We start from the raw sequence: 56,390 nt of genomic DNA, 5'->3' as shown, positions 1-56,390 counted from the left end.
ACCCGAACTACGTCGGCGGCGACATCGCCGCCGGAGCGATGACCTTGCGGCAGTCCGTGCTGCGTCCGGCACCCCGCTGGAACCCCTACCGGACGCCGCTGCCGGGGACATATCTGTGCTCGGCCTCCACCCCGCCGGGGCCGGGGGTCCATGGAATGTCCGGCTACCTGGCGGCGAGATCAGCATTGGCGCGGGAGTTCGGCATCCGGCTCCCGACAACGGCCCCGGGGCATGGCAAGAGCTTTGCCTTGGATGGAACATGACAGCACGTCAAGGATGTTAGGTTGAATCGGTGGCCGAACTGATAGTGGACGATGTCTCCGCGGGATACCGGGGAAAGCCGGTGGTGCGGGACATCGCACTCCGGTACGGGCCGGGGGTCCATATCCTGCTCGGGCCGAACGGCGCGGGCAAGACCACGACCTTCCGCGTACTGGCGGGAATTCTGACCCCGATGCGGGGCCGGGTGCTGATCGACGGAGTCGATCCCCGGGTGTCCCCGGAGGCCAAGGCTTCGATCGGGCTGGCGACGCACCGGTCCGCCCTGGCGCCTCGGCTGAGCGTGGTGGACAACCTGCGCTACTGGGCCCGGGTGCTCGGCCTGCCGGCGGCGCGGATCGAACCCGCGATCGGTGAGGTGCTGGACCTGCTGGCACTCGGCCCGCTGGCCGACGAGCGCATCGGCGCCCTGAGCCGGGGCCAGAACCAACGGGTGGGGCTGGCCAAGGCGTTCCTCGCCGAGCCGCCGATCCTGCTGCTGGACGAGCCGATGGCCGGTCTCGATCCGACCAGCACCGGCCGGCTCTCCGACCACCTGCGGACGCTGGCCGACAGTGGCCGCACCATCGTCGTCTCCACCCATGCCCTGGCCGAGGCGCACCGCCTCGCCGACGACGTCACCGTGCTGCACGGCGGCCGGATCGTGGGCCGCGGCGAGCCGGCCGCCCTGCGGGCCGAACTGCTGGGCACCGCCTACCGCCTGCAGCTTCGCGGCTCCGGTGGGCTGACGGCCGGCCTCGACGGCCTCGGACACCGCTGGGAGCGCTCGCCCTCGGGGCCGGTCACCGTCGAGGTGGCCGACGAGGCCGCGGCGCAGGCGCTGGTGGCGGGCCTGGTGGCTGCGGGCGTGGGGCTCCACGAGGTGGTCCCCGTCCGCAACCCGCTCGAAGACGTGTACCAGGAACTCCAGGCTCAGGGGGCGGCTCATGACGGACGGTAGGCTCCGGGCGGACCTGGCGAGGGCGCGCACCCTCACCGCCGCCCTGCTGTGGCGGATGCGGCAGGAGCGCCTGCGCAACGCCCTGACGGTCCTGCTCCCCTTCGTCCTCACCGCCTCCTCGGTGGTCGCCCTGCCGCTGCTCGGCGACGACAGCGCCATGAACGGCGCCGCGGGCAGCGCGGAACTCGGCCTGCAGTACGGCGCGACGGGTGACACCGTGGCCGCGGGCATGCTGCTGGTGCTGCTGCCCGGTGTGGTGGCCCTGCACTGCACCGTCGGCGCGGCCCTCGCGGTACGGAACGTGGTCGGCACCGAGGCCGGCGTCGGCGCCCTGGAGTCCATGCTCGCCGCGCCCTACACCCCGACCTCCATCGCGGGCGGGCTGCTCGGCCTGGCCATGGTGGTCACCACCGCCCAGTGGGCGGTGATGAGCGCGCTGGCCGCGCTCGCGATGGCCATCGCCACCTGGGCGCACCACGACAGCCTGGCGCTGGGCGCCGGCTACCCGGCCCTGGCCCTCGGCCTGCCGCTGCTCTCCGCCTGGGCCGCCGCGGCCCTCGCCCTGCTGTGCAACCTGCTCATGCCCAAGCTCTCCCAGCCCGGGCAGAGCGGCCTGGCCGGGAACGCCGGCGGCCTGATCAACATCATCGCCATGCTCCCCGGCCTCGGTGCCATGCTCGCCCTCGCCACCGGCCTCGGTGACCTCGGGCCGTCCCGGCTGCTGCTCGTCACCGGCGGCGCCACCGTGGCCGTCATCGCGGGCTGTCTCCTGGGCATCGCCCGCGGATTCCGGCCGGAATCCGTGCTGGGCTCCTGACCGCCCGCACCCGCCCGCACCATCCTCCGAGAGGAATACCGCACATGACCAGGTTGATCCTGACCGTACGCCCGTCGCTGGTGGCCAAGCCGTTCCATCTGGCCTTCACCAGGCCGGTCGTGGAGATCGACGGGACCGAGACGGAAACCACTTGGGGCACCACCGAGTTCACGCTCGGGACCGGCCACCACGAGATCGCCGTCGCCTTTCGCTACCGCGGCACGCACAAGGCGAAACTCGCCCGCGCCCGGCACGAACTCACCACCGCCGAGGGGGGCGCCGAGGTCCGGCTGACGGCCCAGCTGGGGGCCCGCAACGGAAGCAGCTTCACCATCACCGAGTCGTAGCCGTGGCGGGGTGACGAACCGGCGGGACGAGCGACGCCGAACGCCGTGCCGCGGACGGCGGCCCGGGCGCCGTTGCCCACCCCCGTGGGGCAGCGGCGCCCGGGGGCGTGGCGGCGGGGAAGCCCGGGGCAGGCCGGGGGTGCGCGAGTGCCCGGCCCAGGGTGTTGATCCTCCCGCTGCGGTGGGAAGGTGTCAACTATCGTTGATCGATCGCGTGGTGCGACCCCGGACATTGGCCCGGTTTGACCGTTTGATCCGCAACGATCGTGCAGATCGGTACAGATGTCGGATTCTGGCGGCACGTCAGACCGTTCTATGATCCGCCATATGTCCACGGATACTCCACCATCGGAAACGCCAGGATCGCCGGACTTCGCGGCCCGCTTCCGGAGGCTGATCAGCGTGATCTACCCCAAGGATCTCGGCCGCCCCTGGCGCGACTCGGAGATAGCCGAGGGCACCGGCCTCAGTGGCACCTACATCGGCAACCTCCGCAAGGGCACCCAGAAGCCGAGCCTGGAGAACGCCGTGAAGATCGCGAAGTTCTTCGGTGTCCCGCTGGACTACTTCAGCGACTCCGTCACCGCCCAGGCCGTCGAGCGGGACCTGCAGAAGATCGAGGCGCTGCGCGACGCCCGGGTGGAGCGGATCGCGATGCGGGCCGCCGGGCTGCCGCCCGCGATGCAGGACGCCGCCCTCACTATTGTGGAACAGCTGCGCAGGGCGGTCGGCCTCCCCGACGACGGCAACCCCGTGGCGTGAGTGACTACCAGCAGCTGCCGCTGGGGAAGTGGCGGCGGCCGGAGGGGGACCACGTGCAAGGTGTAGGACGTACCCGTCGCCGGATGCGGTCCGTGGCAAGACAGTTGGGGCTGCCCCCGCTGAGCACGGTGGAGGAGCTGTGCGCGGCGGTGGCCGACCGCTCCGGACGGCCGGTACGGCTGGCGCCCCGGCGGATGCGGGTGGGGGAGCCGTCCGGCTTCGTCGAGCGCCGGGCCGACGCGGATGTGATCCACTTCGAGCAGGAGACCTCCGGCCTGCACCAGGCGCACATCATCTGCCACGAGCTGGCCCACCTGCTCTGCGGCCACCTGGCCGAGGTGCCACCGCCGGGCCGGGGCGACGGGTCGGACCTGGTCGAGGTGGAACTCCCCACCATCGACCCGGAGATGCTCCGACTGGTCCTCGGCCGCTCGCACTACGACGACGCGGCCGAACAGGAGGCGGAGGTGCTCGGCGCCGAGCTGATGCGGATCCTGGTCCTCGCCCCGGGCGCCGGGACCACCTCCCAGCTGGCACCCGCCCTGGAGCACCGCAAGGGCCAGCATGTCTGAACTCCCCTTCGACCTCGGCTACCTCGCCATCGGCACCGCCGCCTGGGTGGTCGCCGGCCTCAAGATCCGGGCCTGGCGCCGGGAGCCCTCCCGCGGCCTGCTGGTGGTCGCCCTGGCGATCGCCTCGCCCGCCACCGCCTTCGTCCTGGCCGCCCCGGCCCTCTACCGCGCGGTCGACCGGGTCACCCTGATCGGCAACCTGGCGACGCTGCTGGTCTACCTCGCCATCACGGGCTTCTCCGCCGCCGCCATGGTGCTCGCACTGATCTGGACCCCGCCCGCCCGCCGGGCCGGCACCGTGGTGTGGGACACGGCACCGGCCGACACCTGGCGCCGCGCGCGCCGCCGGCTGCTGCTGTTCGGTCTGCTCGGGCCGGCCATGGCGGCGCTGTTCCTGCTGGGCGGCCCGTACCGCCCGGAGACACCGCTGACCTTCGACACCGCCTTCGCCGGGACGCCCGCGACCGCGCTGTTCCTGGCGCTCTACCAGGGCCTGTTCGCCTTCGCGCTGCTCGACATCGGCCGGGTCTGCCGCGGGCACGCCGCCCGGCTGCCGATCGGCCCGCTGCGCCGGGGCATCCGGCGGATCGCCTTCGGCGCTCTCACCGCCTGCGGCTACGTGCTGTGCAAGATCCTCGCGATCGGCGCGGCCGGCGCCGGGCTCACCGGCCTGGACTGGCTGAGCACCGGCCTCGGCCCGGTCTTCGCCGCCGCCGGAGCCGTCCTGATCACCACGGGCTTCGCCGGGCCGGCGGTCGCCGCCTGGCTGCGCCGCCGCCGCGACTACCACGCGCTGCGCCCGCTCTGGGACCTGGTCTACCGGGCGGACCGCCGGCTGGCCCTGGAATCGCCCCCGTCGGCCCGGACCGAACGCCTGGCCGTGCGCGACCTGGAGTGGCGCACGGCCAGGCGCGGGCTGGAGATCCGCGACGGCCAGCTGACGCTGCGGCCCTGGGTGGACCCGGCGGTCGTCGTGGCCGCCGGTGGGATCGCCGAGCGGGCCGGTCTGGACGAGGCCGAGCGCTCGGCGCTGGTGGTCGCCGCGGCCCTGCGCTCGGCCGTGCTGGCCCTGAACGCCGGCGAGCTGCCCCGCCCGCGCGAGGAGCAGGCCACCCTGCCCGGCCTGGACGCGGAGCCCGCCGGGGAGCGGGCGCACCTGGTGCGGGTCGCCCACCGCCTGGACGGCCCGCTGACCGCCCAAGCGCTGACCGCCGGGGCGCCAGGGGCACCAGGGGCGCCTGGGGCACCCGGGGCGTCCCGGTGAGCGGGGCGGCCGGCGGGCGCGACCCGTACGCGCGGCTGGTCCTGGAGAGCCTGCCGCAGGCGGCCCGGGTCGGGCTCACGCTGGGCTTCATCCGGACCTTCGCCGTGCCGGAGATCGCCGCCGTGCTGCGGGCGACCGGCCGGATGGCCGATCTGCCGAAGGCCCGGGCCAAGGCCACCGGGGCGGCGATGTTCGCCCTGATCGACCACGGCCCGCACAGCGCGCAGGGCGCCCGGATCGTCGCCGAACTCCGCCGGGTCCACGAACGCCCGGGTATCACCGGCGAGTTGATGCACTACGTGCTGGCCTGCTTCACCGTCAGCCCGCTGCGCTTCGTCGGCGCGTACGGGCCCCGGGCGGTCACCGCCGAGGAGCGGGAGGCGGCGTACGGCTTCCACCGGGCACTCGCGCAGGCGCTCGGCCTGCCCGCGACGCCCGCCGCCGGGCTGCCGGGACTGGAGCGCTGGATGGGGGAGTTCGAGCGCACCCGGTTCGCCCCCAGCGCGGCCGGCCGGGAGCTCTGGCAGGCGACCAGCGGGCTGCTGGCCTCCCGGCTGCCCGGCCCCGCCGCCCGGTTGGCGCCCACGGTGGCGGCGGTGCTGCTGGACGATCCGGTGCGTGCGGCCCTCGGGGTGCGCCGCCCGCCCGCACCGGTACGGGCGGTGGTGGTCCGGGGCCTGCGGCTCCTGGCCCGGCGCCACGCGGTCTGAACGGTCAGCGCGGCATCGTCACCGCAGCAGCCGCCGCTCGGTGGCCGTGGCCACCGCGCCGGCGCGGGTGTCGACCCCCAACTTGGCGTAGATCCGGCCGAGATGGGTCTTGACGGTGGCCTCGCTGATGAACAGGGCGCGGGCGATCTCCCGGTTGCCGTGGCCCTGGGCGAGCTGGGCCAGGATGTCCAGCTCGCGGTCGGTGAGCTGGGGGGCCGGTGCCCGCATCTGGGACATCACCCGGGTGGCGACCGGCGCCGACAGGGCGGTCCGGCCCTGGGCGGCGGCATGGATGGCGGCGAACAGCTCCTCCGGACGCTCGGCCTTGAGCAGATAGCCGGTGGCGCCGGCGGCGATCGCCCGGGTGATGTCGGCGTCGGTGTCGTAGGTGGTGAGCACCAGCACCCGGGTGTCCGGGCCGGCCGCGGTGATCCGCCGGGTGGCCTCGATGCCGTCGATGCCCGCGCCGAGCTGGAGGTCCATCAGCACCACGTCCGGCCGCAGCCGGGCGGCCAGCGCGATCGCCTCCTCGCCGCTGCCGGCCTCGCCGGCCACCTCGATCCCGGGGGCGCTGGCGAGCAGGGCCAGCAGCCCGGCCCGGACCACCGCGTGGTCGTCGCACACCAGCAGCCGTACGGTCGTCGGGTTCACCGCGCCTCCACCGGTGCGCCGGCCGGCGCCGCGAGCGGGATCGAGGCGGAGACCACGGTGCCCTCCCCGGGGGCGCTCTCCACGGTCAGCGCGCCGCCGAGCTGCCGCAGCCTGGCCCGCATCGCCGGCAGCCCGTGACCGCGCCCGGTGCCCCCGTCCGGCTGTGAGCCGGCTGTGCCGCCGTCGACGGCGAAGCCGCGTCCGTCGTCGGCGATGTCCAGCACGGCCTGCTCGCCCAGGTACGACAGGGTCAGCGCAGCCGTCCGGGCACCGGCGTGCTCGCGCACGTTGGCCAGCGCGCCCTGTGCGATCCGCAGCAGGGCGGCCTGCGCGGCGGCGGGCAGCGGCACCGGCGCGCCGTCGATGTGGCAGCGCACCGGGCGTCCGCTCTCGGCGCTCTCCCGCTCGGCGAGCGCGCGCAGGGCGGAGTCCAGGGTGCCGCCGTCGGCGAGCTCGGCGGGGGCGAGGTCATGGACGAAGCGGCGCGCCTCGGCGAGGTTGCGGCCGGTGATCGCGGTCGCGGTACGGACGTGGCCGCGCGCCGTCGCCAGGTCCTGCTCCCAGGTGCGGTCGGCGGCCTGCAGCAGCATCTGCTGGCTGGACAGCCCCTGCGCCAGGGTGTCGTGGATCTCCATCGCGAGCCGCTCCCGTTCGGCCAGGGCGCCTTCGCGCCGCTCGGTGGCGGCGAGTTCGCGGCGGGTACTGATCAGGTCGTCGATCAGGGCGCGCTGCCGGGCGGCCTGGCGCTCCATGTACAGGAAGACGGCCGTGGCCAGGGCCGCCACGGTCGGCGGCAGCAGCGGCAGGGTGGGGTCGAAGCCGTCGGCCAGCCGGAGTTCGGCGGCCACCACCAGGGCGGTCATCGCGGCGACCACCGGGATGGCCGCCCGGGCCGGCAGCGCCCGCAGCACGGTGTAGATCAGCGGGATGGCGCACCAGGCGAAGCTGGGCGCGGTCAGCACCAGGACCGCCCAGCTGCCGAGCACCGCGCCCAGGCCGGCCAGCTCGGCCGGACGCCGGCCCTGGCCGGCGGGTCGGCCCGGTCGGCCCGGTCGGCCCGGTCGACGTGGTCGACGTGGTCGACGTGGTCCGGGCGGTCGGCGGGTGGGCAGCAGCAGGTGCCCCGCCGCCAGCGCGAGGCCGAGGCCGACCACCCAAGGTGTCCGGCCGGCCGACCAGTGGTGGGACAGGTAGCGGGTGAGCGAGGCGGTGAGCAGCAGCAGGAAGGCGATCCGCATCACCGTGGCCAGCCACCCCACGTCGGGGTCGTCGGCCGGGGGCCGATGGTCGTGCACGTGACTCTCCTCGCCTGCTGCTGCCGGGCCGCCGACCGGCTCTTCCTCTGGCATGGTGGCCCGCCGCCGGGCCCCGCGCATCAGCCGATCGGTCGACCCGCTCGTCATCCATGATGCCTGCGCGCTCGGGCCGGTCCGCCGACCCGAGCGCCCCGGTACGGGCCGCAGGATCGAAGCAGAGCGGGAGCCGAGCGGGCTTCCGGAGCCGATGTCGAGGGAGCCGAAGCATGAAGAAGATGAGCCTGCGGGCCCGGGTGGTCACCGGTGCCGTGGCGGTCGCGGCGCTGGGCGCCGGCACCCTGGGCGCCGTGTCGGCCAGCGCCGAGACGGCCGCCGCCCAGCCGAACCAGGCCCCGGCGGCCGTCCGGGCGGACGCCGCCAACCGCAACCTCACCGAGTCCACCGGCCTGACCGTGGAGGCCGCCACCAAGGCGGCGCAGGCCGCGCTGGACGCCGCGCAGAAGAGCGGCCAGCACGTCTCGGTCGCGGTGGTGGACCGCAACGGCGTCACCCGGGTGCTGCTGAAGGGTGACGGCGCCGGGCCGCAGTCGCCGGAGTCGGCCGAGCGCAAGGCGTTCACCGCGGTCTCCTGGAACGCGCCCACCTCGGAGCTCGTCAAGCGGCTGGCCACCACGCCGAACCTGAAGGACATCCCGGGCACCCTGTTCCTGGGTGGCGGCGCCCCGGTGCAGGCCAAGGGCGCGCCGATCGCGGCCGTCGGGGTGGCGGGCGCGCCCAGCGGCGACCTGGACGAGCAGTTCGCGCAGGCGGGCGTGGCGGCGCTCGGCAAGTAGCCCTCGCGGCAACCGGGCCCGGGGCCGCTCTTCGGAGCGGCCCCGGGCCCCGGTCGTCGGGGGTCCGCAAGCGGCTGCCTCAGTAGTAGCTCGGCTGGTCCGACCGGTAGACGCACAGCGCCCAGATCACGAACACGTCCAGCGCGATCAGCACCAGGGACCAGAGCGGGTAGTAGGGCAGCGAGAGGAAGCTGCCGAGCATGCTCAGCGAGGCGAAGAAGATGCCCGCGATCCGGGCCCAGGTGGACGCCCGCAGCAGCGCGAAGCCGGTCAGTGCCACCAGCAGGCCGAGGATCAGGTGGATCCAGCCCCAGCTGGTCAGGTCCAACCGGAAGACGTAGCGGGGGGTGGAGACGAAGACGTCGTCGTCGGCGATGGCCATGATCCCCTGGAAGATCTCCAGGATCCCGTTGACGATCAGCACCACGGCGGCGAACAGCACCAGCCCGCTGACCCAGGGACTGTTGCCGGACGCGCTGGGCCGGCCGGCCGGTGAAGGCGCGGTGGGGCCGGGGGCAGTACTCATGGATCCTCCTCGGCGTGAGGCCGTTGTCACCCGACCTTCGGCCTGCCCCGCCCCGCCGCGCAATCGGGCGCCGCCATCGGGGTGACGCCCCGCGACGGCGCCGGGGCGAGCGCGGCGATCAGGCGCGACGGGCCGCCAGGTCGCGCAGCGCGGCCACCGCCCGGTCGGCCTGCTCGGCGCCGACGAACAGGTGGTCGTGGTGGAAGCCGGCCACCACGTTGCAGCTGATGCCCTGCTCGGCGAGGTGGCCGGCGACGGCCGCGGTGAGCCCGACGGCGTCCAGCGCGGAGTGGATCTGCAGGGTGATCCAGGCGGCCACGTAGTCGTACCGCAGCCCCAGCGCGTCGGCCTCCTCCTGCGTCACCACGACGGTCGGCCCCTCGGGTTCGCTGACCGTCACCACCGGCCGCAGCCCTGCCGGGATCCGGCCGGGGAGGGTGCAGTACACGTACCGGCCCGGGTTGAGCACCGGTTGCATCCCGCCGAGCAGCTTCTGGAGATCGCGTTCGCCTGCCATGCGGCCACGGTAGTGCGTGCGGCACCGCCCCGGGCCGTTTCGGATTGCCGGCCTGGCGTGTCGAGGGCCCGGGGCTGCGCCGACCCGCGCGCCCGAAGGTCGACGCTCACCGACCCGGCTCCCGAGGTGGCCACCACGTCGGTCCGGTCCAGCCGACCGCGCAGCGCGGCGGCGCCGGGAAGTCGCCGGCCGGGAGGTGCTCCAGCACGGCTCGCTCGGCACGGGCATGCGCCCCATCTTCGCGGTTCGCCGTCCCCCGCCCGGCGCGCCGTGTGCCGCGGCGGCAGCAACAGTGACGCGTGCTCGAAGAGTGTTGTCTTCCGACAGTCACCGATATATCGTTGAGTTATCGAGATGCTTCGTTCGGAGGCGTCCGGCAACGGGAGGTGGTGCGCTCATGCGCCCAGGAATGCGGAATCGCGGAATGGGCCGTCGGGGACGGCGGCCGGAGATCGAGGGGGCCTTCGGGGAGGGTTTCGAGGGCCGGGAGGCGTTCGGGCCGTTCGGCGGCCCGGGTGGGCCGGGGAGGTTCGGGCCGGGGCCCTTCGGCCCTGGGCCGGGCTTCGGCGGGCACGGCCGGGGCGGCCACGGTCGCGGTGGCGGCCGGCGCGGCGGCCGGGCGCGGCGCGGGGACGTGCGTGCCTCGCTGCTCGCGCTGCTGAAGGAGCGTCCGATGCACGGCTACGAGATGATCACCGAGATCGGTGAGCGGACGGGAGGCGCCTGGCGCCCCAGCCCGGGGTCGGTCTACCCCACCCTCCAGCTGCTGGAGGAGGAGGGCAAGGTCACGGCTCAGGAGGTCGCCGGCAAGCGGCTGTTCGAGCTGACCGAGGCCGGCCGCGCGGAGGCCGACGCGGGCGCCGAGTCCCCGTGGGCCGAGGCCGGCCGGGGGATCGACTGGGAGGCCGTGCAGGAGGTCGGCGAGGCGATGGCGGCCGTCAACAACGCCATCCGCCAGGTCATGACCACCGGCACGGAGGCCCAGCGCACCCAGGGTCTGGCCGTCCTGGCCGAGACCAAGAAGAAGCTCTACCTGATCCTCGCCGAGGAGGCCTGAGCAAGGCTCGGGCCCGGTGGGCGGGGATCAGGAGGCGTCGGTGCCCGGAGTGGCCCCGGCCGGCCTGCCGGACCACGGCAGCCGGTCGGTCCAGTCGCCCCGGGCGCCGGCCCCGCCCTCCGGGTCGTACTCGTAGCGCCAGCGCCAGCGCCCCTTGGCGTCGTACTCCTTGGCCCGCCGGTAGACCAGCGTGCTGGCCGGCAGGCCGCTGTGGGCGGGCACCGGCACCCGGTAGAAGCGGCCGACATTGTGGAACGGGTTCAGCAGGATCGGCAGCACCCGGCCGTCCAGCGGCCCGCCGACGAATGCGGTGTCCTTGCTCTTCACGTCGTCCAGGGTACGTGTGCCCCGGGCAGCTCTCGTGCGGGTCAGGGGCGGGCGGTGTGCAGCAGATGTGACCGGCGCAGCACCTCCCCCGGTCATCCGGACCGCCCCGGCACCCTTATCCTGCTCTGTACGCCTCCGGGGCATACCCGGGTCCGCGGGCCCCGTACGGGCCGGGTCGGGTGCCTGTGCGCCTGCCCGCCGAGCCGCAACTCTCGTTCTTCCGTACCGTGCCCCGGCGTCGGCCGCCCGGCGATCCCGGCATCCGGCCGGTGGCGGACGTGCCGTCCGGCGGCGCCCGGGAAGCCTGGGGCGCGTTCCGGCGTTACGTCGGATGTTGCGTCGGTCGCTGTGTCACACCAGGCACGGCAGGTCACGGCAGTTCGGAAGGGGCCCGATGGAAGCCAGCAGCAGGTGGACCACCTGGTGGCGGCGTGACCGGCAGCAGGAACGCCAGGTCACGGGTGGGGACGCGGCGACCCGGCTGGATCTGCTGCTGGGCGCGGTCCGGGCCGGCTTCCCGCTGGCGCCCGCCGCGCACCCGGCCGGCCACCGATGTTCCTGCGACCGGATCGGCTGTCCGGCTCCGGCCCAGCACCCGGTCTCCTTCGCCTGGCAGTCCCAGGCGACCACCGACCCGGAGCAGCTGGCCCGCTGGCTCTCGCGCGACCCGCAGGCGAACTTCATCACCGCCACCGGCCGCGCCCACGACGTGCTCGACGTCCCCGCGTCGGCCGGTGAGCTCGCGCTGGAGCGGCTGGACGAGCTCGGCATCGGCGGCCCGGTCGCCGTGGTCGGCGACGACCGCTACCTCTTCTTCACCGCCACCCGCGGCACCCCGGTCGACGAGGACGAGTGGTGGACCAGCGCGCTGGACTCCACCCCGGACACCATGTCCGAGCACCCCGGCCTGCGCTGGCACTGCCGCGGCTCCTACACCCTGCTCCCGCCGGCCGCCCTCGCGGACGGCACCGAGGTCCGCTGGGTGCGCGGCCCCGAGCAGCCGCTGCCGGACCCGCTGCGGGTCCTCGACGTCCTCACCGACGCCTGCACCGAGGTCGGCGCGGTGGCCGAGGAGCAGTGGCTGATCGGCTGACCGGCCGACCGGGGGCGCGGGCACCCGCGCCCCCCGCAGCAGCGGCTACGGCAGGGTGAGGATCTCCGCGCCGTCGGCCGTGACGACCAGCGTGTGCTCGAACTGGGCGGTGCGCTTGCGGTCCTTGGTGACCACCGTCCAGCCGTCGGCCCAGACCTCGTAGTCGTAGGTGCCGAGGGTCAGCATCGGCTCGATGGTGAAGGTCATCCCGGGCTTGATCACCTCGGTGGCCCGCTCGCTGTCGTAGTGCGGGATGATCAGGCCGGAGTGGAACGAGGTGTTGATCCCGTGGCCGGTGAAGTCGCGGACCACGCCGTAGTCGAAGCGCTTGGCGTAGGACTCGATCACCCGGCCGATGACGTTCACCTGGCGGCCCGGCTTGACCGCCTTGATCGCCCGGGCGAGTGACTCCCGGGTGCGCTCGACCAGCAGCCGGGACTCCTCGTCCACCTCGCCGCACAGGTAGGTGGCGTTCAGGTCGCCGTGCACCCCGTGGATGAAGGCGGTGGCGTCGATGTTGACGATGTCGCCGTCCTGAAGGACCGTCGTGTCCGGGATCCCGTGGCAGATCACCTCGTTGACGGAGGTGCAGATCGACTTGGGGAAGCCCCGGTAGCCCAGGTCCGAGGGGTACGCGCCGTGGTCGCACATGTACTCGTGGGCGACCACGTCCAAGGCGTCGGTGGTGACCCCGGGCTCGATCAGCTTGGCGGCCTCCGCCATCGCCCGGGCCGCGATCCGGCCGGCGATCCGCATCTTCTCGATGGTCTCCTCGCTCTGCACCTCGGGCCCGGTGTACGGCGCGGGGGCCGGCCGTCCGACGTACTCGGGGCGCGCGATGTGCGCGGGGACCTTGCGGACGGGGGACACGGTGCCGGGTACCAGAGACATGTCCGCGAGTCTATCGGCCGCACCCCCACGGCCCCGGCCGTGTGTGCGAGGCGGGTGGCGGGAATGATCGACTCGGTACGGCAGGACGATCGGCACCGCGGCCGATCGACGGACCACGACGAACGGGAGACGCGAGATGGCGCTGGGATTCGGCCGCAAGCCCACCGGAAAGCCGGGGGAGTGGTTCTACTGCATCAAGCACCACCAGGTCGAGGAGGGCCCGGACTGCCCGGCCAAGGACCGGCTCGGCCCGTACGCCACCCGGGAGGAGGCCGCCCACGCGCTGGAGACCGCCGCCGAGCGCAACCGCGAGTGGCGCAGCGACCCGCGCTGGCAGGACGGCGCGCCCGACGACCGGGACGCCTGACCCGCCGGGCACACCCGGCGCACCCGGTGCGCCGAGGCGCCGCCGACCGTCAGGCCGCCGGCACGGCCGACTCGGCCAGGCGGTCGGCGGCCAGCGCCTCGTGCTCGGCCCGGACGGCGGCCGCGTGCTCGTCGGTGCGGTCGTCGTAGGCCAGCAGCCGCGGCAGCGCGGCCGCCAGCGCGACCACGCCGAGCACGCAGGCCGCACCGCCCATCCAGATCGAGCCGCGGACCCCGACCAGCCCGGCCATCCCGCCGGCCCGGACCTGGCCCAGCTGCGGGCCGACCGAGTAGCTGAGCAGTTCCACCCCGGCCATCCGGCCGCGCACCCCGTCCGGGATGGACTGGTTCCACATGGTCGAGCGGGCGGTGCCGGAGATCTGGTCCGCGCCGCCGGCCAGCGCGAGGCAGAGCAGCACCAGCCAGATGTTCGGGGCGAGGCCGGCCAGCACCATCGCCACGCCCCAGCCGAGCGCGGCCAGCACCAGCACCCGGCCGTGCCGGTGGAGCTGCGAGGTCCACCCGCTGGTCGCCGAGACCGCCAGGGCGCCGACCGCGGTGGCGCCGTACATCAGGCCGAGCGCCCAGTCGGCGTGCAGCTCGGAGGCGAAGAACGGGTAGATCGCCACCGGGAAGGCGAACAGCATCGCGCAGGTGTCGATCACATAGGTGCCCAGCAGGTCCTTGCGGCTCCAGGCGTACCGCACGCCGGTGATCACCGCCCGTACCGAGGGCTTGTCCGCGCCGGACGGCGGCGGCACGGCTCGCATCCGGGCCAGCAGCAGCAGCGAGACGACGAAGGTGAGCACGTCCAGCAGGAACGCGGTCTGCACGCCGGCGGTGGCCACCACGATGCCGGCCAGTGCCGGGCCGGCCACCGAACCGACGTTGCGGTACAGCGAGTTGAGCGCGAAGGCGGCGGTCAGCTGGTCGTGCGCGACGATCCGCGGGGTGAGCGAGTCGAGGGCCGGCCGCTGCAGGCCGTCGACGGCGGCCACCAGCGCGGCCACCAGGTAGATCGGCCACAGCAGCGGGCTCGGCAGCAGCGCGTTCAGCAGCAGCAGACCGGTCAGCAGCGCCAGTCCGGCCTCCGAGCAGAGCACCAGCTTGCGCCGGTCCAGCGCGTCGGCCAGGGCGCCGCCCCACAGGCCGAAGACGATCAGCGGTACCAGCTCGAAGGCGCCGACCAGGCCGACGGCGAAGGAGGAACCGGTGAGCTCCTTGATCTGGAGCGGCACCGCGACATAGGTCAGGAAGCTGCCGAACGAGGTGACGCATCCCGAGGTCCAGAGCAGCCGGAAGTCCCGGGAGGCTCGCCAGGGAGCCAGGTCGGGCAGCAGCTTGCGGGGCCCACGGGCGGGCGGGTCCGGCGGCGAGGCTTGGTAGGGGGAGGTCACAACCGGACATCATCGGCGCGGCCCCGTGCGCGGGCAAACGAATTAAGGGCTCACCGGTGCGGCGCCGCCCGCGGGCTCACCAGCGCGGCGCCGGCCGCCCCGTCAGCAGCCCGGCCAGCCGGCCCAGCCGCGGGCCCCGCCGCGGCCGGGCCCCGGCGGCCGCGCCGACCAGGTGCTGGATCAGGTCGAACGGCTCCGCGCCGACCCCCGGCACGGTGAGGCGCTGATGGGCCGTCGAGGCCCACTGCGGCTCGCCGTCGTCCAGCGCGAGCACGGTCGCGCCACCGCGCCGGGCGTCCTGGACCCGCTCCAGCAGCACCTCGTCGGCCGCCCCGGGAGCGACCACCAGCACGGTCGCCCCGCGCGGGCGCTCCACCAGCCGCTCCAGGCCGTGCGCCAGGTGCGCGGGGGCGCCCGGCGGGATGCTGCGCCGCAGCAGCACCGGGGCCAGCGCCGCGGCTCCGGACCAGCGGGCCTGCTCGTCCAGGTGCGCCGCCAGGTGCCAGGGCTCGTACCCGGTGGTGCCGACCAGCAGCAACCCGCCGAAGGGCCCGCGGGCCACCGCCCGGCGCAGCTCCCCACCGAACTCCCGGGCGCACTCCGGCCAGCCGGTGCCCGCCAAGGCCTCACGGAGTGCTGAAACTCTCAGTGCGTCCATGGCGCACAGCGTGGAGCAGCGGCCCCGGCTTTGGCAGGATCTTCGGCATGACGCACCCCGATTCAGTGAACGCACCGGCTGCCGCCGCCCCCTCCGCGCAGCCCGAGGTATCCCAGCTGGTGGTCGGTGTCCTGGGCGGCACCGGCGACCAGGGCCGCGGCCTGGCCTACCGGCTGGCCGCGGCCGGCCAGCAGGTGGTGATCGGCTCCCGGACGGCCGAGCGGGCCGAGGCGGCCGCCGCCGAGCTGGGCCCCGGGGTCCGCGGCGCGGACAACGCGACCTGCGCGCGGGAGAGCGACATCGTGATCGTCGCGGTGCCGTGGGACGGGCACGCCGCGACCCTCACGGCGCTGCGCGGCGAGCTGGCCGGCAAGATCGTCGTGGACTGCGTCAACCCGCTGGGCTTCGACAAGCAGGGCGCCTACGCGCTCAAGCCCGAGGAGGGCAGCGCCGCCCAGCAGGCCGCCGCGCTGCTGCCGGAGTCCCGGGTCACCGCCGCCTTCCACCACCTGTCGGCGGTGCTGCTGCAGGACCGCACCGTCGAGCGGATCGACACCGACGTGCTGGTGCTCGGCGACGAGCGCGCCGCCACCGATCTCGTCCAGGCGCTGGCCGAGCGGATCCCCGGCATGCGCGGGGTGTTCGCGGGCCGGCTGCGCAACGCCCACCAGGTGGAAGCCCTGGTGGCCAACCTGATCTCGGTCAACCGCCGCTACAAGGCCCACGCCGGCCTGCGGGTCACCGACATCTGAGCCGCGCCGCCGCGCTCACCCGAAGGGGCCCCTCGACCGGTCGAGGGGCCCCTTCGGGTGACAATGGATGGCGACCGTGTTCGTCCCCGGCCCTCTCCAGGAGCTCCCGCCATGCCCCGCAACGCCCTGCTCGCCTCGCTCGTCCTCGTGCTCGCCGTGACGGCGGCGGTGATCTCCTTCGTCGAGGGCAACTGGTTCGGGGTGATCTGGGTGCTGATGGCCGGCGTGGCCAGCAACATGGCCTGGTTCTACGTCCGCAAGGACCGCATCGAGCGCGCCCGCGCCGCCGAACAGGCCTGACCGGCCGAGCGGGCCCGAGCGGTCACCGCCAGAAGCGGAACAGCCCGTCGCCCACGGCCGTGTACAGGTTGTCGACCCCGAACAGGTTCATCACCGACAGGGTCAGCTCGCTCAGCCACTGCCCGGCCTCGGTCTGCCAGATCACCACGAACAGCGCCAGCATCCCGTACGGCGCGAACGGCTCCACCGCACGCCTGGTCCGGTACGAGAGCCAGGGCTCGACGATCCCGTAGCCGTCCAGGCCGGGGATCGGCAGCAGGTTGAGGATCGCGGCGGTGATCTGCAGGTAGGCCAGGAACGCCAGCGCCGCCGGGAACGGCGAGACCGGCACCTCGAAGCCCTGCACCGAGCTGGTGAGCGCCGGGTCGTCGAACCAGCCGCCGCCGACCATCACCAGCAGCAGCACGCCCAGGACCAGGTTGACCAGCGGCCCGGCCGCCGAGATCAGGCTGTGCTTGAGCCGGCCCTGGATCCGGTGCCGCTCGATGAAGACCGCGCCGCCGGGCAGGCCGATCCCGCCCATGATCACGAAGATCACCGGCAGGACGAAGCTCAGCAGCGCGTGCGCGTACTTGAACGGGTTGAGGGTCAGGTAGCCCTTCGCCCCTATGGTGATGTCACCGCCGTGCAGCGCGGTGCGGGCGTGCGCGTACTCGTGCAGGCACAGCGAGACCATCCAGCCCGCGACCACGAACAGGAAGACCCCGACCCGGGAGTTGCCGTGGCCGGTGGCCACCGCCCATCCGGAGGTGGCCAGGATCGCGAGCAGCACCCAGAAGACCGGGCTGATCCGGCTCTCCCCGCTGCGGCGGGCGGCGGTGGCGAAGGTCATGACTACGGGCTCCGGGGGCTGGCTGGGCACGGGCAGGGGACGATCATGTCAGGCCCCGGGCCGAAGCCGGCGGGACCCCAGGTGAACGTACGGCACGGGTGGCCCGTTCCGGGAGATCCCGAACGGAGTGCACGGCCGCGGGCGTCCACCACAATGGTGCCCGTGCACTACGGCATCCTCGGTACCACCACGGCCCACCACGACGACGGCACCCCGATCCCGCTCGGCGGGGCGCGCCTGCGCGCGCTGCTGGCCGCCCTGGTGCTGCGCCAGGGCCGGCCGGTCCCGGCCGACCTGCTGGTGGACGAGGTCTGGGGCGCCGACCCGCCGCAGGACTCCGCCGCCGCCCTGCAGACCCTGGTCGGCCGGCTGCGGCGCACGGTCGGCCGCGCCGAGGTCGGCTCCGGTCCGGCCGGCTACTGGCTGACCGGCCCCGGCACCGACGTCGGCGACTTCCAGCGGCTCGCCGACCAGGGCCGGCGCGCGCTCGCCGGGGGCGATCACGCCCGGGCCGCCGAGGATCTGCACGCCGCGCTCGCGCTGTGGCGCGGCCCCGCCCTCGCCGACCTGCCCGACCGCGGCGGCCCGGCCGCCCGGCTGGAGGCCCAGTACGACGAGGCCCGCCGGCAGCGGATCACCGCCGACCTGGCCCTCGGCCGGGCCGCCCGGGTCGCCGCCGAGCTGGCCGAACTCTGCGCCCAGCGGCCGCTGGACGAGCAGCTCCAGGCGCTGCTGATCCGGGCCCTGCACCAGGACGGCCGCACCGCCGAGGCGCTCCAGCAGTACGAGAACGCCCGCCGGGTGCTCGCCGACCGGCTGGGTGCCGACCCGGGCCCGCCGCTGCAGGCCCTGCACCGGCAGCTGCTCGCCCCGGAGCCGGCCGCGCCCCCGGCCACCGAGGCCCCGGCGGCTTCCACCCGGCCGGCCGTTGCCCCCCAGCAGGCCACGGCCCCCGAGGCCGCCCGCCGGCCCCGCTCCGGCGGCAACCTGCGCCCCCGGCTGACCAGCTTCGTCGGCCGCGACGGCGACCTCGCCGCGCTCGGCCGGGCCCTCGCCGCCGGCCGGCTGACCACCCTCACCGGCCCCGGCGGCTCCGGCAAGACCAGGCTCTCGGTCGAGGCCGGCCGGGCCGCGCAGGCCGAGGGCGACTGGCCGGACGGCGTCTGGCTGGCCGAGCTGGCCCCGCTGGAGGACCCGGCGGCGGTGCCCGGCGCGGTGGTCTCCGCGCTGGGGCTGCGCGAGACCGTGGTGCACACCGCCGGCGCCGTCGCCGAGGCGATCGAGCCGCGCGAGGCCGATCCGCTGCGCCGGATCGTCGACCACTGCGCCCGCCGCCGGATGCTGCTGGTCCTGGACAACTGCGAGCACCTGATCCAGGCCGCCGCCGATCTGGCCGACCGGCTGCTCGCCGAGTGCCCGGGCCTGACCGTGCTGGCCACCAGCCGGGAGCCGCTCGGCGTGCCCGGCGAGACGGTCCTGCCGGTGGAGCCGCTGCCCGCCGGCGCCGCGCTGCGCCTGCTGGCCGAGCGCGGCGCCGCCGCCCGGCCGGGCTTCGAGCCGGCCGAGGACCAGCAGGCCTGCGCCGAGATCTGCCGCCGGCTGGACGGCCTCCCGCTCGCCATCGAGCTGGCCGCCGCCCGGCTGCGCGGACTCACCCCCCGGCAGATAGCCGATCGCCTGGACGGCCGGTTCGCCCTGCTGACCGCCGGCTCGCGGACCTTGCTGCCCCGGCAGCAGACCCTGCGCGCGGTGGTCGACTGGAGCTGGGACCTGCTCGGCAAGCGCGAGCGGGCGGTGCTGCGGCGGTTCGCGGTCTTCGCCGGCGGCTGCACCCTGGAGAGCGCCGAGCAGGTCCTCGCCGACGGGGCCGAGGTGCCCGCCGAGGAGGTCGCCGACCTGCTGCTCTCGCTGGTCGACAAGTCGCTGCTGGTGGCCGGCCTCGGCCGGCAGCCGCGGTACTGGCTGCTGGAGACGATCCACGAGTACGCCGCCGAGCGGCTGGCCGAATCCGGCGAGGAGGCCGAGGTGGCGGGCCGCCACACCGCCTCCTACCGCGAGCTGGTGCGCACCGCGGACCAGCGCATGCACGGCCCCGGGCAACTGCACTGGCTGGCCGTGCTGGAGCGCGAGCAGGACAACGTCCGGGCCGCGCTGCGCCGCGTGGTGGACGCCGGCGACGAGCAGCAGGCGCTGGTGATCGCCCTCGGGATGAGCTGGTTCTGGTCGCTGCGCGACTTCCGCAAGGAGGCGCTCGCCTGGTACGAGCTGGTCTGCCCGCTCGGGCCCGACCCGTTCGCCGTCGGCGCCCCGCCGCCGGTGCCGCTGGAGCTGGACCCGGTCGACGTGCCGCTGCCGCTGCCGCCGGAGCAGCTGGCGGAGGCCCGCCGCCAGATCCACCTGCACCGGATGGTCGCGCGGTTCACCGGGGACACCTCCGGGTTCACCGACCCGTCGGTGATCGAGCTCTCCGAGCGGGTGCTGGCGCTCTACACCCCGGACCTGCCGCAGTCCTTCCGGTTCCCGGCGCTGCTGCGGCTGTTCGCGGCCTTCGTGACCGGGGAGATGGCGGGTCTGCGGACGCTGCTGGACCAGGCGGTGGAGGGGGCCCGCCGGCACGGCCGTCCGGTCGACCTGGCCTTCGTCCTGCAGATGCGGGCCCGGATGCTGAACGACTGGGTGGGCGGCCTGGAGCAGGCGGTCCGGGACAGCGAGGAGGCGCTGGCGCTGTCCATCGGGCAGGGCGACAGCTGGGGCATGTCCGAGGCGTACTCCTCCAAGGCGGAGAACCTGGCCAAGCGCGGCGACGCGGCCGGCTCCGCCGAGGCCTACCGGCGGGCGATCGAGCTGGTCGAGGAGATCGGCGCCCCGCAGGAGGTGCCGCTGCTGCGGGCCCGGCTCGGCGAGGCGGTCTACGAGGCCGACCCGGTGGAGGGCGAGCGGCTGATCCGCGCCTCGCTGACCGAGGTCGGGCCGGGCCAGTCGCGGGACGGCACGCTGCTGTACGGCCGGCTGCTGCTGTGCAACATCCACGTGCAGCGCGGCGAGTACGCGCAGGCGCTCGCCGAGCTGGACCAGCTGGCCGAGGTCGAGGGCAGCTTCGGCCCGATGGTGCCGGAGGTCCTCGACTCCATCGTGTCCTGCGTGCGCGGTTGGGTGACCGCCCGGGCGGGTGACCCGGCGGCCGGCCTCGCCCTGCTGTCCGAGGGCCGCCGGCGGATCGTCGGGCTGGACGGTGTCGGCTCGGTCTTCGTCGAGCACATGACCATGATGCTGCTGCTGCCCGCGGCAGGGATCCTGCACGCCTACGCCCGGCAGTTCGAGGACCTCCCGGCGGCCCGGCACGGCGCCGTGATGCTGGGCGCGCACCTGGCGCTGCACGGCGCCCTGGGCTCGATCATGGAGCAGCAGACCCGGGCCAGCGAGGGCCAGGGCCTGGCGGAACTGCTCGGCGCCGGCGCCTACCAGGAGGCACTGGACGAGGGCGGCCGCCTCTCGCTCACGGAGGCGACCGCCCTGCTCAACGATCCCGGGGCGTTCTGAGCCCGGTCGGGCCCGCCGGGCTCAGGTCCGCTTGCGGTACCGGGCCACCGCCAGCGGCGCGGTGACGGCGGTGATCGCCACCGACCAGACCAGCACGATCGTCACCGAGTGGGCCAGCGGCCCGCCGTTGATCAGGCTGCGGCAGGCGTCGGCCAGCGCCGAGAGCGGGTTGTACTCGGTGAAGGCCTGCAGCCAGCCCGGCATGGTGGTGGTGGGCGCGAAGATCGAGCTGCCGAACTGCAGCGGCATGATCACCAGCATCCCCACCCCCTGGACGGCCGGGGCGCTGCGCAGCGACATGCCCAGCAGCATCGAGATCCACACGATCGACATGCCGAACAGCAGGGACAGGCCGACCGCCGCGAGCAACTCGGCGAACCCGGTCCTGATCTGCAGCCCGATCAGCATCGCGAAGCCGATCAGGATGGTGAAGGAGAGCAGCGCCCGGCAGGTCTCCGCAGCGATCTTCGAGAGCAGCACCGCGGACCGGCCGATCGGCAGGGTGCGGAAGCGGTCCATCACCCCGGTCTGGAAGTCGCTGTTGAGGCCGGTGCCGACCGACATCGCCAGGTTGAGGCCGGTGGTGCCGAGCAGGCCGGGGATCATGTACTGGATGTAGTCCTGCTGGCTGCCGGAGACCGCGCCGCCGAAGACGTAGACGAACAGCACGGTGAAGACGATCGGGATCAGCAGGGCGTCCAGCATGGACTCCGGGTCGGCCTTGATCCGCATCAGGTTGCGCCGGGTCAGCGCTCCGACGTGGCGCAGGTTGGCGCGCAGGCCGATCCGGGAGTCGTCGAGGTGGCCCAGGGCCAGGGTCGCGGCGCTCATGCCACGGGCTCCTTCGTACGGGTCGGGGCGGTGCCGGCGGCGGCCGACTTGCCGGTGATGGCCAGGAACACCTCGTCCAGGCTGGGGAGTTCGGTGTCGATGCCCGCGATGCCGAAGCCGCGGGTGCCGAGCACGCCGACCACGGCGGTGAGTTGCTCCTCGCCGGTGAGCGGCACCGAGAGCAGGCCGGTGTCGAGGGAGAAGGTGGCGCCGATGCCGGACTCGTGCAGGCAGCGGGCCATCTCCGGCAGTTCGGCCGGGAGCACCGGTCGCACCTGCAGGGTCCGGCCGCCGACCTGGGTCTTCAGCTCCTCGATCCCGCCGTTGGCGATCACCCGGCCGCGGTCGATGACGGTCAGCTCGTGGGCGAGCTGCTCCGCCTCCTCCATGTACTGGGTGGTGAGCAGGACGGTCGAGCCCTCGCCCACCATCCGCTGCACCTCGTCCCAGACCTCGTTGCGGGTGCGCGGGTCGAGGCCGGTGGTGGGTTCGTCCAGGTAGAGCACCCGGGGCCGGCCGATCATGCTCGCGGCCAGGTCGAGCCGGCGGCGCATGCCGCCGGAGTAGGTCTTGGCGGGGCGCTTGGCGGCCTCGGTGAGCGAGAAGCGCTCCAGCAGCTCGGCGGCGCGGGCCTTGGCCTCCTTGCCGGAGAGGTCGAGCAGCCGGCCGATCAGGTAGAGGTTCTCGTAGCCGGAGAGCAGCTCGTCGACCGAGGCGTACTGGCCGGTCAGGCCGATGGTCCGGCGCAGCTGCTTGGGCTGGCGCAGTACGTCGTAGCCGCCGACGACGGCGGTGCCGGCGTCCGGCTTGATCAGGGTGGAGAGCACCCGGACCAGGGTGGTCTTGCCGGCGCCGTTCGGGCCGAGCAGCCCGAGCACGGTGCCCTCGCGGACGGTGAGGTCGACGCCGTCGAGCGCCTTGGTCGCGCCGTAGTGCTTGACGATGCCGCGGACCTCGACGGCGTTGGCGGCGGAGCCCCGGTCGATCGGGGCGATGGCGATTCCTGTCATGCCGTCAGGCTGCCCGGTCGCGCTGTCAGCCCGCTGTCACGCCGCTGTCGCGGCTGTCGGCCCGCCGGCGGCCCGCTGACGGCCTGCGGACGGCGGGGGTACCAGGGGATCCCGGCACCCCCGCCGGTGGCCTAGGAGAAGCTGTGCTCCGCGGCCGGGAACGCGCCGCCGGCCACGTCCGCGGCGAACTCGCGGGCGGCCTCGCCGAGGACGGCCCGCAGGTTGGCGTACTGCTTGACGAACTTGGGCACCCGGCCGGCCGTCATGCCGGCCATGTCGGTCCAGACCAGCACCTGGGCGTCGGTGCCGGCACCGGCGCCGATGCCGACGGTCGGGATGGCGAGCTGCTCGGTCACCTGGGTGGCGAGCTCGGCCGGCACGGCCTCCAGCACCACGGAGAAGGCGCCGGCCTGCTGGACGGCCTTGGCGTCGCGCAGCAGCTGGTGCGCCGCCTCGTCGCCGCGGCCCTGGACGGGGTAGCCGCCGAGCGCGTGCACCGACTGCGGGGTGAGGCCGATGTGGGCCATCACCGGGACACCGGCCTCGACCAGCAGCTCGATCGAGCGGGCGCTGCGCTCGCCGCCCTCCAGCTTCACCGCGCCCACCCCGGCCTCCTTCATCAGCCGGGCGGCGTTGCGCATGGCCTGCGCGGGCGACTCCTGGTACGAGCCGAACGGCATGTCGCCGACGACCATCGCCCGCTTGGTGCCGCGGACCACGGCGGCGGACAGCATCACCATCTGGTCCATGGTGACCGGGACGGTGGTCTCGTAGCCGAGGTGGCAGTTGCCGGCCGAGTCGCCGACCAGCAGCACCGGGATGCCGGCCTCGTCGAAGACCCCGGCGGTGAGCGCGTCGTACGCGGTCAGCATCGACCAGCGCTCGCCGCGCTGCTTGGCGGCGGCGAGGTCGCGGACGGTCACCCGGCGGTTGGTGACACCGCCGTAGAGGGTGGCGCCCTGGGCGGCGGCGCCCTGCTGGGCGGGGGCCTGCGGCTGGGCAGGCGAGAGCGGAGAAGCGTTCATCGAACAGGCTCCTGAAGGGTTGTCGTCTCGTGGCGCCGTGCGGCGTCCCCGGATCTGCTCCCATGCTTGCACGCCGTGGCCCGGCCGCAAAGACCGTGGTCCGAACCGCCGGGGAGCGGTTCTTTACCCGAAGTTTGCGATACGGCCCCGTCTCGTATCGAAATAGGGGCTACCCTGGCGGCAAGGGGTTACGAGACGAATCCGACTCGTAAGTCCGGACATCCTCGGACGGACAGGGAAGACGCACCGATGACCACCACCGCCGCGGCCGCACCACGCGTGCCCGAAGCCATCCACCGCCGCCGATGGGCCATCCTGGGCACGCTGGTGCTCGCCCTGCTCGTCGTCGTGCTCGACACCTCGATACTCAACGTCGCGATGAAGACCATCGCGACCCCCGCCCCGACCGGTCTGGGCGCCACCCAGAGCGACCTGGAGTGGGCGATCAACTCCTACACGCTGGTCTTCGCCGGCCTGCTGTTCACCGCGGGGCTGCTCGGCGACCGGCTCGGCCGCAAGTGGACGCTGCTCGGCGGCATGCTGGTCTTCGGCCTCGGCTCGCTGCTCTCCGCCTTCGCCGACTCGCCCGGCCAGCTGGTCGCCTTCCGGGCCGTCATGGGCCTCGGCGGCGCCTTCGTGATGCCCGCCACGCTGGCCATCATCATGAACGTCTTCGAGCGGCACGAGCAGCCCAAGGCGATCGGCATCTGGGCCGGCGCGGTCGGCCTCGCCATCGCGATCGGCCCGATCACCGGCGGCCTGCTGATCGAGCACTTCTGGTGGGGCTCGGTCTTCCTGGTCAACGTCCCGATCGTGGCGATCGCCCTGGTCGCGATGGGCCTGCTGGTGCCCAACTCCAAGGACCCGAACCCGGGCCGGCTCGACCCGGTCGGCGTGCTGCTCTCCATCATCGGCCTGGTCGCACTGATCTACGGCATCATCAAGGGCGGCGAGCTGGCCGACTTCACCGACCCCGGGGCCTGGGGGCCGATCCTGGTCGGCCTGGTCGCGCTGACCGCCTTCGTGCTGTTCGAGAAGCGCACCACCCACCCCGCGCTGGACATCACCTGGTTCCGCAACAAGGTCTTCTCGGCCTCGGTGGTGGTGATCGGCGTGATCTTCTTCGCGCTGATGGGCGTCTCCTTCTTCGGCGTCTTCTACACCCAGAGCGTGCGCGGGTACAGCGCGCTGCAGGCCGGCCTGCTGATGCTGCCGCTGGCCGGCGCCCAGATGATCTTCGCGCCGCGGGCCCGGCTGATGGTCGACCGCTTCGGGGTCCGCGCCACCTGCGCCGCCGGCATGGCCCTGGTCTCGGTCGGCCTGCTCGGCTACGTCGGCCTCGGCGTCACCACCCCGATCTGGGTGCTGATCGTGCTCGGCTTCGTGATGGGCACCGGCATGGCCCACGTGATGCCGCCGGTCACCGTCGCGATCATGGGCTCGCTGCCGCGCGAGAAGGCCGGCGCCGGCTCCGCGCTGAACAACACCTTCCGCCAGGTCGGCGGCTCGCTCGGGGTCGCCATCCTCGGCGCGGTGCTCTCCACCGTCTACCGGGACGGCATGGCCGACCGGCTCGCGGTCCTGCCGCCCGCACTGCGGGACAAGGCCGGCGAGTCGCTGGAGGCCACCGTCGCCATCGCCGACGGCACCCACAACCCCGGCCTGATCGCACCGGCCCAGGACGCCTTCGTGCACGCCATGCACGTGGTCGCCGGGCTCTCCGGCGGGATCACCGTGGTCGGCGCGCTGATCGCCCTGCTGCTGCTCCCCGGCCGGCTGCCCGCCGCCCCGGCCGCCCCCGGCGCGCCCGCCGAGGCCGCCGCCGGGCCGCGCCCCGCCAAGGTCTGATCCCGGGCCATGGACAATAGCGGCATGCAGACCGACACCCCGGCCGTCCGCCGCGCCCCCGCGGCCGTCCCCGCCCCGGAGCCCTGCGCCCCGCGGCGGGGACGGCCGCGCAGCGAAGCGGCCGAGCAGGCCATCTACACCGCCGTCGAGGCGCTGATGGAGGACGGCGTCGGCCTCACCGACCTGTCCATCGAGCGGATCGCGGCCGCCGCCGGGGTCGGCAAGGCCACCATCTACCGGCGCTGGCCCAACCTGGAGGCCCTGCTGGTCGACGTGGTCGCCCGGCTGGAGGCGCCACCGCCGCAGCTGTGCGGCGGCTCGGTCCAGGACGAGCTGGTCGGCATGGTGGAGTACATGCGCCGGCGGGGGCTGGCCAAGCGCTCCCGCTGGGTGCTCAAGTCCGCCCTCGGCCAGCTGCACGACTGGCCCGAGCTGCGCGCGGTCTACCAGGAGCGGGTCGTCAAACCCCGACGCGAACTGATCCGCACCATCGTGCGCCGGGGCATCGACGAAGGCGTGCTGCGCGCCGACCTCGACATCGAACTGGTCTGCGAGGTACTGATCGGGCCGATCCTGCTGCGTACGATCCTGTGGGACGACGCCCCGCTGGACGACCCCGAGCTGGCCCGCAAGATGGTCGACGCGGTGCTGAACGGCGTCGGCGCGGCCCCGGCCGGTGGGCAATCTCACTGATCCGGGGCGTGCCGCAACCTCGCCGGAGGGGGCCGGCGTCTGTCCCGTCATAGGCTGACCGGAGAATCCGACGAAAGCGGGATCAGCCGGGCGGATCGGGCGAGTGCGGAGGAGTGGGTATGGTGCAGGCGGACAGTCCGGCGGCGGCCGCGGGGAGCGGGCAGCCGGAGTCCAAGGGCACCGGGCGGGCGAGCACGCTCCGCGGCCGCCTGGAGCCCTGGCTGGACCGGCGCAGGGGCTGGATCACCGCCGCCCTCGCCGTCCTGACCGCCCTGCTGCTCGGCTTCCACGCCGAGGTCCCCAACGCCGTCGGCAACCTCGGCAGCCTGCTGGAGACCTTCCTGCCCTGGCTCGGCCTGGCCGTCCCGGTCCTGCTGGCGCTCGCGCTGTGGCGGCGCTCCGCCGTGGCGCTGGTCGCGGTGCTGCTTCCGGCGGTGGTCTGGCTGAACCTCTTCGGCGGCCTGCTCACCGACAAGAGCACCGGCAAGGGCGACTTCACCGTGCTCACCCACAACGTGGCCGCGGGCAACGACGACCCGGCCGGCACCCTGCGGCTGCTGAACGGGTCCGGCGCGCAGATCGTCGCCCTGGAGGAGCTGGCCTCCGGCGCCGCGGAGACCTACACCAAGGGCCTGGCCGCCAAGTACCCCTACCACGTGATCGAGGGCACGGTCGGGCTGTGGTCCAGCTATCCGATCGACGGCGTCTCGGTGGTGAACATCAAGATCGGCTGGACCAGGGCCTTCCGGGCCGAGGTGACCACCCCCAAGGGCCCGCTCGCGGTCTACGTGGCGCACCTGCCGTCCGTCCGGGTGAAGTTCGACGGCGGCTTCACGGCCGAGCAGCGGGACGTCAGCGCGCAGGCGCTCGGTGACGCCATCGAGGCGGAGCCGCTGCGCAAGGTGCTGCTGATGGGCGACCTCAACGGCACCATGAACGACCGCAGCCTGGCGCCGATCAGCTCGCAGATGCGCTCCGCCCACGGCGCTGCGGGCGACGGGTTCGGTTTCTCCTGGCCGGCCGCGTTCCCGATGGCCCGGATCGACCAGATCCTCAGCAAGGGCGGCCTCAGGCCCACCGACTCCCGGGTGCTGGCGGCGGACGGCAGCGACCACCGCGCGGTGGCGGCGGACTTCCGCTACTGAGGCGCCGGCCGCCGCGCGGTGGTGGTGCTCAGCCCGCGTTGAGGTTGATCGTCGCCCCGTCCGGCAGGTTGTACACCTGCTGGGCGACCGGGCCGCGGATCCGCATCGCGGTCGCGGCGTCCCGGACGGCGAAGTTGTCGAACCCGTAGCCGCCGCCGGTCACGAAGAACTGCAGCGGGACCAGCCGCTGGCCGGGCTCCAGCGGGCCGTTCTGCTGCTGGAAGGCGTACGCGAAGTTGGCCGCGGCATTGACCTCCGGGTCGGCCAGCAGCCACCGCGCCCAGTCCTCCAGGCTGGTGCCCAGCACCTCGACCTCGGCGGTCTCCGGGTCGAACCGGACCACCTCGGTGCCCTCCAGGACCGCGAACTGGTTGCCGAAGATGTCCTGGCCGAAGCAGAACAGGTCGTCCGCCAGCCCGTCGTAGGTGTCCTTCCAGGTGCTCTCCTCGTTCCAGCTCAGCAGGTCGGGCCCGAGGCCCTCCTCGCCCACCCGGAACACCTGGACACCCGCGTTGTAGAGGAAGAACCCGTTGATCCGGGAGAGCACCGTGCCCAGTTCGGCCAGCGGGCCCCCCGCCACGCCGAAGTCCAGCTCCGCCGAGGGCCCCATCGGGCCGCGGGCGCGGCCGAGGAGTTGCTCAAGGGCGCTCTGGGTCATTTCCGGTCACTCCTTGCTTCGGGGCCGATCGGCCGGGTCAGGTAGTGCTCGCGCACCCGGTCGGTGGCGACCAGCCGCAGCGCGGGCTGCAGCACGATCGACTCCGGGAGCGCGTCCCAGGTCGCGAACGGCCACCAGCGCTCGTGCGCGGCCAGCAGCATTCTCTCACCGGCCTCCACCGCCCCCTCGACGGCGTACCAACCCGCCAGCCACAGGCAGATGTAGGACTGCTCGGGCAGCTCCCCCGCGTCCTCGACCAGCGCGCGGGCGCGCGGGAAGTCGTTGGTCGCCTTGGTGGCCTCCCAGGCGACCCGCTTGTCGCGGGCGTCCAGCGAGCCGAAGTCGCGCTCCAGGAACTGACGGCCGATGACACCGTCCGCCGGGCCGACCGGGCCGCCCCAGGCGTAGGGATCCGGCAGGAGCCGCTCGGGAGCCTGCCGGCCGAGCTCGTCCGCCCGCCAGAGCAGGGTGTCCTCCAGCAGCCGGCCGGCCGGGACCTTGGTGGCCGCGGCCCGCATCCGGGGCTCCGCCGGGATGCCGGCGTGCAACTGGGCGGCGACGAACGAGTCGTCGAACGGGAAGCCCTGGTCGCACAGCTCGCCGCCGAGCGGACCCTGCCTGCCGATCAGCGTCTCGGCCAGCTCGGCCGCCTCGACGAACCGGTCCTGCCAGAACAGGATCTGGATCGCGGCCGCCGCGGCCTCCCAGGCCGGGTCGGGGTCGCCGGCGGGGTCCGTGGCGAGCGCGAGCAGGCGGGGCAGTACCTCCCGGAACGTGCCCTGCCGTGCTTGCGAGATCAACTGCTCAGCGGCGTTCACGTGCCGTCACCCCTTGCCGTCACCGTATTCGTATCCTCACCCGAGCACCCTTGGGCAGTCCGTGCAACGCGCTGCCCATCGCCGAGCCCGAGCCACGGTTGTCCGAGTCGGCGATGTACTTCACGCTGGCGCCCTTGCCGCCCTCCTTGAACATCGCGGGCGGGTACTCGTCCCGGTCCTGGGGCGGGGCGGTGGGGATCCCGCGCAGGGAGTCGGCCCGGTTGCTGTCCGCGTTGTCCCGGTCGATGGTCAGGACGGACGGCCTGGGCCGGCCCTGGGCGGAGGCACCGCCCCGCCAGACGGTGCCGTTCTGCGCCTCCTGGATGTGCTGGGCCGACTCGGGGTAGCGGGACGAGTCGATCACCATCTCCGCGTCGTAGTCGCCCCTGACCCCGAGGTGCCCGGCGATCCTGGTGCGGGCGTCGTGCTGGCGGACCATGCGCTTGCGGGCGCCCTTGCCGGTCATGCCGTCGTTCTTGGCGATCTTCTCGGCCAGCGCCAGGATCTGCTTGGCGTGCGCGTCGTCGGCGTCCGTGAGGTTCTTGACCACCTGCTTGGCGCCTTGCCCGGCCTGCTCGTACATCTCGGAGACGGCCTTCGCCGCGTCCTTGCTGATCGTCCTGCCGACCCGCTGGGCGGCGTCCTCCAGTGCCTTCGCGATCGGGTGGCTCAACTGAACGACACCCCCGCCGTCGCACCGGCGAAGGTGCTCGCGTGGCCGACCACGTCGTCGGCGTGCCGCTGGAGTTCGGCGGCGTGCGCGAGCATCCGCTCCGGGTCGACCCGGAAGCCCTCGCCGACGCTCCCGCCGCCCGCGGCGGCACCGACCGCGGCCTGCACCCCCTTGAAGACCAGCCCGGTCAGCGCCCGGGTGACGGCCTCCTCCAGCGGCGCGACCGCCCGCTCCACCAGCATGCCGACGACCTGGTCCTCGGCCTCCTGGATGATCTCCTTGACGATCCGCCGCTGGACCTCCGCCAGCGCGGCCTCGGCCGCGGCGGACGCGCCCAGCGTGACCACGGCGGTGGCCGCGGCGGCGGCCAGTTCGGCCGCCATGATGCCGAGTTGGGTGATGACCGCGAGCTTCGCCGCCACGATCACGTCTGCGGCGATGTCCAGCGCCGTCGCGCTGGCGTTGCAGACCTGCACCAGCTCGTCCATGTGGTCCGTGGACATCCGGGCCCAGGTCTCGGCCAACTGCTGGTAGGAGGAAGCCTGGTAGGCGTCGGCCATGGCTCGGATGGTGGCCGTGGCGGCCTCGTGCGAGCTGTCGATGTCGGTGGCGAACCGCCGGACGTGCTCCGCGTACTCCCGCACGCCGTCCTCGTTGACCTGCGGCCAGTTCAGGCCGAGCAGGTCCATCACCCAGACCAGTTCACCCGGTAGCTCGATCGCCAAGACGACCCCCCGTCATCACTCCCCGTGACACCCCGTCACTACTCAAGCGATAGTAGTACGAATACTGGGGCCCCGACCCGGTCCGTGGTGGGCATCGGGGTCGGGGCCGGTGGTGACCTGGTGAAGGCCGGGGCCGGACGGAGGGTCAGCCGCGGCGCCACCGGTTGGTGATGGGCAGCCGGCGGTCGCGGCCGAAGCCCTTGGCGGAGATCTTCGGGCCCGGCGGGTACTGCCGGCGCTTGTACTCGGCGGTGTCGACCAGGCGGACGATCCGGTCGACCACCGCGGCGTCGAAGCCGGCCGCCACGATCGCGTCCCGGCCCTGGTCGCCCTCGACGTACAGGTCGAGCACGGTGTCCAGCAGGTCGTAGTCCGGCAGCGAGTCGGTGTCCTTCTGGTCCGGCCGCAGCTCGGCGGACGGCGGCTTGACGATGGTGTTCTCCGGGATCGGCGGCACCTCGCCGCGCCGCTCGGCCTCCTCGTTGCGCCAGCGGGCCAGCCGGAAGATCAGCGACTTGTAGACGTCCTTGATGGGCCCGTAGGCGCCGACCGAGTCGCCGTAGAGCGTGGAGTACCCCACCGCCAGCTCGCTCTTGTTGCCGGGCGCGAGCACGAGGTGCCCCTCCTGGTTGGAGATCGCCATCAGCACGGTGCCGCGCAGCCGGGACTGCAGGTTCTCCTCGGCCAGGCCGGTCAGGCCGAGCGACTCCATGAAGGCGTCGAACATCGGCGCGATCGACACGGTGCGGAAGTTGAGGCCGGTGCGGCGCGCCAGGTCGGCGGCGTCGTCCCGGGAGTGCTGCGAGGAGTACCGGCTGGGCATTGAGACGCAGTGCACGTTCCCGGCGCCCACCGCGTCCACCGCGATCGCGGCGACCAGCGCCGAGTCGATCCCGCCGGAGAGGCCGATCAGCACCGAGGCGAAGCCGTTCTTGCGGACGTACGCCCGGGTGCCGGTGACCAGTGCGGCGTAGATCTCCGCCTCGTCCGCCAGCCGCGGCGCCACCTCGGTGGCGACCGGGGCGGCCTGTGCGGCCTGTGCGGGCTGCGGTTCGCCGGCCAGCTCGGTGCGGACCAGGCGCAGGCCGTCGGCGAGCGGGCGGCCGTCGTCCGCGCGGCCGCCGGGCGCGGCGGGCAGCTCCAGGTCGACCAGCAGCAGCCGCTCCTCGAACTGCGGGGCGCGGGCGAGCACCTCGCCTCCGGCGGTGACCACGAGCGAGTCGCCGTCGAAGACCAGCTCGTCCTGGCCGCCCACCATGTTCAGGTAGGCCAGCGTGCAGCCGGCCTCGGCGGCCCGGCGCCGCGCCAGGTCGAGCCGGGCGTCGTCCTTGTTCCGCTCGTACGGCGAACCGTTGACCACCAGCAGCAGTCCGGCCCCGGCCTCGCGGGCGGCGGTGACCCGGCCGCCGTCCTGCCAGATGTCCTCGCAGATGGCCAGCGCGACGTCCACGCCGTTCACCCGCAGCACCGAGAGCTGGTCGCCGGGCACGAAGTAGCGGTACTCGTCGAAGACGCCGTAGTTGGGCAGGTGGTGCTTGGCGAAACGGTTCACCACTGTGCCGCGATGCAGCACCGCCGCGCAGTTCTGCGGCTCGCCGGCCGGGCGGCCGAGCTTCGCCGAGGGGCGCTCCGAACGGCCCAGGTAGCCGACCACCACCGGAAGCTCGCCGAGCCCCTCCGCCGCCAGCCGGGCGGCCAGCTCGACCAGGGCCGCGCGGGAGGCCTCCACGAAGGAGTTGCGCAGTGCGAGGTCCTCGACGGGGTAACCCGTCAGGGCCATCTCGGGGAAGGCGGCCAGCTGCGCGCCGGCCTCGGCGGCCTGCCTGGTCCAGCGCACCACCTCCTCGCCGTTGTGGGCGAGGTCACCGACCCAGGGGTCGATCTGGCACAGGGCGAGACGGAGATTGGGCATGCCCCGGAGTGTAATCGTCTAAGTGACGCTATGTCTCGCCCGGGCGCCCGTTCCCGGGCCGGCCCCGTGCTCGTGGTGGGTGGCCGGTGGAACTCGGTGTCGGCATCCGGGCGGAGATCCGACATGATGGGACCAGTCGCCACGCTGGCCGGTTCCGGGCGTAACACGGGCGTAAAGAGCAGAGGTGAGACTGTCCCCATGGGCAAGCAGCAGGAGTTCGTGCTTCGTACGCTCGAAGAGCGTGACATCCGTTTTGTCCGGCTGTGGTTCACCGACGTGCTCGGGTTCCTGAAGTCGGTCGCGGTCGCTCCGGCGGAGCTGGAGCAGGCCTTCGAGGAGGGCATCGGCTTCGACGGTTCGGCGATCGAGGGCTTCGCCCGGGTCTACGAGTCCGACATGATCGCCAAGCCGGATCCGACCACCTTCCAGATACTGCCGTGGCGCTCGGAGACCCCGGGCACCGCCCGGATGTTCTGCGACATCATGATGCCGGACGGCTCGCCCTCCTACGCCGACCCGCGGTTCGTGCTCAAGCGCACCCTGGAGAAGGCCTCGGCCCAGGGCTTCACCTTCTACACCCACCCGGAGATCGAGTTCTTCCTGCTGAAGAACCTCCCGGGCGACGGCACCGCGCCGATCCCGGCCGACCAGTCCGGCTACTTCGACCACACGCCGCGCGGCGTCGGCCACGACTTCCGCCGGCAGGCGATCACCATGCTGGAGTCGATGGGCATCTCGGTGGAGTTCTCCCACCACGAGGGGGCGCCCGGCCAGCAGGAGATCGACCTGCGGTACGCGGACGCGCTGTCCACCGCCGACAACATCATGACCTTCCGCCTGGTCATGAAGGAGGTCGCGCTGGAGCAGGGCGTGCACGCCAGCTTCATGCCCAAGCCGTTCTCCAACTTCCCGGGCTCCGGCATGCACACCCACCTCTCGCTCTTCGAGGGTGACCGCAACGCCTTCCACGAGTCCGGCGCGGAGTACCAGCTCTCCAAGGTCGGCCGCTCCTTCATCGCGGGCCTGCTGAAGTACGCCGCCGAGACGGCCGCCGTCACCAACCAGTGGGTCAATTCCTACAAGCGGATCTGGGGCGGGTCGCAGCGCACCGCGGGCGCCGGCGGCGAGGCCCCCTCGTACGTCTGCTGGGGCCACAACAACCGCTCGGCGCTGATCCGGGTCCCGATGTACAAGCCGGGCAAGCAGGGCTCCACCCGGGTCGAGGTCCGCTCCCTGGACACCGGCTGCAACCCGTACCTGGCCTACGCGGTCGTGCTGGCCTCCGGCCTCAAGGGCATCGAGGACGGCCTCGAACTCCCGCCGGGCGCCGACGACGACGTCTGGGCCCTCAGTGACGCCGAGCGCCGGGCCCTCGGCATCCAGCCGATGCCGCAGAACCTGGGCGAGGCCATCGACCTGATGCAGCGCAGCGAACTCGTCGCCGAGACCCTGGGCGAGCACGTCTTCGACTTCTTCCTGCGCAACAAGCGCCAGGAGTGGGAGGAGTACCGCTCCGAGGTCACCCCGTTCGAGCTGCGGAAGAACCTGCAGGTGCTGTAGCGGCCGCTGGACGCACGCGACTCCGCCCCGCCGGTTCGACCGGTGGGGCGGAGTCGTTGTGCGGTGCGGTGTGCGTCCCCGCCGGGCGGGGACGGCGGCGGGGGTCCCAGATGGGTCCGGCGGCCGGGAGAGGGCTCGACGCCTGGGCGGCGCCCGGCGGGGTGGGGCCGGTCAGGACCGGCGGGTGCGGCGGAACTGGATCAGTGCGCCGCCGAGCACGAGCAGCCCGGCGGCGCCCAGCACGAGCGGGGTCTGGTCGGAGCCGGTGTGCGCCAGCTGGCCCTTGCCCGCGTGGGACGGGGCGTGGGGCGCGGCCAGGTTGTGGTGGGAGGACGGCTGGTAGCTGTAGGAGCTCTTCGAGGGCTTGGCCGGGTGGTCCTTGCCGGAGGACTTGGAGTCGCTGGAGGAGTAGACGTAGTTGACGTTGTTGACGTTCTGCTTGTTCTCCTGGACCACGTTCACCACGACGTTCTGGAACTGACCCTGCGCCTGGTTCTGGTCCTGCTTCTGGTCCTGCTTCTGGTCCTGGTCCTGGCCCTGCGTCTGGTCCTTGCCCGGCTTGGTGCCGTGGTCGTCGTGGGTGGGCGGCTGGTGCTGCGGCGGGTGGTCCATCGGGGGCTGGTGAGTGGGGGGCTTGGTCCCGTGGTCACCGTGGGACGGGGGCTTGGTCCCGTGGTCGCTGTGGTCACCGTGGTCGCCGTGCATGGGGGGCTTGTCGCCGTGGTCCCCGTGGGTGGGCGGCTTGTCCCCGTGATCCCCGTGCGTGGGCGGCTTGTCCCCGTGGTCCCCGTGGTCCCCGTGCTCGCCGTGGGACGGGGGCTTGCTCCCGTGCTCGCCGTGGGTGGGCGGCTTGTCCCCGTGATTGCCGTGGTCCCCGTGCGTCGGGGGCTTCCCGCCGTGGGCGTCGTCCAGGCAGTCCGGGTCCCACGCGTCGGCCGACTTCTGCGCGGCCTCCTCCGTGAGCTCCGGTGCGAGCTCCGGTGCGAGCTCGCTGCCGACCGGGGCCTGCGACCACATGCCCCAGTCGGCGGCCTGCGCCGCCCCGGGGGAGGCGGCGGAGTCGGCGGACCAGGTGGTGGCGGTGGTGGCGGGCTCGGCCCCGTCCATGGCGATCCGCATGAGGTCGTCCAGCCACGGCCCGCCCTGGGCCCCCATGGCGTCGACGGCCGCGGCGCGGTCGGCGTCGGTTACGGCGAATGCGGTGCTGCTGCCGCCCAGAACGAGGGCGAATGAGGTCAGTCCGGAAAGGACCAGACCGGCGACGCGGGTTTGCATGACTCTCCCAGATGATCGGTTAACCGGATCCTCTGTTTATGGCTTGGTTCACACTTCGTGAGCGAGCGACGCCGAGGAGTCACCGATTCGGGCGACGGTCGGTGCCGCCCGATGGCCGAATGTGCGGACCGGCCGCCGTTGGGCCGTCCGGCCGTGCGGGCGCGGGGCCTTCGGGCGCCGTATGGCGTGTCGCATTGCGGACGAATCGGGCGCGGGGTGGAGTGAAGGGCTTCGCGTAGGTTCGGCTGCGGTGGAGAGGACGCCCGTGGTGACGGAGGGTCGGCGACGGCGTGGGCCCGCCATGGCGGCGGTCCAGGCTACGGGGGAACTGCTGGTCACGCTCGGCGTGCTGCTCGCGCTGTTCGCGGCCTACTCGCTGTGGTGGACGGACGTGATCGCCGACCACCGGGCGGACCAGGCCGGCGGGCGGCTGCGCCAGTCCTGGTCGACGGGCCCGGTGCCGCTGCCGCCCGCCGACGGCACGCCGACGCCCGCCCCGAGGACGTACCAGGCGGGTGACGGCATCGGCTTCCTGCACGTGCCGGCGATGGGCGCCGGCTACCAGGTGCTGATCCGGATGGGGACGGACGAGGAGACCCTCGCCGAGGGCGTCGCGGGGGTGTACACGGAGCCGTACGAGGCCGCCATGCCGTGGGACGAGCAGGGGAACTTCGCGCTGGCCGCGCACCGCGACGGGCACGGCGCGAAGTTCCACGACCTGGACCTGCTCGGGCCGGGCGACGCACTCGTCGTCGAGACCCGGGACTCCTGGTACGTCTACCGGGTGGACGGCGTGCTGCCGGAGACCTCGCAGTACGACACCGGTGTCGTCGCACCGGTCCCGACCGGGTCCCCGTACCACGTCGCCGGCCGCTACATCACGCTGACGACGTGTACGCCGGTGTACACCTCGCGCTACCGGATGGCGGTCTGGGGCAGCCTGGTACGGGTGGACCCGGTCGACGCCAGGCGGACACCCCCGCCGGAGCTGCGCTGAGCGGCCCGGGCCGAACTGTGCTCCATTGGGATGAACGGGTGTCCCCACCAGGCGGCACCGGACGCCCGGCGCGAGCCCGGCCGAGGAAGCGGCCCGGGGCCCTGGGATCGTAGGCTCATGGCTCCCGCGGCTCGCAGGGGCCGACCGGCGCATCGGAGGGGCGATGGCACTGGAGGAACGGGCCGGCAGTCGGACCAGCCGGCCGGAGATCCGCCTGGTCAGGCGTGGTTTCACCGACCCCGAGCAGGCCGTGCGGCTGCTGGCCGAACCGGCCCTGCACGGGCTGGCCGCCGACCCGGTGCTGATCGACGCGCTCGGCGCCACCGCCGACCCGGACCTCGCCCTGCGCAGCCTCGCCCGGCTGCTGGAGGCCCTCGACGGGACCGAGCGCGCGACCCTGCGGGACACCCTCACCACCTCCAAGCCGCTGCGCGACCGGCTGCTCGGGGTGGTCGGCGCCTCGGCCGCGCTCGGCGACCACCTCGCCCGGCACCCCCGGGACTGGCACGCCCTGGTGACCTTCGAACAGCGCGACATGCACCCGGGCCAGGCGGAGTTCGGGCGCGAGCTGGCCGCCCGGGTCCGGTCCGCCGCACCGGCCGCCCGGGCCGACGCCCTGCGCGCCGCCTACCGCCGCTGCCTGCTGGCGATCGCCGCCCGTGACCTGAGCGGCACCACCGACCTGCCGCAGACCTCGGCCGAGCTGGCCGATCTGGCCGGCGCCACCCTGCAGACCGCGCTGGACATCGCCGCCGACGAGGACCAGGAGGCCGCCGCGGACTGCCGGCTGGCGGTGATCGGCATGGGCAAGTGCGGCGGCCGGGAGCTCAACTACATCTCGGACGTCGACGTGATCTTCGTGGCCGAGCCCCGCGAGGGCGTGGAGGAGCAGCGCGCCACCAGGGCCGCCACCCGGCTGGCCGCCCGCACCATGCGGCTGTGCTCCGACACCACCGGCGAGGGCACCATCTGGCCGGTGGACGCCAATCTGCGCCCCGAGGGCCGCAACGGCCCGCTGGTGCGGACCCTGGCCAGCCACCTCGCGTACTACCAGCGGTGGGCCAAGACCTGGGAGTTCCAAGCCCTGCTCAAGGCCCGCCCGGTGGCCGGCGACGCCGAGCTCGGGGCGGCCTACTCGGCGGCGACGGCCCCGCTGGTCTGGCAGGCCGCGGCCCGGGAGAACTTCGTCGCCGACGTCCAGCAGATGCGCCGCCGGGTGGTCGAGGCGATCCCCGCGACCGAGGTGGGCCGGCAGCTCAAGCTGGGCCCCGGGGGCCTGCGCGACGTCGAGTTCGCCGTCCAGCTGCTGCAGCTGGTGCACGGCCGCACCGATCCGGGCCTGCGCAGCGGCAACACGCTGGAGGCGCTGGCCGCGCTCAGCGCCGGCGGCTACGTCGGCCGGGCCGACGCCGCCTCGCTGGACGCGGCCTACCGCTTCCTGCGCTCCCTGGAGCACCGGATCCAGCTGCACCGGCTGCGCCGCACCCACCTGGTGCCCACCGACCCCGACGACCTGCGCCGGCTGGCCCGCTCGCTGGCGCCGCTGATCAACGGCGACACCCGGGCCGATCCGGTGGCCGCGCTGGACCGCGAGTGGAAGCGGCACGCGGTCGAGGTGCGGCGGCTGCACGAGCGGCTGTTCTACCGGCCGCTGCTGGACGCGGTGGCCGAACTGCCGGTCGGTGCGGCCGGCCTCGGCCACGCCGGGCTGACCCCAGAGGGGGCCAGGGCCCGGCTGGAGGCGCTCGGGTACGCGGATCCCGCCGCCGCGCTGCGCCACCTCACCGCGCTCGCCTCCGGGGTCAGCCGCAAGGCCGCCATCCAGCGCACCCTGCTGCCGGTGATGCTCGGCTGGTTCGCGGACTCCGCCGACCCGGACGCCGGGCTGCTCAACTTCCGGCTGGTCTCCGACGCGCTCGGCCGCACCCCCTGGTACCTGCGGCTGCTGCGGGACGAGGGGGCCGCCGCCGAGCGGCTCGCCCGGGTGCTGTCGGCCGGTCGGCTCGCCCCCGACCTGCTGATGCGGGCCCCGGAGGCGGTCGCCATGCTCGGTGACCCGCAGGGGCTGGTGCCGCGCGGCCGGGCCGCGCTGGAGCAGGAGGTGCTGGCCGCCGTCGGCCGGGCCGGCACCGCCGGGGCCGGGGTGGCGGCGGCCCGCGCCGTGCGCCGCCGCGAGCTGTTCCGGACATCGGCCGCCGACCTGCTGGGCCGGCTCGACGAGGACCCGGCGCTCGCCCTGGACCTCGCCGGGGAGGCGCTCACCGCGCTCAACGCCGCCACCCTGCAGGGGGCGCTGCGGGCCTGCATCGCTGGCTGGGAGGCGGCCAACGGCGAACTGCCGACCCGGATCGCCGTGATCGCGATGGGCCGGTTCGGCGGGCACGAGCTCGGCTACGGCTCCGACGCCGACGTGCTGCTGGTGCACGAGCCGCTGCTGGGCATGCTGGACGAGGACGCCGCCCGGGCCGCCCACGCGGTCTGCAACGAGCTGCGCACCCTGCTCGCCGCGCCGTCCACCGAGCCGCCGCTGGTGGTCGACGCCGACCTGCGCCCGGAGGGCCGGCAGGGCCCGCTGGTGCGCACCCTGGCCTCGTACGCGGCGTACTACCGGCGCTGGTCGCACGTCTGGGAGAGCCAGGCGCTGCTGCGCGCGGAGCCGGTCGCGGGCGACGCCGAGCTGGGGGAGCGGTTCCGGGCGCTGATCGATCCGCTGCGCTACCCGGGCGCCGGGGTGCCGGAGCGGGATCTGCTGGAGATCCGCCGGATAAAGGCCCGGATAGAGTCCGAACGGCTGCCGCGCGGGGCCGATCCGACCACCCACACCAAGATCGGGCGCGGTGGGCTGGCCGATGTCGAGTGGACGGTCCAGCTGCTCCAGCTCCGGCACGGGCACGCGGTGCCGGCCCTGCGCACCACCAGGACCAGGGCGGCGCTGGCGGCGGCCGCGGCGGCCGGACTGATCGAGGCCGAGGACGCCGCGGTGCTGGACACCGCCTGGGTGCTGGCCTCCCGGGTGCGCAGCGCGGTGATGCTGGTGCGCGGCCGGGCTGGGGACTCCTTCCCGGGGGACGCCCGCGAGCTGTCCGGGGTGGCGCGCTACCTGGGGTACGGCGAGGGGCACAGCGGTGAGCTGGTGGACGACTACCGGCGTACCACCCGGCGGGCCCGCGCGGTGGTGGAGCGGTTGTTCTACGGTCCGTGACCGGGCTGCCGTGCGTGGGCGTCCGTGCGTGGGCGTCCGTGCGTGGCGTCCGTGCCCGGGCCTCCGGGGCGGGCGTCCCGGGCGGCCGGGAACGCCGACGGCCCCGTCCGGAGGGATCCGGGCGGGGCCGTCGGCGCGGGTGGTGCCGGGTCAGCGCGGGCCGACGCCGACCGTGCTGCTCCACTGCTCGGGCACGGTGACCGGCTCGTCCTCCGGCCGGCCGCCGGGGAGCCGGGGGAGCTGGTAGACCCAGACGTGGTAGATCGCCCGGGCGGCGGTGAAGCCGACCGCCAGGCACAGGGCGCCGCCGACGGCGTCCATCCAGAAGTGGTTGGCGGTCGAGATGATCACGACCAGGGTGACCGCCGGGTAGAGCAGGCCGAGCAGCCGGACCCAGAGCGGGCGGGCCAGGAAGAAGATCGTGAGGCCGCACCAGAGCGACCAGCCGATGTGCATCGAGGGCATCGCGGCGTACTGGTTGGAGACGTGCGCCCCGGCGCCGGAGGCCATCGAGCCCCAGGTGTGGTGGGTGAGCACGGTGTCCACGAAGCCTCCGCCGGTCATCAGCCGGGGCGGGGCCAGTGGGAAGAAGTAGAAGCCGACCAGGGCGATGCCGGTGGTCACGAAGAGCACCGTGCGGGCCGCCGCGTAGCGGCCGGGGTGCCTGCGGTAGAGCCAGACCAGGACACCGATGGTGACGATGAAGTGCAGGGTGGCGTAGTAGTAGTTCATCCCCACGATCAGCCAGCCCACCGAGTCGACCGCGTGGTTGACCGAGCGCTCCAGGGCGATGCCGAGGGCCCGCTCGAAGTCCCATATCCAGGTCGCGTGCCGCTGGGCGATCGAGGCCTGCTCGGGCACCGCGTTGCGGACGAGGGAGTAGAGCCAGTAGCTGATGCCGATCAGCGCCAGTTCGAACCAGAGCCGCGGCCGGGCGGGCCGTCTGCGCTGCTCGCGCACCCGGCCGCGCAGGGCGGCGCTCGGTGACTGGGCGACCCGGGTGGCTCCGTCCGGCTGCCGGCCCGGTCGGGCGGAGCCAGGGACGGAACCACCGGTGGTCGCCGCGTCGGCGCGGTCGGCGTCGGCTGCGTTGGTCTCGGTCGGTTCCCCCATGGACGAGAAGTCTGCCAGACGTCCCGTGGCCGCCTGCTCATCCTGTGGTCGGGGATTCTTCACCGGCCGTCCCCCTGCGGGGGTACGGGTAGGAGAGGTATAGGGGCGCATATCGACCATTGTGGCTCGGCGGTAACGGGCGGTCGAACGCGGGTGGTCGTTCTTGACCAGGGCTTTGAACGGGGGGCGGGGACGGCCGGGCCGGGGTGCGGGCACGGCGGAGCTGTGGCCCGCCGGGGGTCAGGTGTCCGGCGGGCGAAATCGACTCTGCTGCCTGCACAACGGTTCGGTCAAGACCTTGCTTGCAACATTTTCAGCATCTTGCTGAAACATATTTCAGCGCGCTACGGTCCGGCCACTCATCGACGACGAGCCGCATCGAGGGAGAGCCAGCCGTGGCCGAAGTCCAGCCCCGCCCACCCCGGAGCACGACGCCCCACCGCACCCCCGGCCGAGCCGCAGTCCTGCTCGCCGCATCTCTGATCGCCGTCACGCTCGGCGCGGCCCCGGTGGCCGCCGCCGCTCCGCCCGCCCCGCCGTCCGACGCCGCGCTGGCGGCCTCGGCGGGCCGGCACGACCTCACCAGGGAGCAGTTCTACTTCGTCCTGCCGGACCGCTTCGCCAACGGTTCGAGCGCCAACGACACCGGGGGCATCACCGGTGGCCGGCTGGACGACGGCCTCGACCCCACCGACAAGGGCTTCTACCACGGCGGCGACCTCCAGGGCCTGATCGACCGGCTCGACTACATCCAGGGCCTGGGCACCACCGCGATCTGGATGGCCCCGATCTTCAAGAACAAGCCGGTGCAGGGCACCGGGAGCGACGCCTCGGCCGGCTACCACGGGTACTGGATCACCGACTTCACCCAGGTCGACCCGCACTTCGGCACCAACGCCCAGCTCAAGGAGCTGATCGCGAAGGCCCACGGCAAGGGCATCAAGGTCTTCTTCGACGTCATCACCAACCACACCGCCGACGTGCTCGACAACCGCGAGCAGGCCTACGGCTACCGCTCCACCGGCGCCTACCCGACCCTGGACGCGGACGGCAACCCGGTCGACGAGACCGCGCTCGCCGACGCCGGAGCGCCGTGGCCGAGAACCACCGCCGACTCCTTCCCGTACAGCCCCGTGCTGCGCACCCAGGCGGACGCCACCGCCAAGACCCCGTCCTGGCTGAACGACCCCTCGCTCTACCACAACCGGGGCAACTCGACCTTCGCCGGCGAGTCCGCCACCGAGGGCGACTTCTCCGGCCTGGACGACCTGGACACCCAGAACCCCAGGGTGGTCGAGGGCTTCAAGAAGGTCTACGAGCAGTGGGTCCGCGAGACCGGGGTGGACGGCTTCCGGATCGACACCGTCAAGCACGTCGACCTCGCCTTCTGGCAGCAGTGGGCCCCGGCGCTCAAGAAGTACGCCGCCGAGCAGGGCGACAAGCGCTTCTTCATGTTCGGCGAGGTCTACTCCGGCGACCCCGCGGTCACCTCCCCGTACGTCACCAAGGGCAAGCTCCAGGCCACCCTGGACTTCCCGTTCCAGCAGGCGGCCCGCTCCTACGTCTCGCAGAACGGCTCCGCCGGGGCGCTGGCCGCGCTCTACGGCCAGGACTACCGCTACACCACCGCCGACACCGACGCCTACGAGCTGCCGACCTTCCTCGGCAACCACGACATGGGCCGGATCGGCTCCTTCCTGCGGGCGGACGACCCCGGCGCGAGCCCCGAGCAGCTGCTGCGCAAGGACCAGCTGGCGAACGAGCTGCAGTTCCTCACCCGCGGCCAGCCGGTGGTCTACTACGGCGACGAGCAGGGCTTCACCGGCGCGGGCGGCGACAAGGACGCCCGGCAGGACATGTTCGCCTCCAGGACCCCCTCCTACAACAGCGACCCGGTGATCGGCGGCACCCCCGGATCCGCCGACCGCTACGGCCGCACCGGCGCGCTCTACCAGGGCATCTCCACCCTCGCCAAGCTCCGCCGGGACCACCCGGCGCTGGCCGACGGCGCCCAGATCGAGCGCTACGCGGCCGACGGCGCCGGGGTGTACGGCTTCTCCCGGATCGACGCCGCCCAGCAGGTCGAGTACCTGGTGGCGGTGAACAACGCGGCCGAGCCGAAGACCGTCGCACTGGACACCTTCTCGGCCGGCATGGCCTTCGACCGCCTCTACCCCGCGGCGGGGCAGCGGCTCACCAGCGGCGCCGACCGGAAGGTCACCGTCACCGTGCCGCCGCTGTCCTCGGTGGTCCTCAAGGCCGCCGGGAAGCTCGCCCCGGTCGCCGCCGCCCCGGCGATCACCCTGCGCCCCCCGGCCGACGGCGCCACCGGCACCGTCACGGTCGGCGCCCAGGTGCCCGGCGGCGGCTTCGACCGGGTCAGCTTCGCCGCCCAGATCGGCACCGGCCCCTGGCGCACCCTCGGCACCGCCGACAACGGCGACTACCGGGTCACCCAGGACCTGACCGGTGTCGCCCCCGGCACGGTGGTCCGCTACAAGGCCGTGGTCCGGGACTCCGGCGGGCACCTGCGCTCCGCCACCGCCAGCTTCACCACCGGCACGCCCACCCCCGAGCCGGCGCCCACGGCGAGCTCGCGCCCCTACGCGGTGGTGCACTACCAGCGCCGCAACAACGACTACGACGGCTGGAACCTCTACGCCTGGGGCGACCTCGCCGACGGCGAGTCCACCCCCTGGCCGGCCGGCCACCCCTTCACCGGCCGGGACGCCTACGGGGCGTTCGCCTACGTGAAGCTGAAGGACGGCGCCGCCGACCTCGGTTTCCTGGTGGAGAAGGACGGCACCAAGGACGTCGAGACCGACCGGCACATCGACCTCGGCAGCACCGGCGAGATCTGGCTCAAGGAGGGCGACCCCGCCGTCCGCACCGCCGACCCCGACCCGGTCACCCCCGTCCCGGCCGGCACCGCCGTGATCCACTACCACCGCGCCGACGGCAACTACTCCGGCTGGGGCCTGCACGACTGGACCGGCGCCGCCACCCCCACCGACTGGGGCAACCCGCTGCCGCCCGCCCGCACCGACGCCTTCGGCGCAGTCTTCGAGGTGCCGCTCGCCCCCGGGGCCACCAGCCTCAGCTACATCCTGCACAACGGCAACGACAAGGACCTGCCCACCGACCAGTCGCTGGACTTCGCCACCAGCGGCCGGGAGGTGTGGATCATCGGCGGCCAGCAGGGCTACCTGCTCCCGCAGGCCTCCGGCAGCAGCTCGCAGCTCGACCTGGGCTCCGCCCGCGCCCAGTGGATCGACGCCACCACAGTGGTGGTCCCGCCCGGGTACGGCGCCGGGGACGCCGCCCTCGCCGGCGGCACCAGCGCCCAGCTGGTCTACGACCCCGAGGGCGGCATCAGGGCCGACAAGGGCACGCTCGGCAAGCCCGGCCACTGGATCCGGCTCAACCCGGCGGCCGGCGGCCTGACGGCGGCCCAGCGCGCCAAGTACCCGCACCTGGCGGGCTACCGCGCCTTCACCGTCGACCGGCGCGACACCGGCCGGATCACCGCCGCGCTGCGCAGCCAGCTGCTCTTCACCGAGCACCTGCCGAACGGCGCGGTCCTCGCCGGCACCGGCGTGCAGATCCCGGGCGTGCTCGACGACCTGTACGCCGGCAAGGCGGCCGGCGCCCGGCTCGGCCCGGTCTACAACGCCCGCCCGCGCCAGGACTGGCTGCGCCGGGACCGCCGTACGGTGACCCTCTCGCTCTGGGCGCCGACCGCCACCGAGGTGTCCGTCCAGCTCTTCGACCGGGCCGCCGGCGGCACCCCGAGGACGGTGCCGCTGCACCGGGACGAGGCCAGCGGCGTCTGGTCGCTGACCCGGGACTCCGGCGAACTCGACGGCCGCTACTACCTGTTCCAGGTCAAGGTGTGGGCGCCGAGCGTCCAGCAGGTGGTCACCAACACGGTCACCGATCCCTACTCGGTGGCGCTGTCGGCGGACTCCCGGCGCAGCCTGGTCACCGACCTCGGCGACCGGGCCAACAAGCCGAAGGGCTGGGACGACCACCGCAACCCGCCCGCCGTCCCGGCCGTGCGGCAGCAGATCCAGGAGCTGCACGTCCGCGACTTCTCGGTGGCCGACGACACCGTGCCCGCCCCCGAGCGCGGCACCTACCTGGCCTTCACCGAGTCGCGGTCGGCCGGCATGAAGCATCTGCGCGAGCTGGCCGCGGCCGGCGTCACCACCATCCACCTGCTGCCCACCTTCGACATCGCCACCATCCGGGAGAACCGGGCCGAGCAGCAACTGCCCGCCTGCGACCTGGCCGCACTGCCGGCCGACGGCGAGAAGCAGCAGGAGTGCGTGGCGGCCGTCCAGGCCGGCGACGCCTACAACTGGGGCTACGACCCGCTGCACTACACGGTGCCCGAGGGCTCGTACGCCACCGATCCCACCGGCACCGCGCGCACGGTGCAGTTCCGCGCGATGGTGCAGGCGATGCACGAGGCCGGCCTGCGGGTGGTGCTGGACGTGGTCTACAACCACACCGCCGCGGCCGGGCAGGCCGAGCACTCGGTGCTCGACAAGGTGGTGCCCGGGTACTACCAGCGGCTCGGCGACAACGGCCAGGTGACCACCGACAGCTGCTGCGCCGACACCGCGCCCGAGCACGCCATGATGAACAAACTGGTGGTCGACTCGGTGGTGACCTGGGCCCGGCAGTACCGGGTGGACGGCTTCCGCTTCGACCTGATGGGGCTCGACCCGAAGTCCACCATGCTGGACGTGCGCACCGCGCTCGGCAACCTGACCGAGGCGAAGGACGGGGTCGAGGGCAAGGACCTGTTCCTGTACGGCGAGGGCTGGAACTTCGGCACCGTCGCCAACGACGCCCGGTTCGTGCAGGCCACCCAGGCCAACATGGCCGGCACCAAGATCGCCACCTTCAACGACCGGATCCGGGACGCCGGGCGCGGCGGCAACTTCCAGCTCTCCTCCGCCCCGCAGCAGGGCTTCACCTCCGGCCTGTACACCGACCCCAACGGCTCGGCCGACAACGGCACCGCCGAGCAGCAGAAGGCCCGGCTGCTGCACCAGATGGACCAGATCAAGGTCGCACTGGCCGGCAATCTGGCCGGATTCGGCTTCACCGACAGCACCGGGAAGGCCGTCACCGGCGCGGGGGTCGACTACAACGGCTCGCCGACGGGCTACGCGGCCGCCCCCGGTGAGGCGGTCGAGTACCTGGACGCGCACGACAACGCCGACCTGTTCGACGCGCTCGCGTACAAGCTGCCGCCGGCCACCGCGCCGGCCGACCGGGCCCGGATGCAGGCGCTCGGGCTGTCGCTGACGGCGCTCGCCCAGGGGCCGGGCTTCGCCCAGGCCGGCAGCGACCTGCTGCGCTCCAAGTCGCTGGACGCCAACTCCTTCGACTCGGGCGACTGGTTCAACGCGATCCACTGGGACTGCCGGCAGGGCAACGGCTGGGGCCGGGGCGTGCCGATGGCGGCGGACAACAAGGCGATGTGGCCGGTCGCCAAGTCGCTGCTGGCCGACCCCCGGCTGACCGTCGGCTGCAACGAGACCGGCGCGAGCAGCGCGATCTACCAGCAGTTCCTGAGGATCCGAGGGGCCTCGCCGCTGTTCGCCCTGAGCAGCGCCGCCGAGGTGCAGCGCCGGCTGTCCTTCCCGCTGTCCGGCACCGCGGGGGAGACCCCGGGAGTGATCACCATGCACCTGGACGGCACCGGGCTCGCGGGGGCGGAGAAGGGCCTCACGGTGGTCTTCAACGCCACCCCGACCGCCCAGCGGCAGTCGGTGGCCGCGCTGGCCGGCACCGCCCAGACGCTGCACCGGGTGCAGGCGCAGGGCGCCGACCCGGTGGTCAAGCAGGCGGGGTTCGATCCGGCCACCGGCGCCTTCACCGTGCCCGCCCGGACCGTGGCGGTGTTCGTGCAGAACTGACCCTGATCCCCGGACGCCACAGGGGCCCCGCCGCCGCGGGGCCCCTGTGGCGTCGGTGGCCGAAAAAGGTCGCTCCAGGCCTGAACAGCCTGACATGTACGGGCCTTTGCGGGCTCTCCGGACCGACCGTCCGTTCGGCCGGTCTACGCGCGCAGCGCTGCGGCTAGCTCGATCGCTGCGGAAGAGCAACGACATCCATGTGCAGGAAGCCTTTGCCCTGACACCGCCTCGGTCTTGCCGTGCCATTGGCACTAATTGGCCAATCAGTGGCATGCATCTGTCATTCACGGTCCGTTTGCTGCCACGATTCCCCCGGCTGCAGACGTGCGGGGCCCCACCCCCCGGTGCAGCCGATCCAGCGCAGGTTCAGCGCTACCGGCACCACGTTGCTCCGCTCCTGATCGCACCGCACCCATGCCGCGCACCCGACGGCAGGGCCCCCGCTGCGCCGCAACCCCGCGGCCAGGTTCTCTCCACCGGACGTGACCCCGCGCCGGTCGGAAAAGGAGTCTGCATGCCCCGCTACACCCATGCCCGGACGAGTCTGGCCGCCCTCGCCGCCACCACCGCGCTGCTGGTGACCGGCTTCCCGGTCGCCGCCGCGCAGGCCGCTCCGGCCGCTCCGGCCCCGGTCGCGCAGTCCGGCCAGGCCTCCGCGCTCGCCGCCGCCGGCCAGCAGAGCACCGCGCTGGCGCAGACCCTGGGCCTCGGCAGCCAGGAGAAGCTGGTCGTCAAGGACGCCTTCCGCGACGCCGACGGGACCCAGCACTTCCGCTACGAGCGCACCTACGCCGGTCTCCCGGTGCTCGGTGGCGACCTGGTGGTCCACCAGACCTCGGGCGGCGTCGTCAAGGGTGTCGACCGTGCCACCGAGGCCTCGCTGACCGGTGTCAGCACCACGCCGGCCCTGGCCGCCCCGAAGGCGCAGGCCACCGCGCTCGCCGCGGAGGCCGGCTCCAGCCTGGAGGCCGCCCCGCGCCTGGTGGTCTGGGCCGCCGACGGCAGCCCGCGGCTCGCCTGGGAGACGGTCGTCTCCGGCAAGGAGGCCGACGGCACCCCGAGCAAGCTGCACGTGATCACCGACTCCTCCACCGGCACGGTCATCCACAAGTTCGAGGGCATCCAGACCGGCACCGGCCAGGGCGTCTTCGTCGGCAACGTCACCATCGGCACCACGCTGTCGGGTTCGACGTACCAGATGAAGGACACCAGCCGCGGTGGGATGTACACCACCAACATGAACAACGGGACGTCCGGCAACGGCACCCTGTTCACCAAGTCCACCGACGCGTGGGGCAACGGCCAGGCCAGCAACAAGGAGTCGGCCGCGGTCGACGCCCACTACGGCGTCGCGGCGACCTGGGACTACTACAAGAACACCTTCGGCCGCAACGGCATCCGCAACGACGGTGTCGGCGCCTACAGCCGCGTCCACTACGACAACAACTACGTGAACGCGTTCTGGGACGACAGCTGCTTCTGCATGACCTACGGCGACGGTTCGGGCAACACCCACCCGCTGACCGAGCTGGACGTGGCCGGCCACGAGATGAGCCACGGCGTCACCGCCGCCACGGCCAACCTCAACTACTCGGGCGAGTCCGGCGGCCTCAACGAGGCGACCTCGGACATCTTCGGCTCGATGGTGGAGTTCTACGCCAACATCCCGACCGACAACCCCGACTACCTGATCGGTGAGCTGATCGACATCAACGGGGACGGCACGCCGCTCCGTTACATGGACAAGCCGTCCAAGGACGGGGCCTCCGCCGACTACTGGTCCTCGACCGTCGGCAACAAGGACGTCCACTACTCCTCCGGTGTCGCCAACCACTTCTTCTACCTGCTGGCCGAGGGCAGCGGCGCGAAGGTGATCAACGGGGTCAGCTACAACAGCCCGACCTCCAACGGCTCCACCCTCACCGGCATCGGCCGGGACAAGGCCGCCGCGATCTGGTACCGCGCGCTGACCACCTACATGACCTCCACCACCAACTACGCCGCCGCGCGCACCGCGACCATCAACGCCGCCAACGACCTCTACGGTGCGGGCAGCGCGGAGGCCAACGCGGTCGCCAACACCTGGGCCGGCGTCAACGTCGGCGCCGTGGTGAGCGGTTCGCCCACCGTCACCAACCCGGGCAACCAGACCACCCTGATCAACACCGCGGTCAACCTGCAGATCGCGGCCAGCGGTGGCACCGGCGCGCTGACCTACTCGGCCACCGGCCTGCCGGCCGGCCTGTCGATCAACGCCACCACCGGCAAGATCACCGGCACCGTGACCACCGCGGGCACCTCCAACGTGACCGTCACGGCCAAGGACACCGCCAACAAGACCGGCACCACCAGCTTCACCTGGACGGTCAACACCACCGGCGGCGGCTGCACCTCGACCCAGCTGCTCGGCAACGCCGGCTTCGAGACCGGCTCCGCCGCGCCGTGGACCACCACCTCCGGCGTGGTCGACAACAGCGCGTCGCAGGCCTCGCACTCCGGCTCCTGGAAGGCCTGGCTGAACGGCTACGGCTCCGCCCACACGGACTCCGCCGCGCAGACGGTGACCATCCCGGCGGGCTGCCACGCCACCCTCAGCTACTGGCTGCACATCGACACGGCGGAGACCACCACCACCGTCGCGTACGACAAGCTGACCGTCACGGTCAACGGCACCACGGTCGCCTCGTACTCGAACCTCAACAAGGCCACCGGGTACGCCCAGAAGACCGTCGACCTGTCGGCCTACGCGGGCCAGACGGTGACCCTGAAGTTCAACGGCGTCGAGGACTCCTCGCTGCAGACGAGCTTCGTGATCGACGACACCGCGATCCAGACCAGCTGACCTGAAGGTCGAAGGTCTCTGAAGGGCCCGGCGGCCTCGGTCGCCGGGCCCTTCGGCTGTACGATCGCGGCGTCCTGGACCGCGGCGCCCGCCGTCGCGGCCCGAGCCGCCGTGCCCACGCACTTTTGGACGGGAACCCCGCGCCATGAAGCTGATCACCGCCGTCGTCAAGCCGTTCAAGCTGGACGAGATCAAGACCGCGCTGCAGGAGATCGGGGTGCACGGACTGACCGTCACCGAGGCCAGCGGGTACGGCCGCCAGCACGGGCACACCGAGGTCTACCGGGGCGCCGAGTACCGGATCGACCTGGTGCCCAAGGTGCGGATAGAGCTGGTGGTCGAGGACGCGGACGCCGAGGCGGTGATGGACGCGATCGTGGCCGCCGCCCGGACCGGGAAGATCGGTGACGGCAAGGTCTGGTCCGTCCCGGTGGACGGGATCGTCCGGGTCCGCACCGGCGAGCGCGGACCGGACGCGGTCTGAGGCCGCCCGCCTCGGCGCTGCCGGACGCGGTCTGAGGCCGCCCGCCTCGGCGCTGCCGGACGTGGCCTGAGGCCGACCGCCTCAGCGCTGCCAGGCCCGGCGCCAGGTGGCGCCCTCGTCGATGAGCTCCTGCTCCACCGTCAGCCGCCACTGCGGGTCGCGGGCCAGCGCCGAGAGCCTGGCCGGGTCGAGGGCGGGAGCGCTCCGGGTGGGGGCGCCGGTCAGCCGGCCGTCCACCGCGCGGACGGTGCCGTTGTACGAGCTGATCACCACCTGGACGCCGTCGGCGCGCCGGCTGGCCACCGAGACCCCCCGCAGGGAGCCGGCGCGCTCCTCGGTGCGGTAGCTCAGCACCCGGTCGCCGTCCGGCAGCGTGCTCGCCTCGCAGCTGCCGCCCGGCCCGCCCCAGCCCCCCTCGCCCTCCACCGCCGGAGGCAGCCGCCCGGCCGCGCAGTCGAGCGGAGGGCCGGCCGCCGCGCCCAGTACGACGGCGATGCTGGTCGGCCCCGCCTCGTCGGCGTAGTCCACCCGGAAGCCGCCGCCCGCCCCGCCCGGCGGTCCGGCCGGATCGAAGTGGCTGTACCGCCCGGCGGGCAGCAGGCCACTGAGGATGGCGAGCATCCCGTCCGCGGTGGTGGCGGCCGTGGGGACCGGTCCGGTGTCGGCGGGCGCCGCGGCGAGGTCGGCGGTCGGCGTGCTGGTGAGGGCGCTCGCGGTGGGGGCGCCGGCGACGGCGTGGGTCCGGGCGGGCCGGAGCAGCCCGGTCGCGCCGACCGTGCCGACCAGCGCGGCGGCCGCCACGGCGGAGCCGGCCACGGCCAGCCGGCGCCGGCGGCGCAGGGCACGGCCCCGGGCGGCGGCCTCGGCGACCATCAGCACCACGGGGGGAGCGGCCAGCTCCTGGGAGCTCTGCCGGAGCAGGCGGGAGAGTTCGCTTTCAAGGTCCATGGCCGGGTTCCTCGTTCGGTTCTTCGGGGCGGCGTGGCGGGCGGCGTGGTGCGGCTTCGGCCGCGCGGCTTCAGACGAGGAACAGCAGCTCGCGGTCCTCACCCAGGATGCCCCGCAGCTTCGCCAGCGAGCGGGTGTTGAGGCTCTTCACCGCGGCGGGGGAGAGGTCGAGCAGATCGGCCACCTCCTCGATGCTGCGGTCCTCCAGGTAGCGCAGCACCACCACCGCCCGGTTGCGCGGGGGCAGCCGGCGCAGCGCCTCGGTCAGCGTCAGCCGCAGCTCGGGGCCGAGGGCAGGGGAGGGGGAGTCCGGCAGGTCGGCGATCACCAGCTCGGTGGTCCTGCGCAGCCTGCGGTGCGACAGGTAGTACCGGAGCAGCACCTTGCGGGCGTAGGCGTCCAGCCCCGGCTCGTCCTGGCCGCGGCGCAGCCGGGGCCAGACGGCGTACATCTTGGCGAGCGTGGTCTGCACCAGGTCCTGGGCCTGGTGCCAGTCGCCGCACATCAGGTGGGCGACGTGGAACAGCCGACGAGCCCGGGTGCTCGCGAACTCCTCGAAATCGAGTGCCGCGTCGTCCATCCGGTGATCCCCCGAAGTACTTGGTGCTGCTGCCTGGCGCTGCTGTGACGTCACCAGCTCCCACGCGCCGGAGCGACCAGAGGTATCACCGCCGCCGGCGGCGGATCGAACCCGTTGCCGACCACACCCTTGACGCACCCTCCACCCGGCCATATGTTCTCAGCGCACTGCAAGTTTCCTGAAAGTTTCACCGAGTTTTCAGCAAGCTTTCCGAACGGGTCGCGCCCCACCATCCGCGCCCATCGGCTCCGCCGTGCCCAGCCGTCACCTCGCCCTACCCGCCCGTGCACCTGCGTCCACGGGCCGAACCAGGCCGCCCACCCGCCCCCTGGAGACATCGTGGTCACCACCGCCCCCATCCACCGACCCTCCCGCGCCGCCGGAGCGCTGGCCGCCGCGGCCACCCTCGCACTCTCGATCGGCGCCGGACTCACCCTGGCCCCCACCGCCGACGCCACCCCGCCCGGCGGCGGCAAGGACGTCACCGCCACCCTCTTCGAGTGGAAGTTCGACTCGGTGGCCAAGGCCTGCACCGACACCCTCGGCCCCAAGGGCTACGGCTTCGTCGAGGTCTCCCCGCCCCAGGAGCACATCCAGGGCGCCCAGTGGTGGACCTCCTACCAGCCCGTCAGCTACCGGATCGCCGGCCGGCTCGGCGACCGGAACTCCTTCCAGGCCATGGTGGCCACCTGCCACTCGGCGGGCGTCAAGGTGATCGCGGACTCGGTGGTCAACCACATGTCGGCCGGCTCCGGCACCGGCACCGGCGGCACCGTGTACAGCAAGTACAACTACCCCGGGTACTACCAGGACCAGGACTTCCACTCCTGCCGCACCGCGATCTCCAACTACGCCGACCGCGGCAACGTGCAGAACTGCGAGCTGGTCAACCTCTCCGACCTCGACACCGGCAGCGGGTACGTCCAGCAGACCATCGCCAACTACCTCAGCGACCTGCTCTCGCTCGGCGTGGACGGCTTCCGGATCGACGCCGCCAAGCACATCGCCGCCGCCGACCTGTCGGCCATCAAAGCCAGGATGAGCAACCCGAACGCCTACTGGGTGCAGGAGGTCATCTACGGCGCCGGCGAGCCGATCCAGCCGAGCGAGTACACCGGCACCGGCGACGTCGACGAGTTCCGCTCCGCGACCTGGCTGAAGAGCGCCTTCGACGGCGGCCGGATCGCCGATCTCTCCTCCTGGGGCTCCGGCCTGCTCGGCAGCTCCCAGGCCCGCACCTTCGTCGACAACTGGGACACCGAACGCAACGGCTCCACCCTCACCTACAAGTACGGCAACAGCTACACCCTGGCCAACGTCTTCCTGCTGGCCTCGCCCTACGGATCGCCCAACGTCTACTCCGGCTACGCCTTCAGCGGCAACGACGACGGCCCGCCGAACGGCGGCACCGTCAACGCCTGCTACCAGGACGGCTGGAACTGCACCCACGCCTGGCGGCAGGTCGCCAACATGGTCGGCTTCCGCAACGCCGTCGCCGGCACGGCACTGACCAACTGGTGGTCGAACGGCAGCAACGCGATCGCCTTCGGCCGCGGCGGCAAGGGCTACGTCGCGATCAACCACGAGAGCGGCCCGATCACCCAGACCTTCCAGACCTCGCTCCCGGCCGGCAGCTACTGCGACGTCCAGCACGGCGACCCGGGCGCCGGCGGCTGCACCGGGGTGAGCTACACGGTGGGCGGCGACGGGAAGTTCACCGCCACGGTCGGCGCGGGCGACGCCGTCGCGCTGTACGTCGGGGCGGGCGGCGGCACCACCGCCTCCCCGGCGCCGTCCTCCTCGTCGGCCACCGGGGCCTCGTTCGCGGTCAACGCGACCACGGTGTTCGGGCAGAACGTCTTCGTGGTCGGCGACAACGCGGCCCTCGGGGGCTGGGACCCGGCCAAGGCGCTGCCGCTCTCCTCGGCGGCCTACCCGGTCTGGAAGCTGGACCTCGCCCTGCCGGTGGGCACCGCCTTCCAGTACAAGTACATCCGCAAGGAGGCCAACGGCGCGGTCACCTGGGAGAGCGGGGCCAACCGCACCGCCACCGTCCCGGCCGGGGGCAAGGTCGCGCTGAACGACACCTGGCGCAGCTGACCCGGCACCGTGCCCCCCGCCCGGCGCCGCCGCGGCGGGGGCCACGGCTTCCCACCCGAAACCCACCGATCGAGTGGCCTGCCACCCATCGGTCCGGCTCGCCGGCACACCGGCTGACAGCATCGTCGGATGAACGCCACCCCCACCGTTCTCGACATCGAACTCCTCGGCGGCCGCTGGGACGGACACCGCAAGCGGGTGCTGTCCTGCGCCCCGCCGCCCGCCCTGCGGATGGTGCTGCGCGCGGACCTTCCGCACCCGGGGACGGGCGAGTACTGGCCGACCACCAGCGGGGGCTTGTCTGAAACCGTGCAGGAAACTCGGTGCTCAGCAGCCAGTTCTGAGGCAGGCTCCCTCAGAACTCTGCCTCTTTGGCGATCCTGTGTGCTTCTTGGAGGAGCTGGAAGACCTTGTGGGCACCCTCCGGCTGGTCGGGGTGCCACCGAAGAGCAGCCGCCCGATAGAGCCTGGCCACCGCCAACCCGGTTCCTGGCGCGAAGCCGGCCAGCTCACGCAGGAGCGGGAGAGCCGGAAACAAGGCAGCGGCGTTAGCGCCGTGATCCGCTCGAACTCCTCGTGGTAACGCCCGACAAGCCGCTCCCGCTGTTGCCGCTCGTACGACTCCCCGGCGGCGACGGTTGTACTCCGCCGAACCGATGCCGTTACGCCAACTCGCCTGCTTACAGGCGTCCGAACAGAACTGGGGAGGCCGCCCGGGGCGCTTCGGCTGGTTCCAGGCCGCGCCGCACCACCGGCAGTCGAACCTCTGAGTGGCGTCTTCGCCCTGGGGCCGTACCGAGCGGACCTGCCGCGCCATGAACGACGCCCCCTTCCTGTCGCTGTTGACCACACCATGGGTAGCAGGGCGACGGGCTCGGCGTGCCAGTTGCAGTTGGCGCGGCAGCGCAGGATGAGACCGAAGGGGGCCATAGTGGACCGGCGCAGGATGGACGACGGCCGCCACGGCATCCGGCACGAGATCGACTTCGGCGCTTCGGTGATCGCCGGACAGGCGCACACGCAGATGGTCTGCGAGTGCGGGGTGGTCACCGGCGACGCCGCCGGACACCACGCCCACGTCCGGCAGGCCCTGCATGTGCCGGGCCCGGCCTGGTTCCCCGTCGGCGCTCGGCTGGCCATCATGCTCGTGGGCGGCGTCGCCCTGCTCTTCGGGCTGATGGCGGTCGCGGACACGTTCCTGTCCGGAACCGCGCGGACCGCCGTCCTCGGCCTGTCGCTCGTCGTCTCCTTCGCTGCCATGATGGGCGCCGCCCACGGGCTGCGCCCATCATCGTTCCGCTGGCCCCGGGCGACCGGTAGCGCGACACCCGCTTCGTGGGCGTCGCTTGCGGGCGTGGTCAGGTCAGCTCAGCGCGTGCTCGGGTGTACAGCAGCTGCTCCTGGCCGTACTCGACGAAGCGGTCGGTGACGGCGAGGCCCAGGTTCTCGAGCAGCCGGCGGGAGCGCGTGTTGGCCGCCTGGGTCACTGCGACGAGGAGTTGCCCAGGGACCACCAGGGCAGCCCAGCCCAGCACGGCGCCGATGGCCTCCAGGGCGAGTCCGCGGCCGCCGTGGGCCGGGAGGAACTCGTACGACACTTCGGCCCGGTCCGGTACCCGGTGATCTGGATCGAGCGTGACGCGCCCCACGGCCCGGTCGTGGCCGGCGAGCAGAACGGTGAAGTGGCCGCGGCGGCCCGGGGCGCGTATGACGGCGGTCGTTCCCACTCACCGCTGCGGGGCAGTCCCGGACTCCCACCGGGTTCCCTCTTGCGACACCCCGCCTGGCGGACGGGGCGAACCAGCTGCGCGGGCCACTCTACGACGGCCGCCGCCGCCACCCCACCGGACCTGCACCGCGGTCGGCCCCAGGACCGCGGAGGACCGCCGCCCGGCTCCCCGGAAGCAGCCGGCGCCCCGGTCGGCGTCGTGCGCACGGCTTCCGGGGCTGCCCAGAAGCACGGCGGCACCTGCGGGGCGGCGGGCTCAGCGAACGGCGGCGAACGGCTCGGCGACGGTCCGCCAGGTACGGCGGTAGCCTTCGCGCAGTGCGCCGCCGACGAGTTCGAGGACCGCCGAGGCGGCCGCGATCAACGCGGCCGGGTCCTGCGTCGCCCCCAGCCGGGCGTGCGCGTCGAGCAGCGCGGCGCCGCGTTCCGGGTCCGCCGCCAGCAGCCGGCGCGGCAGCCACTTGCCGCTGCCCGTCCAGGCCCGGTGGTGGTCGCAGAGCAGATCGACGGCGGTGCTGACGACGACCCCGGCGACAGCCAGGCGCTCGAACGCGTCGGTCGTGTCGCGCAGGTCGTCCAAAGCGTCCGTCAGCGCGTAGCGCTTGGTCTCCACGGTGTCCGGAGCGAGTCCGGCCGGGCCCCCGCGGAGGGCCTCCTCCGCCCGGGCCCGGGCCCGGGCTGCCTCGCCGTCCACGTCGACCAGGACCAGACCGGTGGCGTACATGCTCGGCATCACCGCGCGCCGGGTGGCGACGTCCACCGCGCAGAGGTCGCGCAGGCCGGCCCGGGTGTGCACGAAGAGCTCGACCACCCGGCCCTCGGAGCGGAGGGTCTCCCGATAGGTCTCGCCACCGTCGGCGACCAGCACGGCGATGTCCAGGTCGCTGCCGGCGGTGGCCCGCCCGGTCGCCGTGGACCCCGCCAGGATGGCGGCGAGGGCGTCGGGAAAGCGCTCGTGGACGAGGCGCCGGGCCTGGTCGATCGGATCGTGAGACATGTCGACCACCGTCCCACGGACCTCGGGGGTCGTCACACCATTTTGGGGCGACGGCGGGCGACGGCGGGCGCGGGCGCCCGGCGTCCGGAGCGGCGCGGCAGGGAGCCCCGGACGGGCATGACGGTCCGTCAAGGTGTCGGCGCGCCAAGGGATCGCCGCCCCGCCCCGGGACATCGGCGAATTAATATGAATTTCGCGACTCCGCCGGATTCGTGCGGACAGGAGTCACTTCCGTCACTTCCCGCACATAATCTCAACGTTTCGGGCCAATGGAATCCGGGCAGGACCGCCAAACAGCTTGACACCTTTATTGACTCACTGGTGTCATTACTCGTCGAGATTGAGGAGCAGGCATGTCAGACAAGGCCTTGGGCATCCGGGCCGCCCAGCTGCGACGGGCCGCCGGCCTGTCACAGGCCGAGCTCGCGGGCACCAAGCTTTCGCCGAGTTACATCTCGTTGCTCGAGGCGGGAAAGCGGACGCCGTCCCTCGATGTCGTCCACTACCTCGCCGCCCGGCTGGGGTGTGAGCCGGCGGAGCTGCTCGGGACGGAGCCCGAGGCCGGTACCGAGGACCTCGAACTCGAGCTCAGGTACGCCGAGATG

The 56,390-nt window shown here is 73.3% G+C and carries 50 protein-coding genes and 1 riboswitch (2 of these 51 running past the window's edge); of the genes, 27 read left to right on the top strand and 23 right to left on the bottom strand.

Features of this window, described 5'->3' with window-relative positions:
* The 8 genes from AB0K43_RS17250 to AB0K43_RS17215 form a co-directional block, all read left to right on the top strand.
* Positions 1-263 carry the final stretch of an NAD(P)/FAD-dependent oxidoreductase gene (locus AB0K43_RS17250; RefSeq protein WP_363640466.1) on the top strand. Its footprint begins 1,201 nt before the window's first position, so only the last 263 of its 1,464 coding nucleotides appear in the window; its start codon lies off the left edge, out of view; the stop codon is at positions 261-263.
* 29 nt (positions 264-292) lie between these two features.
* A complete protein-coding gene (locus tag AB0K43_RS17245) occupies positions 293-1,219 on the top strand; it encodes an ABC transporter ATP-binding protein (protein ID WP_363640464.1) in 927 nt (308 codons plus the stop codon).
* Positions 1,206-2,036: a hypothetical protein gene (locus tag AB0K43_RS17240; protein ID WP_363640462.1), complete on the top strand. Its 831-nt coding sequence runs from the start codon at positions 1,206-1,208 to the stop codon at positions 2,034-2,036. The genes AB0K43_RS17245 and AB0K43_RS17240 overlap by 14 nt, the downstream gene beginning before the upstream one ends.
* A 44-nt stretch (positions 2,037-2,080) precedes the next feature.
* Entirely contained in the window at positions 2,081-2,383 is a 303-nt protein-coding gene (locus AB0K43_RS17235) for a hypothetical protein (protein ID WP_363640460.1), read from the top strand.
* Positions 2,384-2,785: 402 nt separating this feature from the next.
* Positions 2,786-3,145, top strand: coding sequence for a helix-turn-helix transcriptional regulator (locus AB0K43_RS17230; RefSeq protein WP_363640458.1), 360 nt, complete (start codon positions 2,786-2,788; stop codon positions 3,143-3,145).
* A gap of 92 nt (positions 3,146-3,237) precedes the next feature.
* Positions 3,238-3,717 carry a hypothetical protein gene (locus AB0K43_RS17225; protein WP_363640456.1) on the top strand — a complete coding sequence of 160 codons (480 nt, stop codon included), beginning with the start codon at positions 3,238-3,240 and terminating at the stop codon, positions 3,715-3,717.
* On the top strand, positions 3,710-4,981 hold the full coding sequence (locus tag AB0K43_RS17220; protein WP_363640454.1) for an MAB_1171c family putative transporter: 1,272 nt from the start codon (positions 3,710-3,712) through the stop codon (positions 4,979-4,981). The genes AB0K43_RS17225 and AB0K43_RS17220 overlap by 8 nt, the downstream gene beginning before the upstream one ends.
* Positions 4,978-5,691, top strand: a complete 714-nt coding sequence (locus AB0K43_RS17215; RefSeq protein WP_363640452.1) for an oxygenase MpaB family protein — start codon at positions 4,978-4,980, stop codon at positions 5,689-5,691. Before AB0K43_RS17220 ends, AB0K43_RS17215 begins: the two co-directional genes overlap by 4 nt.
* Positions 5,692-5,709: 18 nt before the next feature.
* On the opposite strand, the gene AB0K43_RS17210 is transcribed toward AB0K43_RS17215, so the two are convergent.
* Together AB0K43_RS17210 and AB0K43_RS17205 are read right to left on the bottom strand one after the other, a co-directional pair.
* Complete coding sequence (locus AB0K43_RS17210) at positions 5,710-6,342, bottom strand: response regulator transcription factor (RefSeq protein WP_363640450.1); 633 nt, start codon at positions 6,340-6,342, stop codon at positions 5,710-5,712.
* Positions 6,339-7,580, bottom strand: coding sequence for a sensor histidine kinase (locus AB0K43_RS17205; protein ID WP_363640543.1), 1,242 nt, complete (start codon positions 7,578-7,580; stop codon positions 6,339-6,341). The genes AB0K43_RS17210 and AB0K43_RS17205 overlap by 4 nt, the downstream gene beginning before the upstream one ends.
* Positions 7,581-7,864: 284 nt before the next feature.
* Here AB0K43_RS17205 and AB0K43_RS17200 point away from each other — a divergent pair, with 284 nt between their 5' ends.
* Entirely contained in the window at positions 7,865-8,431 is a 567-nt protein-coding gene (locus AB0K43_RS17200) for a heme-binding protein (protein ID WP_363640448.1), read from the top strand.
* Positions 8,432-8,510: 79 nt separating this feature from the next.
* On the opposite strand, the gene AB0K43_RS17195 is transcribed toward AB0K43_RS17200, so the two are convergent.
* Positions 8,511-8,957: a hypothetical protein gene (locus tag AB0K43_RS17195; protein WP_363640446.1), complete on the bottom strand. Its 447-nt coding sequence runs from the start codon at positions 8,955-8,957 to the stop codon at positions 8,511-8,513.
* A gap of 118 nt (positions 8,958-9,075) precedes the next feature.
* Positions 9,076-9,474 (bottom strand): ACT domain-containing protein, encoded by a 399-nt coding sequence (locus AB0K43_RS17190; RefSeq protein ID WP_363640444.1) that lies wholly within the window; start codon positions 9,472-9,474, stop codon positions 9,076-9,078.
* Positions 9,475-9,898: 424 nt separating this feature from the next.
* On the opposite strand from AB0K43_RS17190, the gene AB0K43_RS17185 reads away from it, so the two are divergent.
* Positions 9,899-10,531: a PadR family transcriptional regulator gene (locus tag AB0K43_RS17185; RefSeq protein ID WP_363640442.1), complete on the top strand. Its 633-nt coding sequence runs from the start codon at positions 9,899-9,901 to the stop codon at positions 10,529-10,531.
* A 27-nt stretch (positions 10,532-10,558) separates the two neighbouring features.
* On the opposite strand, the gene AB0K43_RS17180 is transcribed toward AB0K43_RS17185, so the two are convergent.
* Positions 10,559-10,858, bottom strand: a complete 300-nt coding sequence (locus tag AB0K43_RS17180; protein ID WP_363640440.1) for a hypothetical protein — start codon at positions 10,856-10,858, stop codon at positions 10,559-10,561.
* A gap of 394 nt (positions 10,859-11,252) precedes the next feature.
* Here AB0K43_RS17180 and AB0K43_RS17175 point away from each other — a divergent pair, with 394 nt between their 5' ends.
* Positions 11,253-11,951: a bifunctional DNA primase/polymerase gene (locus AB0K43_RS17175; RefSeq protein WP_363640438.1), complete on the top strand. Its 699-nt coding sequence runs from the start codon at positions 11,253-11,255 to the stop codon at positions 11,949-11,951.
* 45 nt (positions 11,952-11,996) lie between these two features.
* Here the strand turns inward: AB0K43_RS17175 and map are convergent, their stop codons facing one another.
* On the bottom strand, positions 11,997-12,842 hold the full coding sequence (map, locus tag AB0K43_RS17170; RefSeq protein WP_363640436.1) for a type I methionyl aminopeptidase: 846 nt from the start codon (positions 12,840-12,842) through the stop codon (positions 11,997-11,999).
* A 136-nt stretch (positions 12,843-12,978) separates the two neighbouring features.
* Between map and AB0K43_RS17165 the strand changes: the two genes are divergently transcribed.
* On the top strand, positions 12,979-13,209 hold the full coding sequence (locus AB0K43_RS17165) for a hypothetical protein (protein ID WP_363640434.1): 231 nt from the start codon (positions 12,979-12,981) through the stop codon (positions 13,207-13,209).
* A gap of 49 nt (positions 13,210-13,258) precedes the next feature.
* Here AB0K43_RS17165 and AB0K43_RS17160 read toward each other — a convergent pair whose 3' ends face one another.
* Together AB0K43_RS17160 and AB0K43_RS17155 are read right to left on the bottom strand one after the other, a co-directional pair.
* Positions 13,259-14,605 (bottom strand): MFS transporter, encoded by a 1,347-nt coding sequence (locus tag AB0K43_RS17160; protein ID WP_363640432.1) that lies wholly within the window; start codon positions 14,603-14,605, stop codon positions 13,259-13,261.
* A 76-nt stretch (positions 14,606-14,681) separates the two neighbouring features.
* Positions 14,682-15,263 carry a hypothetical protein gene (locus AB0K43_RS17155; protein ID WP_363640430.1) on the bottom strand — a complete coding sequence of 194 codons (582 nt, stop codon included), beginning with the start codon at positions 15,261-15,263 and terminating at the stop codon, positions 14,682-14,684.
* Positions 15,264-15,310: 47 nt separating this feature from the next.
* On the opposite strand from AB0K43_RS17155, the gene npdG reads away from it, so the two are divergent.
* Positions 15,311-16,015 carry an NADPH-dependent F420 reductase gene (npdG, locus tag AB0K43_RS17150; RefSeq protein WP_363640428.1) on the top strand — a complete coding sequence of 235 codons (705 nt, stop codon included), beginning with the start codon at positions 15,311-15,313 and terminating at the stop codon, positions 16,013-16,015.
* 111 nt (positions 16,016-16,126) lie between these two features.
* Complete coding sequence (locus AB0K43_RS17145) at positions 16,127-16,315, top strand: hypothetical protein (protein WP_363640426.1); 189 nt, start codon at positions 16,127-16,129, stop codon at positions 16,313-16,315.
* Between the two features lie 22 nt (positions 16,316-16,337).
* Here AB0K43_RS17145 and AB0K43_RS17140 read toward each other — a convergent pair whose 3' ends face one another.
* Positions 16,338-17,147, bottom strand: coding sequence for a site-2 protease family protein (locus AB0K43_RS17140; protein ID WP_363640424.1), 810 nt, complete (start codon positions 17,145-17,147; stop codon positions 16,338-16,340).
* A 153-nt stretch (positions 17,148-17,300) separates the two neighbouring features.
* On the opposite strand from AB0K43_RS17140, the gene AB0K43_RS17135 reads away from it, so the two are divergent.
* On the top strand, positions 17,301-20,687 hold the full coding sequence (locus AB0K43_RS17135; protein ID WP_363640422.1) for a BTAD domain-containing putative transcriptional regulator: 3,387 nt from the start codon (positions 17,301-17,303) through the stop codon (positions 20,685-20,687).
* Positions 20,688-20,708: 21 nt separating this feature from the next.
* Here the strand turns inward: AB0K43_RS17135 and AB0K43_RS17130 are convergent, their stop codons facing one another.
* The 3 genes from AB0K43_RS17130 to panB form a co-directional block, all read right to left on the bottom strand.
* A complete protein-coding gene (locus AB0K43_RS17130) occupies positions 20,709-21,518 on the bottom strand; it encodes an ABC transporter permease (RefSeq protein ID WP_363640420.1) in 810 nt (269 codons plus the stop codon).
* Entirely contained in the window at positions 21,515-22,528 is a 1,014-nt protein-coding gene (locus AB0K43_RS17125) for an ATP-binding cassette domain-containing protein (protein WP_363640418.1), read from the bottom strand. Before AB0K43_RS17125 ends, AB0K43_RS17130 begins: the two co-directional genes overlap by 4 nt.
* 131 nt (positions 22,529-22,659) lie before the next feature.
* Entirely contained in the window at positions 22,660-23,553 is an 894-nt protein-coding gene (panB, locus tag AB0K43_RS17120) for a 3-methyl-2-oxobutanoate hydroxymethyltransferase (protein ID WP_363640416.1), read from the bottom strand.
* 249 nt (positions 23,554-23,802) lie between these two features.
* Here panB and AB0K43_RS17115 point away from each other — a divergent pair, with 249 nt between their 5' ends.
* The 3 genes from AB0K43_RS17115 (at position 23,803) to AB0K43_RS17105 (ending at position 27,239) form a co-directional block, all read left to right on the top strand.
* Positions 23,803-25,401, top strand: a complete 1,599-nt coding sequence (locus AB0K43_RS17115; protein WP_363640414.1) for an MFS transporter — start codon at positions 23,803-23,805, stop codon at positions 25,399-25,401.
* A gap of 24 nt (positions 25,402-25,425) precedes the next feature.
* On the top strand, positions 25,426-26,094 hold the full coding sequence (locus AB0K43_RS17110) for a TetR/AcrR family transcriptional regulator (protein ID WP_363640412.1): 669 nt from the start codon (positions 25,426-25,428) through the stop codon (positions 26,092-26,094).
* Positions 26,095-26,213: 119 nt separating this feature from the next.
* Positions 26,214-27,239 (top strand): endonuclease/exonuclease/phosphatase family protein, encoded by a 1,026-nt coding sequence (locus tag AB0K43_RS17105; protein ID WP_363640410.1) that lies wholly within the window; start codon positions 26,214-26,216, stop codon positions 27,237-27,239.
* A 28-nt stretch (positions 27,240-27,267) separates the two neighbouring features.
* Here AB0K43_RS17105 and AB0K43_RS17100 read toward each other — a convergent pair whose 3' ends face one another.
* The 5 genes from AB0K43_RS17100 to AB0K43_RS17080 form a co-directional block, all read right to left on the bottom strand.
* Positions 27,268-27,897: an SMI1/KNR4 family protein gene (locus AB0K43_RS17100; protein WP_363640408.1), complete on the bottom strand. Its 630-nt coding sequence runs from the start codon at positions 27,895-27,897 to the stop codon at positions 27,268-27,270.
* Complete coding sequence (locus AB0K43_RS17095) at positions 27,894-28,715, bottom strand: hypothetical protein (protein WP_363640406.1); 822 nt, start codon at positions 28,713-28,715, stop codon at positions 27,894-27,896. The genes AB0K43_RS17100 and AB0K43_RS17095 overlap by 4 nt, the downstream gene beginning before the upstream one ends.
* 19 nt (positions 28,716-28,734) lie before the next feature.
* Complete coding sequence (locus AB0K43_RS17090) at positions 28,735-29,388, bottom strand: NucA/NucB deoxyribonuclease domain-containing protein (RefSeq protein WP_363640405.1); 654 nt, start codon at positions 29,386-29,388, stop codon at positions 28,735-28,737.
* Positions 29,385-30,113, bottom strand: coding sequence for a hypothetical protein (locus AB0K43_RS17085; RefSeq protein ID WP_363640403.1), 729 nt, complete (start codon positions 30,111-30,113; stop codon positions 29,385-29,387). Before AB0K43_RS17085 ends, AB0K43_RS17090 begins: the two co-directional genes overlap by 4 nt.
* Before the next feature lie 145 nt (positions 30,114-30,258).
* Positions 30,259-32,025 (bottom strand): NAD+ synthase, encoded by a 1,767-nt coding sequence (locus tag AB0K43_RS17080; protein WP_363640401.1) that lies wholly within the window; start codon positions 32,023-32,025, stop codon positions 30,259-30,261.
* 198 nt (positions 32,026-32,223) lie between these two features.
* On the opposite strand from AB0K43_RS17080, the gene AB0K43_RS17075 reads away from it, so the two are divergent.
* Positions 32,224-33,585, top strand: coding sequence for a glutamine synthetase family protein (locus AB0K43_RS17075; protein ID WP_363640399.1), 1,362 nt, complete (start codon positions 32,224-32,226; stop codon positions 33,583-33,585).
* A gap of 171 nt (positions 33,586-33,756) precedes the next feature.
* On the opposite strand, the gene AB0K43_RS17070 is transcribed toward AB0K43_RS17075, so the two are convergent.
* Positions 33,757-34,860, bottom strand: a complete 1,104-nt coding sequence (locus AB0K43_RS17070; RefSeq protein WP_363640397.1) for an LPXTG cell wall anchor domain-containing protein — start codon at positions 34,858-34,860, stop codon at positions 33,757-33,759.
* A 301-nt stretch (positions 34,861-35,161) separates the two neighbouring features.
* Here AB0K43_RS17070 and AB0K43_RS17065 point away from each other — a divergent pair, with 301 nt between their 5' ends.
* A complete protein-coding gene (locus AB0K43_RS17065) occupies positions 35,162-35,857 on the top strand; it encodes a class E sortase (protein ID WP_363640395.1) in 696 nt (231 codons plus the stop codon).
* Positions 35,858-36,020: 163 nt separating this feature from the next.
* Positions 36,021-39,059 (top strand): bifunctional [glutamine synthetase] adenylyltransferase/[glutamine synthetase]-adenylyl-L-tyrosine phosphorylase, encoded by a 3,039-nt coding sequence (locus AB0K43_RS17060; RefSeq protein ID WP_363640393.1) that lies wholly within the window; start codon positions 36,021-36,023, stop codon positions 39,057-39,059.
* Positions 39,060-39,209: 150 nt separating this feature from the next.
* Here AB0K43_RS17060 and AB0K43_RS17055 read toward each other — a convergent pair whose 3' ends face one another.
* A complete protein-coding gene (locus AB0K43_RS17055) occupies positions 39,210-40,172 on the bottom strand; it encodes a phosphatase PAP2 family protein (RefSeq protein ID WP_363640391.1) in 963 nt (320 codons plus the stop codon).
* 395 nt (positions 40,173-40,567) lie between these two features.
* On the opposite strand from AB0K43_RS17055, the gene pulA reads away from it, so the two are divergent.
* The 3 genes from pulA to AB0K43_RS17040 all read left to right on the top strand — a co-directional run bounded on the left by pulA (position 40,568) and on the right by AB0K43_RS17040 (position 49,431).
* Entirely contained in the window at positions 40,568-46,105 is a 5,538-nt protein-coding gene (gene pulA / locus AB0K43_RS17050; protein WP_363640389.1) for a pullulanase-type alpha-1,6-glucosidase, read from the top strand.
* Between the two features lie 514 nt (positions 46,106-46,619).
* Positions 46,620-48,947, top strand: coding sequence for a M4 family metallopeptidase (locus tag AB0K43_RS17045; protein WP_363640387.1), 2,328 nt, complete (start codon positions 46,620-46,622; stop codon positions 48,945-48,947).
* A 145-nt stretch (positions 48,948-49,092) separates the two neighbouring features.
* Complete coding sequence (locus AB0K43_RS17040; RefSeq protein ID WP_363640385.1) at positions 49,093-49,431, top strand: P-II family nitrogen regulator; 339 nt, start codon at positions 49,093-49,095, stop codon at positions 49,429-49,431.
* An 81-nt stretch (positions 49,432-49,512) separates the two neighbouring features.
* On the opposite strand, the gene AB0K43_RS17035 is transcribed toward AB0K43_RS17040, so the two are convergent.
* Together AB0K43_RS17035 and AB0K43_RS17030 are read right to left on the bottom strand one after the other, a co-directional pair.
* Positions 49,513-50,379 (bottom strand): hypothetical protein, encoded by an 867-nt coding sequence (locus AB0K43_RS17035; protein WP_363640383.1) that lies wholly within the window; start codon positions 50,377-50,379, stop codon positions 49,513-49,515.
* Between the two features lie 70 nt (positions 50,380-50,449).
* Complete coding sequence (locus tag AB0K43_RS17030; RefSeq protein ID WP_363640381.1) at positions 50,450-50,959, bottom strand: SigE family RNA polymerase sigma factor; 510 nt, start codon at positions 50,957-50,959, stop codon at positions 50,450-50,452.
* Between the two features lie 387 nt (positions 50,960-51,346).
* Between AB0K43_RS17030 and AB0K43_RS17025 the strand changes: the two genes are divergently transcribed.
* Positions 51,347-53,059, top strand: coding sequence for a carbohydrate-binding module family 20 domain-containing protein (locus AB0K43_RS17025; RefSeq protein WP_363640541.1), 1,713 nt, complete (start codon positions 51,347-51,349; stop codon positions 53,057-53,059).
* A gap of 946 nt (positions 53,060-54,005) precedes the next feature.
* A complete protein-coding gene (locus tag AB0K43_RS17020) occupies positions 54,006-54,488 on the top strand; it encodes a hypothetical protein (protein ID WP_363640379.1) in 483 nt (160 codons plus the stop codon).
* Here AB0K43_RS17020 and AB0K43_RS17015 read toward each other — a convergent pair.
* Both AB0K43_RS17015 and AB0K43_RS17010 read right to left on the bottom strand, forming a co-directional pair.
* A complete protein-coding gene (locus tag AB0K43_RS17015; protein ID WP_363640377.1) occupies positions 54,418-54,786 on the bottom strand; it encodes a GNAT family N-acetyltransferase in 369 nt (122 codons plus the stop codon). The genes AB0K43_RS17020 and AB0K43_RS17015 overlap by 71 nt on opposite strands.
* Positions 54,771-54,830, bottom strand: a riboswitch (cobalamin riboswitch). Its footprint overlaps the gene before it by 16 nt.
* 214 nt (positions 54,831-55,044) lie before the next feature.
* Complete coding sequence (locus AB0K43_RS17010; protein ID WP_363640375.1) at positions 55,045-55,785, bottom strand: nucleotidyltransferase domain-containing protein; 741 nt, start codon at positions 55,783-55,785, stop codon at positions 55,045-55,047.
* A gap of 353 nt (positions 55,786-56,138) precedes the next feature.
* Here AB0K43_RS17010 and AB0K43_RS17005 point away from each other — a divergent pair, with 353 nt between their 5' ends.
* Positions 56,139-56,390, top strand: partial view of a helix-turn-helix transcriptional regulator gene (locus tag AB0K43_RS17005; protein WP_363640373.1) — the 5' end (the start) only. Its footprint extends 1,083 nt past the window's final position; the window shows 252 of its 1,335 coding nt (coding positions 1-252); its start codon is at positions 56,139-56,141; its stop codon lies beyond the right edge, outside the window.

Source organism: Kitasatospora sp. NPDC049258, assembly GCF_040678895.1.
Lineage (GTDB): Bacteria > Actinomycetota > Actinomycetes > Streptomycetales > Streptomycetaceae > Kitasatospora.
The sequence above is the reverse complement of the archived record's forward strand: the minus strand, read 5'-3'. Positions and strand labels throughout refer to the sequence as shown.

Excerpts from the sequence above, each read along its gene's own strand:
- AB0K43_RS17185 (WP_363640442.1), top strand. The coding sequence starts at position 9,899 with ATGGGCCGTCGGGGACGGCGGCCGGAGATCGAGGGGGCCTTCGGGGAG.
- AB0K43_RS17205 (WP_363640543.1), bottom strand. The coding sequence starts at position 7,580 with ATGCGGATCGCCTTCCTGCTGCTGCTCACCGCCTCGCTCACCCGCTAC.
- AB0K43_RS17065 (WP_363640395.1), top strand. The coding sequence starts at position 35,162 with ATGGCGGCGGTCCAGGCTACGGGGGAACTGCTGGTCACGCTCGGCGTG.
- AB0K43_RS17060 (WP_363640393.1), top strand. The coding sequence starts at position 36,021 with ATGGCACTGGAGGAACGGGCCGGCAGTCGGACCAGCCGGCCGGAGATC.
- AB0K43_RS17035 (WP_363640383.1), bottom strand. The coding sequence starts at position 50,379 with ATGGACCTTGAAAGCGAACTCTCCCGCCTGCTCCGGCAGAGCTCCCAG.
- AB0K43_RS17235 (WP_363640460.1), top strand. The coding sequence starts at position 2,081 with ATGACCAGGTTGATCCTGACCGTACGCCCGTCGCTGGTGGCCAAGCCG.
- AB0K43_RS17040 (WP_363640385.1), top strand. The coding sequence starts at position 49,093 with ATGAAGCTGATCACCGCCGTCGTCAAGCCGTTCAAGCTGGACGAGATC.
- AB0K43_RS17145 (WP_363640426.1), top strand. The coding sequence starts at position 16,127 with ATGCCCCGCAACGCCCTGCTCGCCTCGCTCGTCCTCGTGCTCGCCGTG.
- map (WP_363640436.1), bottom strand. The coding sequence starts at position 12,842 with ATGTCTCTGGTACCCGGCACCGTGTCCCCCGTCCGCAAGGTCCCCGCG.
- AB0K43_RS17195 (WP_363640446.1), bottom strand. The coding sequence starts at position 8,957 with ATGAGTACTGCCCCCGGCCCCACCGCGCCTTCACCGGCCGGCCGGCCC.
- AB0K43_RS17125 (WP_363640418.1), bottom strand. The coding sequence starts at position 22,528 with ATGACAGGAATCGCCATCGCCCCGATCGACCGGGGCTCCGCCGCCAAC.
- AB0K43_RS17135 (WP_363640422.1), top strand. The coding sequence starts at position 17,301 with ATGGTGCCCGTGCACTACGGCATCCTCGGTACCACCACGGCCCACCAC.
- AB0K43_RS17130 (WP_363640420.1), bottom strand. The coding sequence starts at position 21,518 with ATGAGCGCCGCGACCCTGGCCCTGGGCCACCTCGACGACTCCCGGATC.
- AB0K43_RS17220 (WP_363640454.1), top strand. The coding sequence starts at position 3,710 with ATGTCTGAACTCCCCTTCGACCTCGGCTACCTCGCCATCGGCACCGCC.
- AB0K43_RS17055 (WP_363640391.1), bottom strand. The coding sequence starts at position 40,172 with ATGGGGGAACCGACCGAGACCAACGCAGCCGACGCCGACCGCGCCGAC.
- AB0K43_RS17175 (WP_363640438.1), top strand. The coding sequence starts at position 11,253 with ATGGAAGCCAGCAGCAGGTGGACCACCTGGTGGCGGCGTGACCGGCAG.
- AB0K43_RS17240 (WP_363640462.1), top strand. The coding sequence starts at position 1,206 with ATGACGGACGGTAGGCTCCGGGCGGACCTGGCGAGGGCGCGCACCCTC.
- AB0K43_RS17140 (WP_363640424.1), bottom strand. The coding sequence starts at position 17,147 with ATGACCTTCGCCACCGCCGCCCGCCGCAGCGGGGAGAGCCGGATCAGC.
- AB0K43_RS17165 (WP_363640434.1), top strand. The coding sequence starts at position 12,979 with ATGGCGCTGGGATTCGGCCGCAAGCCCACCGGAAAGCCGGGGGAGTGG.
- npdG (WP_363640428.1), top strand. The coding sequence starts at position 15,311 with ATGACGCACCCCGATTCAGTGAACGCACCGGCTGCCGCCGCCCCCTCC.
- AB0K43_RS17100 (WP_363640408.1), bottom strand. The coding sequence starts at position 27,897 with ATGACCCAGAGCGCCCTTGAGCAACTCCTCGGCCGCGCCCGCGGCCCG.
- AB0K43_RS17115 (WP_363640414.1), top strand. The coding sequence starts at position 23,803 with ATGACCACCACCGCCGCGGCCGCACCACGCGTGCCCGAAGCCATCCAC.
- AB0K43_RS17105 (WP_363640410.1), top strand. The coding sequence starts at position 26,214 with ATGGTGCAGGCGGACAGTCCGGCGGCGGCCGCGGGGAGCGGGCAGCCG.
- AB0K43_RS17030 (WP_363640381.1), bottom strand. The coding sequence starts at position 50,959 with ATGGACGACGCGGCACTCGATTTCGAGGAGTTCGCGAGCACCCGGGCT.
- AB0K43_RS17020 (WP_363640379.1), top strand. The coding sequence starts at position 54,006 with ATGGACGACGGCCGCCACGGCATCCGGCACGAGATCGACTTCGGCGCT.
- AB0K43_RS17110 (WP_363640412.1), top strand. The coding sequence starts at position 25,426 with ATGCAGACCGACACCCCGGCCGTCCGCCGCGCCCCCGCGGCCGTCCCC.
- AB0K43_RS17070 (WP_363640397.1), bottom strand. The coding sequence starts at position 34,860 with ATGCAAACCCGCGTCGCCGGTCTGGTCCTTTCCGGACTGACCTCATTC.
- AB0K43_RS17155 (WP_363640430.1), bottom strand. The coding sequence starts at position 15,263 with ATGGACGCACTGAGAGTTTCAGCACTCCGTGAGGCCTTGGCGGGCACC.
- panB (WP_363640416.1), bottom strand. The coding sequence starts at position 23,553 with ATGAACGCTTCTCCGCTCTCGCCTGCCCAGCCGCAGGCCCCCGCCCAG.
- AB0K43_RS17190 (WP_363640444.1), bottom strand. The coding sequence starts at position 9,474 with ATGGCAGGCGAACGCGATCTCCAGAAGCTGCTCGGCGGGATGCAACCG.
- AB0K43_RS17200 (WP_363640448.1), top strand. The coding sequence starts at position 7,865 with ATGAAGAAGATGAGCCTGCGGGCCCGGGTGGTCACCGGTGCCGTGGCG.
- AB0K43_RS17010 (WP_363640375.1), bottom strand. The coding sequence starts at position 55,785 with ATGTCTCACGATCCGATCGACCAGGCCCGGCGCCTCGTCCACGAGCGC.
- AB0K43_RS17045 (WP_363640387.1), top strand. The coding sequence starts at position 46,620 with ATGCCCCGCTACACCCATGCCCGGACGAGTCTGGCCGCCCTCGCCGCC.
- AB0K43_RS17080 (WP_363640401.1), bottom strand. The coding sequence starts at position 32,025 with ATGCCCAATCTCCGTCTCGCCCTGTGCCAGATCGACCCCTGGGTCGGT.
- AB0K43_RS17075 (WP_363640399.1), top strand. The coding sequence starts at position 32,224 with ATGGGCAAGCAGCAGGAGTTCGTGCTTCGTACGCTCGAAGAGCGTGAC.